The sequence below is a fragment of the Hymenobacter sp. DG25B genome (genome assembly GCF_000801315.1).
Lineage (GTDB): Bacteria > Bacteroidota > Bacteroidia > Cytophagales > Hymenobacteraceae > Hymenobacter.
Genome location: NZ_CP010055.1, coordinates 57,672 through 115,342 on the forward strand (window position 1 = coordinate 57,672; position 57,671 = coordinate 115,342).

Consider the following 57,671-nt stretch of genomic DNA (forward strand, 5'->3'; position numbering starts at 1 on the left):
CCGTGGGCGTGGCCAGCGCCCCCAACCCCGCCGGCCCCTACACCGACCATGGCCCCCTGGTGGGGCAGCCCCACGGCTCCATTGACGGCTTTCCCATGCGCGACGAAAGCGGCCGGCTGTACCTGATCTGGAAGGAGGACGGCAACAGCGTGCAGGAGCCCACGCCCATTTGGGCGCAGCGGATGAATGAAGAGCGCACGGCCCTGGTAGGGGAGAAAGTGGAGCTGTTCCGCAACGATGCCAGCACCTGGGAGGGGAACCTGGTGGAAGGCGTTTCTCTGGTGCGCCACAACGGTTACTTCTATGCGTTCTATGCGGCCAATGGCTGCTGCGGCAGCGGCTGCACCTACGCCACCGGCGTGGCCCGCGCAGAAAACCTGCTGGGCCCCTGGGAGAAATACTCCCGGAATCCGGTACTGATGAACAATGATACCTGGAAGTGCCCGGGCCACGGCACTGTAGTGGAGGACAAAGGGCGCTGGTACCTGCTGCACCACGCCTACAATACCGACGGGCAGCAGTTTGTGGGGCGCCAGGGCGTGCTCAGTGAGTTTGTGTGGACCGAAAGCGGCTGGCCCTCTTTCAAGGGGGGGAGCACGCCGGTAGCCAGTACTGCAGCCGGGCCGCGGTCTTTTAATGATGAGTTTACCGGCCCGGCATTGCGAAGCTCCTGGCAGTGGCCAATCGAGCAGCGCCCGTCTTATCGGCTGCAGGGTGGCCGGCTATATCTTACGGCCCGCCCCGACCATAGCGGAGCCGCCCTAGGGCAGACTACTACCTCCCCGAATTATACGGCTGTCACCACCCTATTGAATTACACCGCTCTTCCGGCCGGCACCCGAGCGGGAGTGGCCGCGCACGGCGACCAGGACAACGCGCTGGCCCTCCTGGCCGATTCCCAAAAGCTGGCTCTTACCCGTATTGAAAAAGGAGAAACCAGGATTTTAGAGGAGGCCGTCCTTCCGGCCGATAAGTCGGTGCAACTATGGCTGCGGGTACGGGAAGGCCGGCGCTTTTCCTTTCTCTGGAGCGTAGATGAGGGGAAAACCATGCATCCGCTCCCCGCGGACGGAACTTCGGTAGATGGCAGCTTCCTGCCACCCTGGGACCGGGGAATTCGGGCCGGCCTGCTGGTACAAGGGCCCAGCTCCACAAAAGCGGTGTTCGATTTCTTCTCCCTTAGCAACCAGCTCTGATAAAAAGCGGATTCGCTTTCTAAACTTGACTGGGATGGGTTCTGGTCAGCACCACTTTGTTCTTAGCGGGCTGCAAGGCAGCAAAGAGGGCTTGCCTTTTGGTATTTGTAGCGCCGTTTCTACCGAATATGCTTTGCCATTGTTCAGATAGATGAATAACTGTCGGTACTTCTGGTCCTCCCGATACAAGCTGTTCAGCGCCTGTTTCAATTGTGGGTTAAGTCAGGCTTGAGCAAAAGAGGAAACGGCTAACAACAGCATCCCGAATTAGAGTAGGCATTTCATATGAATAAAAGGAAGCAATGGTAATCCCAACCGCCTGTGGGCTACCTGTCCTGGTATAGCTACTGGCTTTAAGCTAGGCACTGGTGCTCTAAAGAATTCTTGCGAAACCGGCCCAGCAATGGGGCGCATTTACAAAGTGTTGGGGTTATGACGAAGGTGGCAACAGCGCGTAGCTTACTCCCTTCGTTGGGGCAAATTCCAAATGATATTCCTCTTTCAATTCAAAGGCATGAGGGTCGTTAACATTCACACGCGAAACATCTCTCAATCCGCGCTTCGGAGAGGCGGACTCTTGAGGACCCTGTCTTCTGAAAATGACTTGATGCTGGCCACCGATAAGTGGTCCCCCATGCTGCTGGACAAGGAATTGGCAGTCGGGTCATAAGGGGGACACGGCCCCATAAGGTATCTTGTGGAAGACTATAAGCCAGATACCTATATTCAAGATTTACCATCCCCCAAGGGTTTGAAGGGCTTCATCGGTTTGATATCACGGCCGTAGCTCCGGAGGAGAGCAAACTAAAACACCATTGAGATGACAACCCCTTCAGTTCCTACGTCAAGCTGACCAAGGATTTCGACACCGGCCAGTCCGAACCCGTAGGCTCGCCCCTAAAGCCGCGATTCGCGCAGCCGGAAACCGGCCTGGCTACCGGTATTCTATGCTTTCCCCATCCCTTTGGCCGTTATAACTACCAGCCTGGTCGTTTGTCAGGCTGGCTTTTGTCCTTAACCCAGCAGCTATCTACAAGGGAGATACCTGCTAGGGAGAAAAGGGGCCTTAACATCCCTGCCCCGATATTTGCTTTCCTTAGCCATTCTGTAGCCCAGCCCGTGCAGCTCTCCCTGACCGACCAAAGTCCACCCCGCGTTGTGCTTTCCCGCGCGTCCCTGATCGTGGCCGCCTGCTCGACCATCATTGAATGGTATGACTTCACGCTTTGCCTGTATTTCGCCACCGTTCTCTCGCGGGTGTTTTTCGGCCCCGGAGAAGCGTCGCTGCTCCTCGCCCTGGGTGGGTTTGCCGTCTCCTATCTCATGCGCCCCTTGGGTGCGATGGTCTTCGGGCACATCGGCGACCGGTACGGCAGGCTGCGGATGATGCTGTTATCTATGGCCCTGATGACGGGGGCCATGCTGGCCACGGCCCTGCTGCCCACCCACGCGCAAATCGGGCCGTGGGCCGGGTGGCTGCTCCTCTTGCTGCGCTGCCTGATGGCCTTCTCCGTGGGGGGCGAGTACACGGGGGTAGTCGCCTACCTGCTGGAAGGGGCCCGACCCGGCCGCCGCGGCCTGATTACCTCCCTGGCGGCGGCGGCCAGTGAAGTAGGGGCCTTGCTGGCGGTGGGCGTGTGCGCCGTGCTCGTGTACCGGCTGCCGGCCGGCAGCGTGGATACCTGGGGCTGGCGCCTGCCTTTTCTGCTGGGCGCGGTCCTGGCCGGCGGCGTCTGGCTGGCCCGTTCCACCATGCAGGAGTCGCCGGACTTCGAGCGGCAACTAGCCGCGGGCACCGTGCCCGAGGAGCCGCTGCGCTACACGCTGCGCCACCACCGCGCCGCCATCTTCCGCACGTTCTCCATCTCGGCGCTGGGTTCTATTACCTACTACGTGGGCATTACCTATGTGCCTACATTCCTGGCCACTACCGGGCAGCGCGGGGAGGGTGAAGCGCTGGGGCTGTCGACCCTGGCGGCCCTGGTCGTCATTCTGGTCACGCCCCTGGTGGGGATGCTCTCCGACCGGGTGGGCCGAAAACCGGTGCTGGCGGTGCTGGCCGGAGCCAGCGCCCTGCTGCCCATCACTATGTTTTCGCTCATGCACGGCGGCAGCTCCCAGCAGGCAGTCCTTGGAGCCGCCCTGCTGGCGGCCGTGGCGGGGGGCATCAGCGCCGTTGGGGCTGCCGCCACCGCCGAGCAGTTTCCTGGTGAAGGCCGGCTGAGCGGGCTGGCCCTGGGAGCGACAGCGGCCACGGCCATCTTTGGGGGCTTGACGCCCTTCGTCGCGGAGCTGCTCATCGCCCGCACGGGCTGGCCCCTGGTGCCGGGCGCCATGATTGCCCTGGTCGCGCTGCTGGTGCTGCCCGTCCTGCTGACCATGCCCGAAACTGCTTTCCCTTCCAAACCCCAGAAATAACCTAGCCCCGCTCTTCCTCCTTTGGGAAGGGCCTGATTGTCGGGCCTCCGGCTTAAGGGGAAGCTATAATACCCGGGGCCAGGTAGCCTGACCTGCCCCGGCTGTGCTGATAAAAAAGCCCCGGGCAGGGTGCTGCCACCGAACGCCCGCCGCTCAAAAGGCCCCTGTATGCTTTTGATCGAACCTTTAGCCGGCGCCCGGTTTATAGTCCCGATTCTCCGGGGGCGGCTCCTATCGCCCCATTGCATCGGAAAGTCAGGTATCTCCTCTTAACCCACCGGTCCAAACTGATGAAACTTACTCTTGTTCTCACGGCCGCGCTGGCGGCGCTGGCCCTGCCCTCGACGGCTCAATCCACCACCCCCGCCGCGCCCGACCAGATTTCCACTAAGAAAGGACCACTCACGGTGCAGCCCATCACGCACGGCAGCGTGGTGTTGCCCCGCGGGCTGGCGGCCGGGATATACGTGGTACGGGCTTGGAACTCGGCCCTGCACTTGGCCATGGAGTAGTAGCAGCCCGCTAAACGATGGTAGGTACTGGTTAGCGAATTCAGCGGGTATGCAAGATACCTGCGCGATCTAAATATACCCTATCGGGTGTTAAAAGCTGAGCTGGTCTAGGAATGATGGACAGCAGAAGGAAGATACGTCATTCTGCTGTCCATCATTCCTAGACCACCTCACTATCGGATAAGGTCCGATAAGCTTCTCTTATCGGACCTTATTATTATATTTGATTTCGAGCCCAAAAATCCCCGGTTTACTCCTTTATATATAGGTTACATGGAAAACTCCGCCGAGCTCTCGATTCCCGGTAACACCTCGTCGGCGCTCGCCCACCTGGCCGAGCACACTTCCCGCTACGTGGAGGCCGGCCTGAGCGGGGCGGCGAATACGGCCAAAGCCTACGCCGGGGATTTAAAGCGGTTCGGCATTTGGTGCGCCGAGCACGGGCTCGAGCCGCTGCCGTGTTCGGTGGACACGCTCGCGGGATTTGTGACGCACCTGGCTGAAACTGGTAAAAAAGTGTCGACCATTCAGCGGCACTGCGCGGCCGTGACCAAAGCGCACGCGTTGCGCGGGATTGACTCGCCCACGGACGACAAGAAATTTAAGGTACTCATGGAAGGCATTGCCCGGGTTAAGGGTGTACGTCAGAAACAGGCCCCGGCGTTTACGCTGGCCAACTTCAAGCGGACCGTGAAAAGCATCGATGCCAAAACCCTGGCGGGGCTGCGCGACCGGGTGGTTCTGCTGCTGGGGTTTACCGGAGCCTTTCGCCGCTCGGAGCTGGCGGCGTTGAATATTGAAGACTTGTCGTTTTCGGAGGAAGGCTTGATTGTCAACCTGGCCAAGAGCAAGACGAACCAGTACAGTGCGGCCGAGGAAAAAGCTGTCTTCTACTCGCCGGATTTCAAACTGTGTCCTATTCGTACGCTGGAGGCCTGGGTGAAGAGGCTGGACCGTACCACCGGGCCGGTGTTTGTGTCTTTCCGCAAGGGCGAGCGACTAACCGAAAGGAGGCTAACGGATAAGCACTTGAACTTGATTGTGCAGCGCTATCTGGGACCAAAGTATTCAGCTCACTCACTCAGAGCATCATTCGTAACTGTGGCTAAGCTAGCTGGGGCTGACGACTCCGAGGTGATGAACCAGACGAAACACAAGACCAGCGAGATGATTCGGCGCTACACTCGCCTCGATAACGTGCGTCAACACAATGCTGCCCAGAAACTAGGGCTCTAGCCTCTAATAAACGGTCGTTTTTTGTAGGGCTGTACATGATAGCTATACCGTCCGTAGATGCAGGTTTTTTGCGTCATTTTTGTACACCGTTTATTGGAGGGCGATTTTCAGCATGCGAGTAGCCATCTACGTCCTGGTATCAACCCGCGACAAAGGCCAGGACCCAGAGAACCAAGGACACCAGCTTCGCGCCTTTGCCGACAGATGATACGTTGGGACCCCGTGAAGAGACGCCAGGGGTAAAACGCCGAGCGGCAGCATTCTTCACTCGGCTATCCAGCGCCTAACCACTTCAAAACTCTCCTTCAAACAACGTCCCAACTCTGTCCGCCTAAACTAGACCACCTCATAGGTCCTCGCGTTTTACTATAGGGCATCATCATCCATCCAGAAATCGTCCGGATTGCTTGCTCCACGAAGCGCTGCGTACTAGTAAGTTTCAAGTTAAGGACGAACGTCATTAACATGAAATTTCAGCATTTCTGTGTGATGCGAACCATTTTTTTTGCGTGCCTTATAGAGCATAGCCCTGCCATCTTTAAAGAGCGCCTTGTGTCTGAAGCAGGAAACGGCCCTTATTACATTCTGGATAGATAGTGATTAGGAAGTCTTATCACTACCTACAACTTTAAGTAGTTTAGGTACGATAATCATTCATTATCATCCCTAATCTTTTCGTACTTTTACCCGGCCGATTTATAACAATCGGCTGCGCACGGGAGTCTGTGAGCACGACGTCGGACGGTCCTTCACGCCTGCACCCATGAACGAACAAAAGGGAAAGAAAGAGCAAGTGGCCGTCGTGCCCGCCTCGTCGCTGGCCGAGATGGGCGAAGCGCTGGCCGCGCACGTCGGCCGTTACTTTGTCGAGGGACTGCACGGCGCGGATAACACGCGCTTGGCGTACTCGGCCGACCTGAAAAGCTTCGAGGCGTACTGCGAAGCCAACGGCCTGACGCCGTACCCGGCCGACGGAGCGACCCTGGCGGCCTACATTGCCCACCTGGCCGACCTGCCCCGTAAGCTGGCGACCATCCGCCGGCACCTGTCCGCCATCCAAAAGAAGCACGAGTTGCACGGCCATCCGTCGGCTGTGGGCTCCAAGCCGGTAGAAACCGTGCTACGCGGCATTGGCCGCGTTGTGGGCAAAAGACAGAAGCAGGCGCCGGCCTTCACCGTCGAGGCCCTGAAGCAGGCCATCCGCGGGTTGGACCTGAGCACGCCCGTGGGCCTGCGGGACCGGGCCATCCTGCTGCTCGGCTTCGCGGGGGCCTTCCGGCGCTCCGAGCTGGTGGCCCTCAACATCGAGGCGCTGGAATACAAAAACGGCGCGCTGGTACTGCACCTGGATAAAAGCAAAACCAACCAGCAGGGCGAAACCGAAGACAAAGCGGTATTCTACGCTCCGACTCCGCTGTTCTGCCCAATTCGGGCCTACGAGGAATGGCTGGCGGTGCTGGGCCGCACGTCCGGGCCGTTGTTCGTGTCCATGGTGCGCGGCAAGCCGGGGCAGCCGGGCCGGCCGGGCACCCGCCGCCTGACTGATGGCCGGCTCAATAGCGTGGTCAAGACGCACCTGGGCGACCAGTACTCGGCCCACTCGCTGCGGGCTTCCTTTATTACTGTTGCGGTGCTCAACGGCCAGTCCAATAACTTCATCAAGAACCAGACGAAGCAGAAGACCGACGAAATGATTAGCCGCTATACTCGCCTGACGGACGTGATTGCCTACAATGCGGCGCAATCACTAGGCCTCTAATCACGCTGCTGTCAGCGTTTATTTTTGAGCGCACCCTTCCCTGCCATTATGGACGAGCTACGCATGCTAGAATACAAGCCGTGTCATTAACGAGTGGTGTTTCCGTTGGTCGTCCTGCAGCACCATGACCTGTTTCTGCAGGCCAGGAAATTGCATACGACTACCCCACTGGAAGCGGAACGTCTCTACCGGCACATCATGGCGGCCTGTGGGGAGCTGCATTTAGATGCTGTTTCGCACCTGGGGATGGTGCTCAATTCCCGCACTCCTGGGATGGGCCTGATGTACATCGTACAAGCTTTCTTAAAAGCGCGACTGCTGTTTCCCAAGTCCTTTGAAGAAGGCCGGGATTTCTTACTCTACGAATCGCCGGGCAACGCCTTTATCCTGAATGCTTACTATGCGATGGGTTCAGAGCTGCAAAAAGGCCGTAAGTGGGCAGATGCCCTGGGGCTATTCGAGTTTCTGGTACTAATCAACCCGGCTGACGAGTATGGAGCTGGCAAATGGATTGCCCGCCTCAAAGAATTGGTAGCAGCCGAAGGGGGCACATCCGATAAGGCTTCCGCGCCAATCATCAGGTCCTAAGATTATAACCAATCTTTCTTACTGCCTCAGCTCGGGCAGCTCCCTACGTCTCTTACGTCCTGCCTTATCTACTTGCTTTGGTGTTGCTGCCTGCGACTCTGACCCACACTTATTGATAATCTTAAACACTGACGCACATGGCGCAGGTAGCAGGTGTATTCAGCATCTTCCTAAAATACAAAATCTCCCAAATCAGACCACTGGCGGAAATATTTTAAAAGCGCAACCTTTCCTGCGGCCTCCCGTTTAAGTGCACATAACCCGCAGCCGCTCGTCGTTGCGGCCCCGGCAGCCTCGACTGCCTCACCCAACTAGCACATTCCTGGCCCTCATTGGCAACTCCGCTATAACGGAGCCAGGCAGCAATATGCTAGTTTCCTTTTCAGTTAAGGGCAAAGCCGGCCTGCGATTTTCCTCCGGTGAAATTGCGCTCCCAGCCATTTACGACGCCACGTGGCGCATCGGCACTCGACTCTATGGGTTTCGCTCCGGTGAGCGCTACGGCATCCTCTCGGACTCCGGGCGGCAGGTGCATTCCTGTGCGTTGCCGGCCTTGTACGTGGGCTTTCGGGAGGTTACGCCGGCAATCGTTCTGGATTGGGTAATGGAGCGCGGCATAGGCAATTTACCGCCACTGCAATGGGTGCTAGGCCGTCTTTGCCACGCCGACTTATTACGGGCAGAAGAAGTGACTCCGCAGCTGTGGAAGGCGGGAGAACTCCGTCACGTATTGTCTTCGGGTGAAATCGTCCATATAACGCCTGCCCAGCGCGCCGACACCATGCCGGGAGGGCTTTATGCGGCGGAAGCTACGGCCGTTAGGGAAACTGTGCTGGTGCTGACCGAAAGTACGCACCTGCTGTCGCTGTCCCGACAGGAATGCGTTGATAGCGCCATTGCAGTAGAGTTGCCGGAGACATTCAGTAGCACTGCGGAGCCCCTGAGTCCCGCTCAGGAAGATCGATGGGCCTTTTACCGCCAGCTGCGGGCCCTGCTGACTCCGCGAGGCATTGCGCCCATCTCGTGCCGGCCCGACCCTGAAAAAGTGGACGAATACCTGCCCTACGAGGTATTGCGCCTGCCCGTAGGAATGGTGCACCGCTGCCGGGACCACATTCAAGCCAGATTGGACGAGGGCGTCCTTCAAATCGAAACGAAAACCTGGCAGCTCATTTGTCTGGCCTGGCTGGCGGCCAACGACTACATTCTGTATTGCACCGAAACCGGCGCAATGACCGTGAGCGAACCGTTTGTATTCGACGGCGGGCCCTTTGGCAACCGCACTGCCAGTGAACTGCTGGACGAGTATGAGCTGTGGAGCCTCGCCCCCTGGCTGCGCGACGAGAGTCGCTTTTTATAGCTGCCCACTACCTATCGGGGGTGCTCAGGTTTTCTTACATCATCTTTTCCGGGACTTTGCTATGCTACTTGCTATTTTTCAAGGGTTTGACACGCCCATGACGCTCAGAAATTACCTACTGATTCTGGGTGGCTCAGCGCTGTGGGCGCTACCTTGTTCGTTTGGTGTCGCCTGGGTGGGGCGGTTGTTTTTTCGGCAGGTTGACCGCATTCCAGGCTCCTTAACAGCCGCACCACTGGTTAGCCTGCTGGTGGCCCTGGCGGTCCTTTTTTGTCTGTTTGCGCCCGACGGGGGCGGCGCACTGGGTGGCGTGTTGGTGTTCCTGGTGCCGCTGCTGGTTGTGCTGGGATTCTTTGGCGTAGCACCCGGGCCAATCCTTATCCCGCCGGTGATAATTGGACTGGGCCTGGCGGTGGCCTGGGCATTTTATCTGCCCTACGACGCAATGACCGGTGCGGGCGGCCCAGGCTTTGTCGCTTTTGTGCTGATGCTGGTGCAATGGTGGCGCTTATTTTATCAGCGCTAGCGACTTGCTTTACAGAGCCGATGTACTTTATTGCTCCGGCTTAATCCTAAAAACATGTCAACAAAAGATAATTGGCTCGCGGGTGCTTTCGGGTTTATTCTGGGCCGGGCGACAGCCCCCACGCCCGCCCCGGCGGCTCCTGTGTACCAGCCCCCGGTGCCACCCACCAGAATGCCTCAGAGCGAGGAAGAGCGCCGGGCAAGCACCTGGATGCCGTTTGCACCCCTGCATGACAAGGTGTTCTGGGTGCCCAGTCCTACCGCGGATGAGCTTCCTCGAATTTTACCTAGGTTGGGCCGTCAACGGTTGGATGGCTTTCGGGCCGATTATTTATACTGGCTTGGGGCCGGTAAGTACGGTTTCGTTCAGCCGAGTACGTTTCATACGCACCGGGATGGGCCGGGCTGGGTCGTGCTGCGGGACGAACCGGGCTGGGGCTGGGAAGTGAGTGGGCCCACACTGGACCTGGCGCAGCTCCGGCAATGGGTAGAGGCCGAGTCAGTTGCGCCTTCCAAGCTGGCAGTTGTATATAATTGGGGCATTCAGCCGGAACAACCTCTGCCGGCCAGCTACCTGCATGAGCCGGGTACTAACTGGCAGGTGACCGGGGAGCCAACGGTGCAGATTCCTTATGCCTGGGCCAGTGAATTGGGGTTTACGGAGCCGAACCCGTTTCAGAGTGGCTGGGCCACGGCGCCCAACGAGGATGCGAAACCGGTGCCGCAGTACTACCCGCCCGCATCGGTTACGGTACCTCCCGCCCGACGCCCGGTGCCTTCACCCTATCAGCAGCAGTTACCACCGCCGACCGAGGAAGAAGTATGGCGACGCGAAACGGATTGGCATCCGTTTGACCCGGACAAAGCCACGCCCTGGCGCACGTCCTCGCAATTACCAATCTACCCACGGGTGGGACGCCGTCGCCCCGATGGCTACCGAGCCGACTACCTGTACTGGCTCGATGCGGACACGTACTGCTTTCCTCAGCCTGACGGCTATGAGGAGCACCGGGTGGGACCGGGATGGGTCCTGGTGCGCGAAGAGCCCGGGTGGGGCTGGGAGGTTAGCGAACCAACCACGGATATAGGGGATTTGGAACAGCTAGTGTGGGCAAAATCAGCTGCGCCGCGCCGAACTGCTGCAACCTGGAAATGGGGCGTACTGCCGGAGCGCGCCTTGCCGGAACACGCATTGGGCGGTGAAGGCCTATCGTGGCATCCGGATGATGACCCCCTCCGGCACTTGCCAGCCAACTGGGCAGAAGGCCTATGTTTCATTAGTCACTAATCTTCATTCACTATTCCTACTGGCTAACTAATGACTAACAAATCCCCTTTTGACGCCTTCACTGCTTTTCAGGAGAAACCACACGTAACCGCCGCGATGATTGGCATCAGCCGCCGCGACTGGATTGCCTGCGAAGCCGGCCAGACGGCCGAACAGGCGCAGGAGAAAATGCGGTACCACCGCTTCGATGTGTTGCCGGTACAAGAAGCTGACGGCCAGGTGTCGGGTTATTTCCGGACCCGAAACGTGGGCGACTTCAGTCAGCTGCCCGAGCGGTGCGGCATCGACTGGCAGGCGGATTGCCTGGACTACAAAACCGGACTTTTCCCCTTGCTCAAACAGCTGGCTGATTCGCGGAACAGAGGACGGGCGCCCTTTTATTTTCTCACGGCTCCAGGCCAGGAGGGAACGCTGGAAATAGTGGGCATGGTGGCAGATGTCAACCTAAACAGCCGGGCGGTTTTTCAATACGGGTACGCCACGCTCACCGAACTGGAAATGGAGCTGAGCGACCTGATTGGGGCAGCCTTTCCGGAAGAGAAGCGCCTGCGGCAGGCATTGGAATACCTGGCGCAGACCGGCATTGCCCGGAATAGCATCGAAGACAGCCTCCAATCGTTTGCCGACGACAGCAAGCACGAGCATCAGAATGCCCTGCGGGAATACCTAACGCTACGCAGCATGCTGGCTCTGGTGGAACACACTGGCCTGTATTCCTGGCTTGGTTATGCCGCCGCCAGCGTCGCCGAGTTTGGTCGCAAGCGCAGTGAAATACTTAGCATGCGCAATTGGATTGCGCATCCGGTCCACTCCTACGAGAACCGCCCCCGTACCCACAGTAAGGCGAGTGCGCCCGTGGAGAAAGGCCCCGACTTGTTGGCCACCCGCCTCTACACAGCCTGTAGCGCGGTGGAGACGATGGTGAGGTCATTGAAAAAACTGCGAAAGAAAACGGACTTGCGGACCGACCGACCGCGGGTAGGGCAGTACTTCACATCCCATTTCTTCAGCGTATCGCAACGCGGCGACGCCTTTATGGAAGGCACTTTTCATATTGAGCCGGGAGTACCAGCACCAGAGCAATTACCCGCCGGCGCCCGCAGCATTGCCTACCTCACGCCCCTGAATCCGGAACCGCAGGAAGGTAGCTGGCTGGCCGTGGATTCGGCGGAAAACCAGGCCCGTTTTGAGGACTTGCTGGGCGAATTGAAGGCGCAGGTCAATGACGGCATGCCGTGGCGCTTTGCGGCTAGCGAAGCGCGCGCAGACAAGCAGTTTCCGGAAATCCGCCGGCAGCAGCAAGCCAACGGGATGTACCGCGAAGACGGGTACTGGCTGCTGGACATCAGCCCGGATACGGCGTGCGAATGGGGCCGACGCTTCAAGCAGGACGCCATCGTGTACGCCGAGGCTGGCAAAATGGCGCAGCTGCTCGCGTGTGGAAAAAGCGTCGAGCGCCCAGTAATCATAAATCAGTAGCCCTCAGCACCGGATTTTTATGACTCCCCTCACGCCCGCCGACTTAGTGGCCCTGCTGGCCCCCGTGCCGTGTCCCGTTCAGCAACGCGACGAGCCCGTGCGGTTAAAGCTGCGTGCCAGCCTGCCCACCGACTACCGCGGCCCAGTCGCGCTCCGCGACGTGCGGCTGGCCCTGAACCCTTCAGGTTCACTGATGGGGTCTTCTTACCTTGCGCCCTTATGACTTAACTGGTTGCTTTTTTAATTCCCGATTTTCTGCAATGTCTCGTCTACTCGTTTCCTGGATTGCTACTACCCGCGACTTTCTAAAAAATGAGCAAGGAGCATTTGGTGGAATAAATCCGCTGGGGCCCACGTCAAATTTTCACCAGCATTATTTTGAGGCGGAGAAGCTAGAGCAACATATTCTGCTTTATTCGGATGCCCGGCAGGAAAACCATGCCACGCACCTGGTAGCCCACCTGCGGCGTGAATATCCGGGCCGGGCCATCAGCGCGGAGCTGCTGCCCCTCACGGACATCATCGACCTGGAGGAGGTGAAGACTAAGGTTGAAACCTGGCTGCTGGCGCACCGCGAGCACGAGCTCGCCATATTCTTCTCGCCGGGGGCCAGCATCATGCAGGTAGCATGGTATATCTGCCACACTACCCTGAACCTGCGCACCCGTCTGCTGCAAACCCGCGATGCCAAATTTGTAAAGGATGGCTGGCAGGGTCTGGTGGAAATCGTGGTCGAACGGTCACAGGCCCCGGTAACCGCCATTATCGGCCAGCAACTGCTGGACGAGCCAAAAGCCCAGTATTCTTCTGGGGCAGGACACCTGCTGACGCCAACACTGCGCGCCGTGTACCGCCGCGCCTATCTGGTAGCTAAAACCGACGACGTGACCGTGCTAATTCGGGGCGAAAGCGGAACAGGCAAAGAGCAGCTGGCGCGCTATGTGCACGAGGAGTCGGCGCGGGCCGGGCAGCCCTACCTGGTGCTGAACTGTGCGGCGCTGACGGACAGTGTGCTGGAATCGCGACTGTTCGGCCATAAAAAAGGAGCCTTCACCGGGGCTGACCGGGACGCGAAGGGCCTGTTTGAGCTGGCCGATGGCGGCACCATTTTTCTGGATGAGATAGGTGACATCTCACCCGCCGTGCAGATGGCCTTGCTGCGGGTGCTGCAGGAAAAGGAGATTCAGCCGCTGGGTGGTTCGCCACGCAAGGTGGATGTGCGGGTAGTGGCGGCCACCAACGCCGCCCTGGAGGAGTGCTGCCGCCAGGGCCGCTTTCGCTGGGACCTGTACTACCGGCTGGCGGTGGCAGAGCTGGAGCTGCCGGCGCTGCGCAACTGGCCCTTGCCGGAACGCGAGGCGCTGCTCGACCACTTGCTTGAAAACCGTCGCCAGGCCCTGAAGCGCCCAACGCCACTGCGGTTGGCGGCCGCGACCCGGCAGCTGCTGCTTGGGCACACCTATCAGGGCAACATCCGAGAGCTGGAGAATTTGTTGACTACCGTGTACGTGTTCACCGAAGGTCAGGAGCTGGTGCAGCCCGCCGACTTGCCCCGCCGCCTGCGGGAGCCCGCCCCGGCGGGGCACTCGCTGCGCCTGGCCGATGTGGAGCGGGAGCACCTGTTGCGGGTGATGGCCTTAAAGAACAATGTGGTGCGCCAAGCCGCTTTAGCGTTGGCAATTGATGAGCGGACGTTAGCTGCCAAGCTCAATAAATACAAGCAAGAGCTAGGATAACACCTCATTACATGTGGTGTCTATAGCAAATATTGCGGCATGTGTTTTAGGCACAAACCACTTTAAGAGCATTCAAAGGCTGTTTTTTGGTTTGGCCCATTTGTAGCAACAGGGATTACATCAGACTGCCTGCGGCGGCTCTCCTACTTGGACGGGTGAAACACCGACAGCCTGAAAACCCTAATACCTCACTTGCTGCGCCGCTATGAAGCAAAAAACCATTGCCTTCCAGTTTGAACGATGCCTGGAAACCAATGATCACGCTCAGACGCTGTGCAAAAGCTTCTTAAAGCACGGCTACGCCATCTATATCGTGACGGGCCTGCCGGAGCAGGAGTTTGCCGACTATATCTGCGACTTTGCCTTGGATACCGGCATCTATCATAAGAATATCCTTTTCAGGAAGAGTGGTGGCTGCGGCAACCCGGTTGAGCAACTGAAGCTCACGCTTTTCTTCAGTGCCAATGAGTTCGAGGTGCGGGCCCTGAATGAGGGAACCCCGCGCCCCGTGGCTTGCCACCTGCCCTATGCGCAGCCGGAGAAGTAGCCAACCCCTACCACCGAAACCTACTACCTCCCCTATTGCGCGACATGCTGCACTCCCTGACTCACCGTTTTCTTTTTTTCGCTTTGGTTTTTGGCGGGTTGTTGTTGGGAATGACAGGCCCTGGGCAGGCCCAACCGGGCAAGGATACCCCGGAAGGCAGCGCGGCGGCCCGGTATCGTCGGCTGGACCGGTTTGCCCGGGAACTGCCCGAACAGCAGGCCACTACCGTGGCGCAGCTGGCGCGCAGCCTGGCAGCGGCCGCTCACTCGGATGATGACAAAGCGCGACTCATTTTCGCCTGGCTGGCCTACCACGTAGCATATGACACCGATTACCTGCGGGGAATCCGTGGGCAGAGCTACTCTCCTAAGGAAGTGCTGCGCACCCGGCACTCCATCTGCCAAGGCTACGCGGACCTATTCACGACGCTGGCCCGGCTGATGCAGGTGCCGGCCCACACGGTAAGCGGGTACGCCCGCACCAGCATGGCCGACGGCCTGCCTTCGGAGCCTAACCACGCCTGGAACGTGTACCTGGCCAACGGCAAATGGCACCTGGCCGACCCAACCTGGGCAGCGGGAGCTGTCGGGGCGGATTTTCGCTTCATCCCAGCGTTCAATCCGCTTTGGTTTGACACCACGCCAGCGGCATTTGTTTTTTCGCACGTGCCCCAGGACAGCACGCGGCAGCTGCTGAAGCCCTGCGTAAAAGCGGAGCAAGTGTACCGCTGGCCGTTTATCGAGCACGAGCTGCTGAGTCGGGGCGTGAGCGGAGCAGCGCTGCTCCGGGCGTTGGGCCGGAGCCGGCAAGCCGATGCCGGGGGCCTACCGGCATGCTTTCCCTCACCGTTTGAGGCGCAGATAGAGCAGGTGCCGCTACGCGCGGAGCTGGAGCCGCGCCGGGCGGTGGTGTTCCGGTTCTCGGTGCCTGAGGGTACGGAAATAGCCATCGAAAATGGGGGGCGTACGCAGGTGCTGCAGGCAACCGGCGCCTTTCGGGAGGGCACGCTGCGGCCGGAGCCGGGCCCGCTCAAGGTGCTGCTGTGGTCGCGCAAAGACTCCTACTGGCGCTATTCGCTGCTACAGTACCAAGTGGCCCCGGTGCTGCCGCTGCGGGAGCTGCGACGCCGGTTCCCCGACCCTGATAACGTGGCCTATATGGTGCGGCAGCGGGCGCAGTGGCCAAGCGTGGCGGTGACGCAGGTAAATTAATTTGCCAGAGCTGCTTATCCCGAAGGGTCCGGCTTGTAACTTGGCCAAGCTATTCTCCTGGCAGATTTAGCCATATTTCTTTACTGCAGCAGGTTACTTCTACTTCCGGCCGCTACGACTCTGGCCCACTTTTCTATGCAACGAATAGAACTTGACAACTTCCGGGTATTCGGCTCGCCTGCCGGCTTCGACCTGGCCCCGGTAACGGTGCTGACGGGTAAGAACAACTCGGGTAAGTCGTCGCTGATAAAGGCCTTCCTAGTACTGGCCGACTACCTAGAGCAGGAAGACCAGACGGTGCTGCGGCTGGACGGAAAACGTGCTTCCAGGCACCGGATTAGTGACTGGGAAAACATGGTAAACTGGGATTCCGGCCAATCTGAAAACCTCAAGTTTGGCTATGTCCGCAATGGCGTTGAGGTAAGCTACGAGTTTGAGTACGAGGGCGAAGGCCTGCCCCCGCACTTGTACCAGTTTCGGCTTACCGTACCGGGAGTCGACCGGCTGACGATGCGCAGCATAAGCGGGGGCGAAGGCTACCAGCTGGATGTGTCGCAGAAGCTGATTGATTACCTGACGGGGGGTACTGAAATCCAGAAGCGCATTCTGGAAGCGGCCAGCTACCCGCAGCGGATTGAGGCGTTGCGCGAGGAGCTGCTGACCCTGCAAGCAACCATTGATAATTGGGAGGCCGGTGACCAAGCGGGTGATTTTCAGCAACAGCTGCAGAAACGGCAAAAGACTGAAACAGCTATCCAAAATCTGGAGGCTTTGGCCACCCAGTCTGGCTCTGTGGCCGGCATCTTCTTTCAGGCGGAAGTTTGGGTAAAAGAGGCCGGGACAAAGCCGACTATTCCGGGATTGATTCAGGCAGCGCTGTACAGCTACGTTACGGAGAATTCTGCCCCGGCAGAAGATGAGCTTCCCGAAGAGGAGTATGACGAAGCCTTTGATGACATTTTCAGCGTGCTGGATGAGGAGGAAGAGGTGAGCCAGGAAGCGCTTGAGATGGCAAAAGAAAAGCGACGCCAAGTGATAGCCGAACGCAACCAGGAGCGGCGGACGCTGGAACTGAGTAAGGAGCAGTCGTACCGCACGCTGGTGCGATTCAGCGACGTGGTGCTCTACCACATCAAGTTTCCCATGGAACACCTGGGGGCCAACCGTACCCATCAGGCCCGGCTTTATTTAACGGGCAACGGTCATTCAGACATCAGCACCATCGCCAATAACTACCACCGCTTGGGGGTATTTGCGGGCGGCGGGGCCGACACTTTTCTTACCAAGTGGCTGGATAATTTTGGCATTGGCGAACGAGCGGTTACCGAAACAGTTGATAATGTGGCCATTCGTATCGGCGTTATCAAGAACGGACGGTACGTCAATCTGGCGGACCTCGGCTTTGGGGCCGGGCAGATACTGACGGTGCTGCTGCAGATAGCGACACTTATTCAGGAATACGAATTGAGCGGAGTAGAGCGCCGGATGACGGCTAAATTTAATCCGACCATTGTACTGATTGAAGAGCCGGAAGCCAATTTGCATCCGCAGTTTCAATCGACGCTGGCCGAGTTGTTTGCTTCGCTCGCGCAGTCGGACTACGGCCTGCAGTTCGTGCTGGAGACGCACTCCGAGTACCTCATCCGCAACATTCAGGTACTGGTGAAGGAAACCGGCGGCAACGTGTTGGAGCGTCAGCGCCTGGTGTTTGGGCGGACCGAGGTGACAGCGCACAAAGAGGAAATGCCGCTTTTCAAAGTGTATTACCTGGACCAGCCCAGCGAGGGCAATGGCTACCAGCACGGCCACGAAATGCGCTTGCGCGAAGACGGGATGTTCATGGATGAGTTTGGCGAAGGGTTCCTCATGAATGAATCCGCTAACCTGGCCTTTAAGCTATTCTAAGTCATGACGGTATTCTTCGACAAAGCCAACCTGGAAGCCCTACTGCGCACACATGGCCAAGCAGGGCAAGCCGAAACACTAAAGATGTTGCGTGGTGAGGTGGACGTGGCAATCAACTTCACTATGCAGGACGTGATGGCATCGGGAGCTAGCCGTGATGTGCTAAGCAAGTTTGTAGGACAGATGACGGTCGGCCGGAAGCAAACAAAATTTCGGTTTATGCAGCCAGCTTATCCCGCCCGGCCCATTACCCTGACGTTCTACACGCAGCCTCTCTCCCACCGGAGGCCGGTGGTGATGGCCGACGATACCGAAATGGCCGGATGCAAAGCGGCAGGTACATGCTTAGTGGGTACGGTTGGCGACGAGTTACCCGCTTTAAGTCGGTTGCACCGGGGCGACAAATACAAGTTTTCTACTCCCCTGACTATTGGCAATGGCAACGGGCAGTTTGCTAGTTGGCAGCAGCTGACGCCGCTGGTGCTGCCCTTCCACGACCTGATACTGCACGACCGGTACCTGCTGCGGCAGTCGTGGGCGGTGCGGCATAACTACCCGCTGCTGCTGGAAGCCTTGGTGCGGGGCCGTCGCGGTAAGCTCAATATTGTGCTGATGACGTTGGAGCCGGAGCGTGATAATACTGACTCAGTAGATTACACTGAATTGCGGCGAATGACGAAAGAGGTGGTAACCGCCGAAACGGGGGAGGAACCAAATTTCACGGTGGTTTGGGGAGAAAATGGTCACGATGTGCGCCACGACCGCCACATCTTCACCAACTACCAATGGCTGGCCTCGCACGACTCGTTCAACTACTTTAATTCCAACGGCAGTATTCGGTCGGAGGCCGACACACTGACACTACACAATCTGGCCGATAGCGAGTTGCGGCAGCAAGCAGATGAGCTGCTTTCCCGCATTCAGGGGCGTATAACGGCCCTATTAGCCGATGATAGTGCCTTTGTGGAAGGCGACCGGGCATCCTCTTTTCTGACTTTTTAACTTATTCGACTCGTGGCCTCGCAGAGTCCGCGCTACTGTATGTCTGACCAACGACCTAACATAGATTTCCTGTACCGCATCACGAACGACGTGCTGTGGAATACTTTCCGCAAAAACGAAATCGGCGACGTGATGCTGCCGTTTGTGGTGCTGCGCCGGCTCGACTGCATTTTGGAGCCTCAGAAGGCGGCCGTGCGGGCGGCGTATGAGCAGTTTAAAGACAAGGTAGCTCCTGACCGGCTGGGGCCCATTCTGATGAAGGCGGCCGGGCCGGAAAACAAGCTTAAGTTCTACAACCACTCGGCCTACGACCTGCGCAAGCTGGCCGAAGACCCCGGCAATGTGGAAATGAACTTCCGCAACTACGTAAACGGCTTCAGCGCCAATGTGCAGGACATTCTGGAAAACTACCAGCTCGACAAGGTGGTGGTGCGGCTCGTGAAAAACGGCCTGCTCTACCAGCTGGTGCAAGCCATCAGCCGGGTCGATTTGCACCTGAGTGCGGTGAGCAACCACGACATGGGCTACGTGTTTGAGGAGCTGATACGCATTGCCAACGAGCAGAGCAACGAGACGGCGGGTGAGCATTTCACGCCGCGCGAGGTCATTAAACTACTGGCTTCTATTATTTTCAGCACTGAGAAAGAGGAGCTGCGTGACCCCACACACATCCGCACCATCTACGATTTGGCCTGCGGCACTGGCGGCATGCTCACGCAGTCGAAGCTCTTTATTGCCGAGGAGCTGGGTGGCAAAGCGGAGGTTCGCATTTTCGGGCAGGAGATTAACGAGCAGTCGTACGCCATTGCCAAATCGGACCTACTGATTACGGGCGAAGACCCCAACAACATCCGGCACGGCAACTCCTTTACCGAGGACCGGTTTCCGGGGGCGAAGTTCAACTACATGCTGGCCAACCCGCCCTACGGCGTGAGCTGGAAGCGTGACGAGCTGTACCTGAAGCACGAGGCTCTGAACCCGGAAGGGCGCTTCGCGGCGGGGCTGCCGCGCTCCTCGGACGGACAGTTTCTGTTTATTCAGCACCTCATCAGCAAGATGGAAGACCCGGCGCAGGGCGGGTCGCGCATCGGCATCGTGACGAACGGTTCGCCGCTGTTTACGGGCGACGCGGGCTCGGGCGAGAGCGAAATCCGGCGCTGGATTATTCAGAACGACTGGCTGGAAGCGGTAGTTGCCCTACCGTCGGAAATCTTCTTTAACACGGGCATCTTCACTTACCTCTGGATACTGAGCAATAAGAAGCCAGCCAAGCGCCAAGGCAAGGTGCAGCTCATTGATGCTCGCGAGCAGTGGGTGCCGATGAAAAAGAGCCTCAACAACAAGCGCAAGAAGATTTCGGAAGAGCAGATAAAGACGGTGACGGACCTCTACACGGCCTTTGAGGAAGGGCCGCTGGTGAAGATATTCCCCAACGACTTTTTTGGCTACTACCAGGTTGTGGTGGAGCAGCCCGAATACGACGCCAAAGGCAAGGCGGTGCTCGACAAGAAAACCGGCCGGCCCAAGCCCGACAAGAAGAAGCGCGACTACGAAAACATTCCCCTCAGCGAGAACATCCAGGCCTACCTGGAGCGCGAGGTGAAGCCCCACGTGCCCGAGGCCTTCCTGGATATGAGTCAGACGCGCATCGGCTATGAAATTAACTTCACCAAGTACTTCTACCAGTACCAGCAGCCCGAAAGCTCGCAGAACCTCAAAGCGCAGATTCTGGAGTTGGAACGCAACATCGACGGGTTGCTACACGAAATTTTGGCCGATTAGTAGGGATGAACAAGTACGAAAAAACCAAGTCTTCGGGCCTTGATTGGTTGGGGGATATACCAAGCCATTGGCAGGTAAAAAGGCTAAAGAATATTGCTCGCATTAATCCGCTCAAGAATATTGCAGATGATGCGGACGACGTGACGACTTTTCTGCCGATGGAAAAAGTCAGTGAGAAAGGCGAAATAGATTGCAGCTTAAAACGGCCGGTAAAAGACCTGCTTAATGGCTTCACGTATTTCGAGAAAAACGATATTATTCTGGCTAAGATCACACCGTGTTTCGAGAATGGCAAAGGCGCTTACCTAGACAAATTGGATACGCCTTTTGGGTTTGGCTCAACCGAATTTCATGTCATTCGAACCCTGGAAAAGCTTGATGCGACGTTTCTCTATTATGTAACGACGTCCAATCTATTTCGGGATTTGGGCGAGGCATCCATGACAGGTTCTGGTGGCCAAAAACGGGTTCCTACGTCATTCGTGGAGAACTTCCCGCTGGCATTTCCTCCCCTCCCCGAGCAGCGCGCCATTGCCGCCTACCTCGACCAAAAAAACCGCCCAGCTCGACACGCTGCTGACGCAGAAAGAAACCCTGCTGCAGAAGCTGCACCAGAAGCGGCAGGCCCTCATCGACGAAGCCGTGACGCAGGGGCTTGACCGGGCTGCTCCGCGCAGGCCGTCCGGCGTGGGCTGGCTAGGGGATGTGCCCGCGCACTGGGAGTTAAAGAAGTTGAAGTATTGCGTTCAACTTAACAGCAACGAAACGGAAGATGATGGCACCGGATTACGCGTTGCACTAGAAAACATTGAAAGTAAAACAGGTTGCTACATTTCAACGGAAACCGCGCCGTTTGAAGGTCCCGGCAATTCGTTCAAGGCTGGCGATGTGCTCTTCAGTAAGCTACGCCCCTATTTGGCTAAAGCATTGTTAGCCCCACAAAATGGCGTAGCTGTTGGAGAAATACTGGTGTTATCGCCAATGGAAGAAATGCTCCACAGTTCCTTCCTACTCAATCGTGTTTTGTCACCTGGCTTTATTGAAGAAGTAGACAGCTCTACTTATGGTTCTAAAATGCCAAGAGCAAGCTGGAAGTTCATTGGGGAAATGAAAATCCCTGTTCCTTCTTTGAAAGAACAACAAGCTATTGTTGATTTTATCGAAGTCAAAACCAGCAAAATAAATGAGGCCACGGCCGCCATTCACGCCCAAATTCAAACCCTGAAAGCCTACCGCCAGTCGTTGATTTCGGAAGTGGTAACGGGAAAGGTAGACGTGCGCCCGGCTGTGCTGGCCCCCGAGGCCGACCTGCCGCTGTGGCAGCAGTAGCACCAGGGGCGCAGCGCTTTCATTTTAATTTCTATCCGGCTCGGCCTTACCCCGTGCCCTACAACTTGACCTATGGCCAGCGGCACGCAGGAAAAAGACCTGGAACAGGACATTGAGAATTACCTCCTCGCCCACGGCTACTTACAGGTAGCGCCGCAGGCATATTCGCCGGAGCTAGGCCTGGTGCCGACGGAGGTAATGGCCTTCCTGCAAAGCACGCAGCCCAAGGCCTACGATGCGCTGGTAGCTCAATACGGCCCCGACAATACGCCGGGCCAGATTTTGCAGCGGCTGGCCAAGCAGATTCAGGACAAGGGCGTGCTGCCCGTTCTGCGCGAAGGCTTCAAAATAAGTGGGCAGAAGCTGCGCCTGGCCTACTTCCGCCCCGCCAGCGGCCTCAACCCCGAGCATGAAACCTTGTACCAGCAAAACCGCTTCGGGGTGATGCGGCAGGTGCGCTACGCCACCATCAAGAAAGACGCCGATAATTCCGTGGACCTGGTGCTGACCCTGAACGGGCTGCCCCTGCTCACGGCCGAGCTGAAAAATGCCCTCACCGGCCAGTACATCAGCGACGCCATGCGGCAGTACAAGGAAGACCGCAACCCGCAGGAGCCGCTGTTTCAGTACCGGCGCTGCCTGGTGCATTTTGCCGTGAGCACTGAGCAAGTGTACATGACCACCAAGCTGGCCGGGGCGGGCACCTTCTTCCTGCCCTTCAACCAGGACGTGGTGAACCCACCCAACCCAACCGGCTTTGCCACCGCTTACCTCTGGGAGGAAGTGTGGGCGCCGGACTCGCTGCTGGAGCTGGTTCAGCACTTCGTGTTTGAGCAAACCACCGAGGAGCAGGTGTATAACGACAAGAAGGGCGAGCTGGAGATGCAGCGGAGCACGCGGCTGCTGTTTCCGCGCTACCACCAGCGGCGGGCCGTGCGCCGGCTGCTGGCGGCGGTGCAGGCCGAGGGCGCGGGCGGGCGCTACCTCATCAAGCACTCGGCCGGCTCGGGCAAGAGCAACACGCTGAGCTGGCTAGCCCACCGGCTGGCCAATTTCTACCAGCACCCCGCCGATGCCCGGCCGCTGTTCGACTCTGTGATAGTGGTGACAGACCGCCGTCTGCTCAACAAGCAGCTTTCCGACAACGTGAAGGGCTTCGAGCAAACCACGGGCGTGATATTTCAGGTGCAGGATAGTACGCCGAGCGCTGAGCTGAAGCAGGCCATTGAAGACGGCCGCCGGCTGATACTGACCACGCTGCAGCGGTTCCCGGTCATTTCGGCCACCATCGCGCAGGTGCCCGGCCGCCGCTACGCCGTGCTGATAGACGAGGCCCACAGCAGCCAGAGCGGCGAAAGCGCCCGCCACCTCAAAAAAGCGCTTAGCCTGGAAGAAGCCGCGGAGGTCGAAGCCGACGAGCCCACCCTGGAAGACCTGGTGCTGGCCGACATCGCCAGGACCGGGCCGCAGCCCAACGTGTCGTTCTTTGCCTTCACGGCCACGCCCAAGCCCAAGACGATAGAGCTGTTTGGCACCCGGCAAAACGGTAAGGTGGAGCCCTTCGACGAGTACACCATGCGTCAGGCCATCAAGGAAGGCTTTATTCTGGATGTGCTGCGGGCCTACACCAGCTTAAAGCGCTACTACAAGCTGGCCACCAAGGCCGTGGAACTCGACGACAAGGAGTACGAGAAAGGCCCGGTGGTGCGGCTGCTGAGCCAGTTTGTGGACCTCACCGACCACGCCATCGAACTGAAAACCCGGCTCATGCTGGCCCATTTTCAGCAGCACACCCAAAAGGCCATTAAGGGCCGGGCGCGGGCCATGGTGGTCACCCGCTCGCGCCTGCACGCCGTGCGCTACAAGCGCAAGTTTGACGAGGTGATGCAGGGCATGGGCCTACCCTACCGGGCACTGGTGGCGTTCTCGGGCACCGTGAGCGACCCCGACACCGGCGAAGACTACACCGAAGTCGGCATGAACAGGCTCGATGGCAAAGCCAGCATCGAGGCGGCGCTGAAGCTGCCACAGTTCCGCCTCCTGATTGTCGCCAACAAGTTTCAGACCGGCTTCGACGAGCCCCTGCTTCACACCATGTACGTGGACAAGAAGCTGGGCGGCATCAACACCGTGCAGACGCTGAGCCGGCTCAACCGCACCACCCGCCACAAAGACGACACCCTGGTGCTGGACTTCGTGAACGAACCGGCCCAGGTGCAGGAAGACTTCCAGGGCTACTACCACCGTAACCTGATGGCGGAGGAAGCGCAAACCGACCCCAACGCCCTCTACGACGTGCAGGACCAGCTGATGGCCGTGCCCGTGGTGCGCGAAGAAGACCTGGACCGCTTCGCCGAAATCTACCTGCAGAACACTGACAACCTGCACCTGCTCCAACCGCTGCTGGACAGCTGCGTGGGTCGCTTTCTGGCCTTGGAGGAGGATGCACAGAACCACTTCCGCGCCGCTGCCGGCGAGTATGTGCGCCTGTACCGCTTCCTGAGCCAGCTGATTACTTTCAAGGATGTGGACCTGGCCAAGCTCTATTACTTGTTGAGCCATCTGGTTAAAAAGCTGCCCGCCGAGGGCTCGAAGCTGCCCCGCGAAGTGCTGAACGACGTGAAGCTGGACTCCTACAAAATTCTGGAGCAAGGCACCCAAAAGCTGGGCCTGGAAGAAGAGGACGGCCCCTTACAGGGCCTGACGCCCGGGGGCGGCAGTAGCGGCGGCAGCGAGGAAGTGTACGACTACCTGTCGGCCATCATCAAAACCCTGAACGACACCTTCGGCCTGGAGCTGACGGAATCCGACAAAGTTGACTTCGAGGTCATCCGCACCAAGGTAGAAGCCGACACCGACCTGGCCGGCGCCTTCAAGGCCAACAACTCCGAGCAGAACATCGAGGCGAAGTTCAGCGAGGTGCTGGACAATGCGCTGCTGGATTTCATTGACACCAAGCTGGAGCTCTACAACAAGCTGAGCGAAGACAAAGCCAATGCGCAAATGAAGCGGCTCTGGTTCAAATCCATGCTGGCGCAGCGCTTGGGTGGTGGTGGCACGGCGCGGGGCGCGGCAATATGATGGTCAGGGCACAGCGGAGGCTACAAAAAGAAATTAAAGAGCCCCGATAATCCCGCAGCAAGCAGCTATTTTTCCGGTTAAATCCAAAGACGAGGTTTACTAATCTGATTTAATTTATACCCGATTGAAGCAAGATGACCAATACGCTGCGTGCCTGCGTGCGCAGCTCGTGGAGCCTCTGCGCCAGCGCTGGGCCCTCGACGCCGTGCCCTTGACGGAATTTGAATGGCTGAACGCCGCGCTGCTCGTGCGCCACCGGCAGCAGTGCGCCTCGGACCGGCCCAAGCCTCTGTTTGTGGCACTGCCCGCGCACGGCGAAGACCTGAGCGCCGGGCTGCGAATGGCTGCCACGGCCGCCTGGCTTGTGGGCCACGAGCCGCCGGTGGGGGCAGCAACCCCTTACCTAAAGCCGGGCGACCACGTGCTGCACGATGAAACCATCTGGAAAGTGGAGGCAGCGCCTGACCAAGCTGGCAAGGCAGCCCTGCGGCGGGTAAGCGACAACCGGGCCCGAACGGTAGTAGCCGCCGACTGCCGGAAGCTGGCGGCGCCCTTCGAGTTTGCCGGCTTATTGGACGACAACCGGGCCGGGTTTCGGTACGTGCAGTACCAGGCGTGGCTGGAGAAGCTGCTGGCGGGCACCCGGCAGGCTCAACGCCTGTTTCGGATGGCCGACAAGGACAGTCTGCCCCGCCCGCACGACGGCCTTACTATTCTGGTGGCCCCGCCCGATGCTTTCCGGCATTTTGAAGAAGTGGTGCTGCAAAAAGTGCCCGGCCTGCCCCTGTGCTGGACGCGGCGCACCAACGGCATCAGCAGCAAGCAGGTTTGGGGGCTGCCCTTCGCCGCGTCCATCAACGTGGTTGCTTCGCTGACTGAAGCGCTGGAGCTGCGGAAGCAAGCCCGGTTTGCCAACATTAAAAAGTGGCACCTGAGCGTAGTGGGCAAAGCCGCCGTAGGCAACTCGCTGAAAGTGGCCCAGCTGGTGCAAGCCTACGAGAGCCGGCACTGGGCCAGCCTCACCTTCTGGGGCCCTGACCTGGGCGTGGGTGAAACTCCCGGCTGCGTGGTGTGGCCGTGGTCGCGCACCGAAACCCAGGGCCCGCGCCACCGCCCCGACCCGGTGCAGCTGACTGCCGTGCCCCTGCCCGCCCCGCCCGCGCCCGACCTGGCCGCACTGGTGGCCGCGGTGCAACGGGTGCTCGACGCGCTGGGGCAGGTGACGGAAGCCGCTCCTCTACCGGTGCGCCTGCCCTTAGTGTGGCACCTGCTGCACCGCTGCCTGCGCAACCCGCTGCCCCCGGCCGGCACCAACAGCCACGCGCGCGCCTACCTGGCCGAGCTGAGCCGAAAGGTTGCGGAGTGCCTGGACAGCGAGGAGCTGGAAGATGCCTTCGACGATGCCAACCGCTGGCGCGACCTGAAACCCGCCCGCGCCGCCCTGCAAGCTGCCTTTGCCGACCTGCTTGCCTATTTCCAGCAGCACAGCCCCAAATACGATACACTCCGGGAGCTGGCCACCGAGGCCCTGGACGAGGGCCGGTCCGTGGTGCTGGTAGCTGACCGCGAAACGCTGACGGCCACACAAGCCGTGTGGCGCGGCGTGCGCGGGGTAGAAGTACTTCCGCTGCTGAACGGGCCTGATAACGTACGTCAGCGCCTGCGCAAGAGCTTGTTCGCGGCCAACACGGTGCTGCTGGTGCCCTTCCTTTTCAACCGCGACCAGCTGGCCGAGCTGCAAACCGCGCCCTGCCCCGTGCAACTGGTGCTGCTGGCCGGCGTGGAAGACGGACTGTATGCCCGCACGCTGGCCAGCCTGCGCCAGCAGGAGCAGGCGCAGCTTCGTGCCGGGGGCCGGGCCACCGTGCTGGGCCTGAGCTACGAGCAACTGGTGCCGGATACCGGGGCAATTGGTAAAGGAGGCACCTCACCGGGCGGCTCAAATGAGAAGGATTCCACCGCACCCGGCCAGCTCGATTATTTTGATGAGCTGTATGCCGTGGGCGAAGCCCGCTACACCAGCGAGCGGCAGCGCGGCCGGGCCAGCGGCCAGCTCTTTGCCCTCGCCTTCGCCGATGGCTACCGTACCGAGCTGGATGGCCATACGCGGGTGCTGCGGCGCGAGCCTGGCGAAACGGCGGCCGGCACCACCGACCTGGTTCCCTGCCAGGTGGATGAGCTGCAGGATGGCGACCGGGTCATCTTCTATGAAAACGACCAGCCGAAGCTCATCGCCCAGATTTTGCGCCAGCACGACCGCAACGGCCTAGTTCGGCGCATCGATCAAGCCTCGGCGGTGTGGCAGGAAGCTTTGCAGCAATTGGCCGCGCATTACCCCAGCACCTCGGCGCTCTACGCCGCGCTGCAGGTGCGCGGTGGGCTGGATGTAGGGCCTCAAACGCTGCGCAGCTACCTGGATGGCAAGCGGCGCTTCCCCGGTGACCCCACTACGCTGCCCGCGCTGCAAAAGCTGGCCCGGCATGTGGACCTCATGGATTGCCACCTGCTACAGCCCGGCGAGGCGGAAGAGGTGCGCCACTGCCGCAGCAAGTTTCATCAGCTGAGCATTGCGCTGGGCAAGGGTCTCAGCGATGAGGTGCTGCGCTATCGGCTGACCGGGGCCAAAGGCAGCCTGCTGAGCAAGCTGGAGCCCGATACCCTGGAGCTGGTGCTGCTGAGCGCCGTGGAACGCACCGTGTACCGCATCAGCCCAAGATAACCCTCTCCGAAATCGTCATTCCTCTTTTTTCCAAGCAGAGCCATGCCAACTGCCGCTGCACCGCGCGACTTCTTTACCCACCGTCTCGAAAGCTCGCTGCTGGGGCCGGGCAGCGACACCTATACAGGTGACCCGGCAACCGAAGTGCTGGATGATTTTCCCTTGCAGCGCTACTACACCGGCATTCTGTTTCCCGACCGGGCCGCTGAGCAGGACCCCGGCACGGACGAGGAAGAATACGCCAAAGCCGAGCTGGCCGATGAGCCGGAAGACGCCGAAGACAGCGAGCCCAACGGGGCCGAAATATACCCCGAGGCCGGCGTAGCCACCGATGATGCGCCGGCCCCGGTGCCCGCCGACGCCTCCGAAGCCCGGGATGAGTATGCAGCCGCCAACCATTACTTCCCGAGCAACCTGGGCCTGACCTGCTGCGTGCCTGCAACGTCCGGGCAGCTGCGCGTAACGGTGCGGGGTGCCAGCTACCGGCCCTGGCAGGCAAGCCGCGACCAACTGGCGGTGCAGCTGGCTCCGAACGAGTGGGAGCGACTGCGAGCGGCGCTATCCGAAACGCTGCGGCAGAAGCTGGCTTACGACGAGACAAGCATAACGCTGACGCTGGTGGCCGCCCTCAAGGGCAACAGCCGCCGCAAACGAAGCGATGATTTTGCCGAAGTCGACCGCCTGGGGGCCAAAACCAGCGAGTTGCGCAACAGCCCCGGCGTAGCGGCCCTCGACAAGCTGCTGCGCCCCGCTAACCGCCTCTGGCAGCGTCTGCCCTTTGAATGGACGTTTCTGGCTGACCTCAACCAACCGGAAGTAAAATATACCGCCGGGGCCGAAGGCCCGGAAGGGTTGGTCTGCTGGGTAAAAACCTACACCGTCGCTGCCGAGCCCCAGCGCGGAGAGCCAGCCCGGCGCTACGTCAAGCTACTAGTGCACAATGCCGTGGAGCGACACCCGGCGCGCGAGTTCAGCAATGCCAACGAGAAGCTGAACAAAAAAAGCCGGTTTCAGGTGAGCGTGGCGGCCAACCTTCCCGATGGCGCCGCGCTCCTGCCCTACAAGCCCGATTTCAACCGCTTCACGGCCGGCGACCAGGAAGCGGCCATTCTAAATTATCAGTACCGCGACTGCCCCTCCTACGGCATCGGCCACGGCGCGGCGGCGGCCTGGGAAGGCAACCCGGCCAACCCACCCACGATGCTGCGCTCTACGTTCCTGCCGACGGTGGACGTGCCCGGCGTGAGCACGGTGCTGCGGCCCGCCGCCACCGCCGCGCAGGACCAGGCGATGAAAGAAGTGCTGGACCTGCGCAACCTTTCGCACTGGGGCGAGGCTGCCTACCCCGCCAATCGCCTGCAGGAACTCCTGACGTTGTTCCTGGATGAGTATGCGGCCTGGACGCGCCGCCAGGCCTCCGAGGCCCGGCAGGAACCCGTGAACGAGGACTGCTACGCTCCGCTGCTGGCAAATCAGGCCGAAGCCCTGGAACGGATGCGCCACGCGGTGGCGCTCCTGGGCCGTGACCAACGCGTACTCGAGGCCTTCCGCCGGGCTAACACGGCCATGCTGTTGCAGATGATAATATCGGATGACCTGGCCTACGCCGGTGAGCCCAAACCCTACGACGATTTCCCGGAGCACTACGCCGCCACGAATTATACCGAGCTGGAAGGGTTTCGCAACCATCCGGGGCGGCGGGCACGAGGGGGCGGCCATATTCCGTTCAGCTACCGGCCTTTTCAGCTGGCTTTTCTGCTCATGAGCCTCAACTCGGTGACGGTGAATGAGGCGCGGGACGCGGAAGCACAAGGCACGGCCGGGCAGCTACCGGACCGGGAACTGGTGGACCTCATCTGGTTTCCGACCGGAGGCGGCAAAACCGAAGCCTACCTGGCCGTAACCGCGCTGGCCATTATCTGGCGTCGCTGGCACGGGGGCGAGCGCGGGCAAAAGGGGGTGGCCGTAATGATGCGCTACACCCTGCGCCTGCTCACCACGCAACAGTCGGAGCGGGCCAGCCGGCTGATGTGCGCGCTGGAGTTTCTGCGCACGATGTGGCGCGACGCGGCCGGCCGAAAGGTGCTCGGGCGCGAGCCACTTACCCTGGGGCTGTGGGTAGGCCAGGCTACTACGCCCAATACCCGCGCTGAAGCCGGGCAAGCCTACGAGGAGTTGCTGGAAGAAATCCGGCAAACGAATTACCAGTTAAACCGGCCCAAAACGAAGGCTAAAGCAAAAGAATATACCCGCAAGCCCAGCTTTCAAAAGAATGTGTTTCAGCTGGCCTCCTGCCCGTGGTGTGGCTGCGAGACTATTAGCGTTCAGCGCGGGCAATACCACACCGGCTTTGATGCCACCGGCCAGCTCACCTGCCTGAACGAGCGCTGCCACTTCGGCCAGCGCGATGCAGCGGGGCAGGCTATTCACCCAGTGCCGGTAAGCGTAGTAGACGAAGAGCTGTATAAGCACCCGCCCACGCTGCTCTTTGCCACGGTTGATAAGTTTGCCATGCTGCCCCACAAGGAGAAAGCCGGCCTGTTCTTCCGGCAGGCAGGCACGGCTCCTCCCGGGCTCATCATTCAAGACGAACTGCACCTGTTGAGCGGCCCCTTGGGCTCGCTGACTGGGCTGTTTGAGCGCGTGGTGAAGGAGCTGTGCACCGACCCGCTGGGCCAGCGCCCTCCCAAGATAATTGCCTCGACGGCCACCACCCGCAATACGGCCGCCCAGGTGCGGGCCCTGTACGACCGGCCGGTATCCATTTTTCCGCCGGCGGGCATTCGCTACGACGACTCGTTTTTTGCCTACAACACCAGCGAGAGCCAGCGCCGCCACGTGGGCGTGATGGCCACCGGCAAAACCAACCTGGACATGCAGCTGCAGCTGGTTTCGCTACTGCTGCTGGCCCGCACCGAGGCCTGGCGCGCCCTACGGCCCACCTACGCCACCGAGGCTGACGCCCTAACCCGCCTGGACCGCTACTGGACTCTGGTGCTGTACTACAACAGCCTGCGCGACGTGGGCAAGATGTATAACAAAGTCAGCTCGGAAGTTTTTGGCCTGCTCCAGGCCGGGCATCAGCACTTGAACCTGGACGGCCCCGGCCGGCAGTGGCCCTACTATGGTCTGATGAGCCGGACCCGGGAACTGACCAGCCGAGTGGAAAGCAACAAAATCAAGGACGCACTCCACGAGTTGGGAGAGCCGTTGAAGCTGAACGCGGCTGACAGTGAGCAGCGGCGGGTGGTAAGCGGAGTGGATTTGGTGCTGGCCAGCAATATGTTGTCGGTGGGTATTGACATCGGCCGCCTTAACCTGATGGTGCTCTGCGGGCAGCCGCGCAACAGCGCTGAATACATTCAGGCCAGCTCCCGCGTGGCGCGTACCGACCAGGGGCTGGTATTCAGCCTGCTGGATGCCAACCGGGCGCGTGAGAAATCCATCTTCGAGCAATACACCGGCTTCAACCAGACCTACTACAAGCACGTGGAGCCGCTGAGCCTGACTCCGTTCACGCCCCAAACGCTGGACCGGATGCTCAACAGCCTGCTGGTAACCTGGGTGCGGCACTACAAGGGCCAGCCGGCCGCGGCTTTCGAGCTGGAAATGGCCACCGCGCTGGGCGAACTGCTGGGCGAGCAACTAACGGAAGACCCAGCCCTGGCCGCCAACCTGCAAGCCCGCTTAGCTGTGCTGGCCAATGACTGGCTGGCCAAAAAGCAGGCCGGCCTGAGCGTGGACAAACCCCTGCACTACAAGAATAAGAAACATAATACTCCGCTTCTGAGCAAAGAGCCCGGCGAGCCGCACCACCCCAACCACTGGAACCTGCCGACCTCCATGCGGGAGGTGGATACGGAAACGACGCTGGGCTTCCGGCCCGAAGCGGAACCCGTCGCCGCCGCGCCCGCCATGCCAACGATATAGTGCCTTTTTTTTGCTAACCGATGCCTGCTACTGATTCTTTACAAACCCGCAAGCTTTGCAGCGCCTACGGCGGCGTGGGCTCGCTCATCGAGTCGCGCCTGGGTGCGCTGCGCATCCTGTCGGCCAACGAATGGCCTTACCTGCGCGGAAAGAGCCCCCGTGCCTACCGCGAGGAAAACCGCCTGAACGATATTCGCCTGCTGGCCCGCCTGCGCTGCCTGTTCCCGGAGCTGCGCCGCCTGGCCCGCATGCCCTCTAACCCGCCCCTGGCTTTTGCGGGTGCCCCCAGCCGGCCCCGGGTGGCCGTGGACTTTTTTCCGAAGTGGATGTACTGCCCCAGCTGTGCCCGCTTCGACCACCACGCCAATTGGCGCCGACAGTGGTACCTGACGGCCACCCGCAAGACGGCGTTTGAAGTAAGCCGCTTCGAGGAAGCGCCGCGTTGCGACTACTGCTTCCACAACGACAAGCTGAGCGGGCCAGCCCGCTGGCAAACGCTGGAGCAGGTACGCTTCGTGATGACCTCGCCGGCCGGCAGCATCGCCGATGTGCCGTGGCCGCACTGGGCGTTGCGGCATCGGCAGGAAAAAGAAACAGCGGCTCCCGAAGCGCCGCACGATGACGCCACTACCCCGGAGGAAGCCGGTGAAGCAAGTACCACCACGCTGGCCATGCAGCGGGATTTGCCCAAGGGCACGGAGCTGTACTACCGCACATCGGGCCGCCTGAACGACCTCAAGGGCATCACCATTGAGGCGCGGCGGCGGCTGGCCGATGGCGGCACCGAGCGCCTGGGCAGTGCCACGCTGTCGGGCTTGTTTGGCCTGCGGGTGCCGGAAACCGATATGGAGGAGTACGGCGTAGAGCGCCCACGCCGCGGCGTGCCGATGAAACCGGTGCTGCGCGCCAGCAATAGCGTGTACTATCCGCACATCGTGCAGAGCCTCTACCTGCCCGGCGAGCAGCCGGAAGTGGTAGGCACCGACGCGCAAGGCCCTTCAACCCCGACCGGCCTTACGCAGGCCATGGCCCAAACCCTTCGGGAAAACCACGAGGACGAAATGCCGGTGCACCGCAACCTGAAACGATTATTTGATAAGCATGGTGTTGAGCTAAGCACGGAACAATTTGAGGAGCTACTGGCAGCCGGTTTTGTCATTCCGGCGCCGGCTCCGGCCATGCCGCCCGTGCCCGAACCCAGTCTGCCCGGCGAGGAAGATTATCGACGGGCTGAATACCAATACATCACTACACAGGCAACGCCAGCGGATGCCAAGGAGCTGCTGTTGCGCCCGCTCGATTTAACAGATGCGGTGCCTGGCCTCGGGCCGGCCTGGCAGCTTGACCGGCTGAAAATGACGGCGGTGCAAACATCTTACACGCGGCAGCAGCCGCTGGACCGGGATGCTGTGCTGGCGCAGGACGAGAAAGGCAACCCGCTCAGCATCCGCCGGCGCTTTACCTTTAAGTACGGCCTCAAAACCCATACCCTGCTCGGCGTAGAAAGCTACGGGGAGGGGCTGTTCTTTACCCTTAATGCCGAACGGCTGCGGCAATGGGAAAACAAGCCTTCCGTTTTGAAAAGGCTCGACCAGTTACTGGCCAACCAGGGGGCGATGTCGGCGGGCTCGCCGGGGGCGGCACGCAAGGCGACGGCCCGTTTCGTGCTGCTGCACACCCTCAGCCACCTGCTGGTACGCGAGCTGGAATTCCAGTGCGGCTACCCGGCTACCTCGTTGCAGGAGCGCCTGTACGTGGGGCCGCAGATGCAGGGCTTGCTGATTTACACCATTGCCGGATCGGAGGGCTCGTATGGTGGCCTTGTGTCGCTGGGCCGGACGGGCCGGCTGCCGGGCCTGTTCCAATCGGCCTTGCAGCGGGCTACCGACTGCGCGGCGGACCCCATCTGCTGGCATACCGATGCGCAGGGACAGGGAGTGGGCGGGCTGAACCTGGCAGCCTGCGCGGCCTGCGCGCTGCTACCTGAAACCTCTTGCGAGGAGTTCAACTCGCTGCTCGACCGCCGACTGGTAGTGGACCCGGAGTTTGGCTTTTTCGCAAATAACCAATCCAGCTAGTCTGGTACCCAAACTACCATTTTTCTCTTAAGCCGTTCTTTCAACCAGTACATCATGCCCGTCCCCTCTGATACTATTCAGCTGCTGCCAATTTATGTAAACCCACTTGGTGAGCCTTGCGACGTGCATACCCACGAGCGACTGCGGCTGGCACCGGGGGCAATGATGCACCTGCTGGTGCACCACCCCGACCAGCTTTTACCGCCCCCTGGAGTCTTCACACCTAAGCAGTTTGAGGTAGTGGCCGCTGACGGCGTTCTCACTTTTACCTTAAATCAAACGCCTTGGGGCAAAGCGGACGTAACGCTTCACTTCCCGGATGGCTTGTGGATGCACCAGCAGTACGCGGAGGAACTGCCCTACTGCCAGGAAGCTGTTAACTGCTTGATTACGGATGTACGGGCGCAGAATCAGCCGTATCAGTCCGTACCGGGCTTTTCACCGATACAGGCTATTTCCGTCAATAATGCCTACACAGAGGCTTCCAAGCGCTATGAGCCCAAGCGCAAGTCCAATACGGCGGATATCTACCATTGCATGCGCACCAAAGATGGCTGGCGCTTGCGCGAGGCCTGGGAACAGCTTGGCAAGCAGTAACGGGCAGCGGCTGGCTGGCCCAACTGGGATAGGGCGAGTCGGGGTGGGGTTTCAGGAGCTCGAACAGCGACTTGCGCAGCTGGTTCGGCTTGACGTCGGGGTGCTCTTTGGCATCGGGTTCGGCTATCTGGAGGGCGATGGCGCCGGACTTGAAATGCAACCGGAACACCTGCGGGTCGGGCTTATCGCCGGCGCTTTTCCGGGCCGATGCCGGGTCCGGGCTGGCGTATTCGCAGCCGCGGCGGCTGGGCCAGTTGGCCGGGCGGGCCCACTCCCACAGGTTGTTGACGACGTAGGGCACGTTCTGCGGTGGGCGGCGGTCCAGCGGGTCGTGCTTTTTAGGGGTGGAGGGCGCGGCGCGGTACAGGGGTGGCATGTGAGGAAAGGGAATTGACAAATCGAACAGCAAAACACACCGGGTTTACGATGAAGCACAAGAATACGCGCATTTCACAAGACCATGAGGATGCCGGTGGCGCCGAAATTCCGCAGCAGAAGCTGCTGGGGCTGCTCAAGCTTATCCGGCTGCTGAAAGAGCCAGGCGGGCACACCATGCCGGAGCTGCTGGAGCTGCTGGGCAAAAAGCTCCGCACCATGCAGCGCTACCTGAGCCTGCTGGAAAATGTGGGGTATCCTGTCGATAAAACGGCAGGCACGCCCACCCGCTATTTCCTGTTCGAGCCGGCCCCCGAAGGCCGGGGCATCCGTCACGAGCCCCTGACCACGGCAGAAGCCGACCTGCTGGCCCTGCGCCTGGCCGACCTGGGCACGCCCACGCCCGTGCTCACCAGCCTGCGCCAGAAGCTGCAGCTGCCCACCCTGCTACTGCCCCAACCCCACGAACTGCACAGCCTGCGCCTGAGCCGCATTCTGGACACCCTAACGCTGGCCATTGCCCTGCGCCGCCGAGTGCGGCTGCTGGCCTACGAGTCGACGAACACCGGCACCGTGCGCAACCGCGACGTAGAGCCGCTGGCCCTGGCCAACAACTACACGCAGCTGGCCACCAACGACTTGGAAAGCGGGGAGTTTCGTATCTACAACCTCAGCCGCATGGGCGGGGCCGAACTGCTAGACGCGCCCTGCACAATGCCCGACTCCAGCCGCCGCCCCGATATATTCGGCATGGCCGACACCGACGAGTGGAAGGCCGTGGAGCTGCTGCTCACGGAGCGTGCGTACAAACTGCTGCTGCGCGAGTCGGCAGAGACGGCTGCGGACTGCCGCCCCGCGCCCCCCGCCCCAGGGGAAGCCGGCCGGACTTACCACTACCGGGGCCGGGTGCATGGCTACGACGGTGTGGGGCGCTTCGTGCTGGGCCTGCCCACGGAAGTGCAGGTACTGGCCCCGGACGAGCTGCGTGAATTTGTGCGCGACAAAGTCGCCCGCTCCATATGGTGAAGGTTCCAGGCGACAGTTATTGTCGTGAACCAAGGGATAAGTTTGTGCCTCACTTTTAAGTTGTTTTATTCATGCAAACGCAAAATCTACCCGCCACTACTGCTTCCCTCAACCTGTACATCACTTGGTGCGTGGGGCAGGACTTTGCTGGCGAAGCACTTATCTACGCTTCCTCATCGGAAGAGGCATTTGCCCTGCTTGACCGCCAAGTTGCGTTTGCGCAACCCAAGCATAAGCTGTTTCCCGGGCCCTTGCGGTACCGGCTGTTGCATTACCGGCCCGACTGCGTGAGCAGCCGCAATACCAACGGCGACAGCTACGGTGAGCATATCTACCTCATCGGGCAAGCAACCGACGAAGGGCGGCCTCGCATTATAATGCTGGATGACGGCGAAGATGTGCGCTTTAATGACTGAAAACCGGCAGCTGGCCGGACGCGACACTTATTGTCGCATGGGGCCGTGCACTTTCGTTGAGCTTTTCCGATTGGGGAAAGAGGTTGGGGCCGCCGGCGAGTGGCCCGGCTCGCTCTTTGACCGTTGGGCCGGTGCTTGAGGCTAATAAGTACCGTCGATTTATCGGGCCCGGATTTCGCTGGCCGGCGCCGCGCAGGCCTTTCATTTATCTCATTCGCATCATGCACGAAAGTCACCTCTCGGACGACGATTACCCCTACTGGACGGAGCACATGATGGCTCCTACCTTGGACCAGCTGGCCAACCGGACGGGGCTGCTGGACGAGCTGGCCCAAGCGCTGCCCCTGTCGGAAGCAGCGGAAATACTGGGCCCCACCTACCAGTCCTTTCTGTGGCGGATGTGCGTGCAGTATGCGCATCCGCGCATGTATTGCGACTACACCAAAAGCCCCACCCGGGCGCTGCCCTACGCGGAGGCCATGATAGCCACTAACCCAACCGGTGACGAAGGTCGGGAAATTCGGGCCTACTGCCGGGCCCGGCTTGAACCAATTGACTACGCGGCCCTGCTGGCCGATTACGACTGGCTGGCTCGCCGCCCCTTACGCGGACAAGATCACTGGACCTACGAAGTGCGGAACTTCGATAATACGCCCGAAGACAACGAATACCTGGTAGACCGCTACACGCAGGAAGACTTGTACCGCCGCACCCACTATTGCCTGGCCAGCGCCTGGACCTGCTACCACCTCGGCGACCTGAGCGGGGCGGTAGAGGCCTTTGCCCGGGCCTTTGCCGAGCCCGCACGGGAGGAATTCGGATTTGACCCCGATTGGCCCGTGGATTTGCTGCCGCCGGTGCCCGACGATGACTACCTGCTGTGGCAGGTACGCCAACAGATACAGGGGCGGGAGTATGATTCCATTCCGGTGGCGGTGAAAAACTGGCTGGGCTTAGCCCTGCGCACGATGTCGCTGGTGCACTATGCCCGATTTATTACCTGATGCCAGCGCTTTTGGCTCGCATCTTCCCTTCTTCATCTTGTCGCCTGAACGGGCAGACCACATGCATCGACGCCTTCCCAAAGTACCGCTCGCCAAGTGGTACAGCTTTCCCGCAGATTCGCTGACGCGGGCTTTTTAAACAGCCTTTGTACCATCTGGGGCACGCCTGGCGGCATCAATTTTATATCATTTTCACGCCACTTCATGGCCAATCAACCAACTCCCGGCGCTGTAGCCAACACCCTGGTACGCTACTTATTGACTAAAGCCGGCCTGATAGCCGGCGGCCTTGATGACAGGCAGTGGCAGCAGACGATGGCTACCTTTAACGACTGTTGCGCCTACACGGGTGAATCGCTGAAAAGCATTGCTCCTGAAAAAGAACACGCCGTGCCGATGAACCGCACCTTGGGCGGCCTGCACGTATTCGGCAACGTAGTGCCGGCTACCCCCGAGGCCAACCGGCAAAAGGGTGGCTTGCCCTACGACGTGTTTTTACGTTCGAAGGGCGCTAAGTTTTCCAGCCTTGCCCACCTTACGGATGAGCAACGGGAAAAGGCCATTGAGCGCATTGCTGATTTCATCCAAAATTCCCGAACCGACGGCCTGCTAGCGGCGCATCCTGAGCTACTGGCATTCTATAATGCGCAATATCAGAAGGCGAAGAACCTGTGCGCTACCGCGGCCCAGGAACTGGAGGAACTGCTACAAAAGCTGAACATAGCCGACGCGCCGAGCCCCGACGAAACCGATAGCGTTACGCTGGATTTGCCCAGCAACGAACAGTTTGAGCGGGAAGAGCAAGAGTGGGATGACTTGCCCGAAAAATATCGGCAGGTTCAGGAGCGAGGCCGTGAACTGAATGTCGGGACTTACGCTCGGACTGTATTTGAGGAGCTGTTTGCCGATGGCCGCATCGGGGCGTTCCTGCCCAACCTCACGTACCGCGAAGACAGCTTCCATGCCTTCAAGCTTTCATTTCCGGCGCTCGTCACCCAACGCGGGAGTGATGCCACCCGATACTACGCCACCCCTTACCGACACAACGGCACCGAATATTACCTGTGCAGCCAGTGGTATGAGCGCAACCGCGAAGGGCTTGACAGCTGGCTGACGGAAACGGTATTCGGGCAATCTGTTTAATGGTCTGACCCTCACCAATGCCCACTCCTTTCAACCCCGACGGCCGCTACGACGGCTCCTACGAGGGCATGTTCGAAACCCTGGTCATTCAGGGCGATACCGTGACGGTACACCTGAGCAGCCATGAGTTTCTGACGGCCGACGACCTGGCAGGACAGGCGGCTGACACGGCAGCGCACTACTACCTAGCCACCATGGAAGTAGAGAATGCCCTTTCCAACAACGATTTGCCGGCCCTGGTAGATACTTCGCGTCCCGGAACGGTACTCGACGGCCAGACGGTGCAGGTGTACCTGCTGGCCAGTGACCATACTCCGGTCGTTGCGCCGGTGACAGCACCCGCCACCCTCGCGCCAGATGCCATCCGGCTGCCCGACACTGAAACCGAGCGCCTGGTCACCGCGGCCGGGCTGGGCGAGCTGTTCCCCGGCCGGCTACCGTCGGAAGCGGCGTATGAGCTGGTTAAGGCCACTGCGCAAATTTTAAGTGCGGTGGGCTGCAAATCGGGCGCGGAGCTGATGGCGCGGGGCATTGACCTGCGGGAACAACTTGGGCTGGACCTGGTAGATGATGAGATGCGGGATGCTCTCCTGTACATCATTTTCGGACGTGGACCGGCCAATGAGGCCGACCGGCAGCAGCTGGTGGACCGGCTGGTGGCCGAGTCGGGCGGGCCTTTGGGTGTGGATGCGGACGTGGTGCCGGGCGGCACCGGTCCGTTTGGCCGGGTGCCCGGCAACCCCGTGCCGGTGGCCGGTATCGTATCGGCGCGGCTGTATCACGAGCGCCTGCGCACGGCAGACAGCTTACCGGTGGAATGGCGGCGCACGGGCTCACGGTCCGGCCCCGATGGGCCGGTGGATTGCTATGAGTTGTCGGACTGCTTCGGGGAGTCATTGGGCGAGGTGTTCATCTCGCCTTACCACCAGCGCATTTCGGGGCGGGCACCGGAAGGACTTTTTCTGGAGTAGCAGTAGGTGTGGCCCACCCCACTCAGTAACACACCTCATATTGTGCTACCTGCCTAGCAGAACATGTGGTATCGATTTTAGTAAATTTAATGATATACACCTGTCCATCAATACATTAATAGATTGGCACGAAATAGGCAAAACACTTCACATCGACGTCCTGATGCCTACTTTTTTCAGCGTTTTACTCCCTGACCTCCCTGATGCTTGCTCCCTTTAAAGTCAATCAATTATTTGGGCTACATAAAGACGACGAGACCGTACTCGCCCCCGAATACGAGGCTGTATGGCCGTTGCCGAATGGTTTTTGGGGATTCCGGCGGGGTGATTTATTTGGTGTGCTAGCGGCGGATGGCCGCGAAGCCAGTACCTGCCAGCTACCGGCGGTGTACGCCGGCTTCGCGGAGCTGACGGTAGACGAGGAGCTGGAGGCCTTTCTGGAGCCGGAAGCTACGTTTGTGCCCTTTATGCGGCAGCGGTTTCCAGCCCTGCAGATGCATTACGACCTTTTGTGCCAGCCAGCCAGCTGGCTCGCCGAGGCCATCACCCCGCACCTCACCGACGAGGAGGGCGAAGTGTGGCTATATGCGGCCGACCGCATCTTAGTGCTGAAACCAGCCGGTTCCTGGGAAATGATGAAACGCCCCCCAAAGGCCCGGGAAGAGAACCTATACTATGCGCCCCAACACCCGGCGGGTACTTTCCGGCAAGTGGTGCCCGCTGAGTTTGTGGCTGCCGACGTAGAGGACCTGCTACGCTGGCGGCTGCGCCTTACCGAGCTCACGGAGGACTCTGAGAAGGTAGATGGGGCCAGTGCTTTTACCTGGACCCTGGCCGATGGACAGGCGCGCACCAGCCACCTGAATGCGCTGGAGGAAGTTTTGACCAGCAGCGGCATTCGCTCGCTAAAGCCGGTGGAGGGGTGGATATTCCCTTCTACAAACCCTTCGACATTGCCCAGCTGGCCCCGGCTGTGCGCCAGGCCTGCGAGCAGCAACTGAACACGGTTTACGAGGTGGATGCCGACAGCCGCGTTTACGTGGACCAACTCATTTACCTCGCCTGGCTCTGGGCCAATGATTTCGTGTTTTACGACGAGCGAGACGGCATGCATTGGGTAGATGGCCGCTACGAGTTCGACAACGGCTGGTTTGATAACAATATCATTGACAACATCTACTCGGAATACGAGCTGGACAAGCTGGTGCCGCTGTTACGGGAGCCGGCGGCCAGCACCGAATAGGTATTGTTGGGGTAAAAAGGGCTGTTCCTAGGCCATATTTTGCCCATTTTCGTTTTCGCCTCCTCTTGATTTTGCATGTTATATGAATCAATCCGACACGCCGCGCCCGCTAACTGACGATGAGTTGAACCGTCTGCTGGCCCCGGTGCCGCTTGCGCAGCAGCAGCGGGATGCACTGGTGCGTATTACGCTACGCCCGGGGCTGCCGGCCGACTATGCCGGCCCGGTGGAGCTGGCCGACCTGCGGCTGATGCTCAGCCCCTGGCACTGGCTGGCACAGGAGCTGGCCACTACCCCGCAGACGGAAGCCCTGAACAAGCAGCTGAAAGTGATGCGAGCAGAGGGCAGCATACTGACCACGGTGGCTCAAGTCGCCGAATGGGTCGAGGCCCAGTTAAGTGCGGAGGATTTGAGTTGCTGGTCGATTCCCACACCGGAAGAATGGGGGCGCTGGGGTACCCTAAGCGACCTGGAAGAAGTCGGCACCGGGCATTTCATCTCACCGGAGCTGAAGCTGCAAACCGTGTTTTTTGGTGAAGAAGTAGACCTGGTGGTTCTTCAAGCCGGTTGGCAAACTACCGAGAGCAAACAGCAGGGCGTGCCCAGCATTTATGCCCGTCATCCTAATGTCGGCCGCGAAGGCAGCGGCAACCCGTCCTGGCTGACTTCGGCCGCACACCTGTGGCTACACGATGCTGCTTCAGGACAGGTTGCCGAACTGGTTCCGTGCTGGGAAACGGAAGACCATGCAACGTGGACCGGAAAAGAGGCTCGTTATGAGAACGGCACATTCTTAAAAAGCGACCCTGGCATCTCTCCCGAGTGGCTGACCGGCGGGCTCACATACGAAGCCGGCCGGCTCTTCCGTGCCGATGCCAGCACACTGCTCACGGTACGACTGGCCCGCTCTGAATCTGCTAATGCCTCCGGCCGCCTACCCAATGAGTAATTTTACCAACCCCACGGCCGTGCCCACTTGGTACCAAAGCTATTTGTGGCTGCCCCGCCGCGAAGCATCAGAAAAATTGGAAGCCTTCCTGAATAGCTGGGCCGAACAGGGTTACCTGGTCGTTGGCGTGACAGAAGACGCGGCCCCGCACGGTGATGTGCAATTTTTGCAAACGCGACGGGCGACTAAGCCTTGGCCGGACGCTGCGCTCTACTGGCAACAGCAGGCCTCGCTGCACCAGCAGCTTTGCGGTATGGGCTTACAACACATGCCCCTGGGGCTGGGCCCGGGGCCGGGTGAGCCCTTTGCGTTGGCCTGGCTGCTGCCGGCCCCCGCAAAAGGGAAGCTGTTCGCTGCGGCAGGGTTTGAGCAAGCGGTGGAGTTGACCCGGGAGCAGCGAAATAATTGGCTGGACTGGATGGTCCGGCAACTCTGCACGAATCCTGGCCAGGCCTCACGGGTACTGCTTCAGCCCCCCGGTGCGCAACAGCCCGCCTGCTGGGGCTACGGTTCCTACCGGGGGATGTGCCCATTGACGGCTCGCATACCGAGCGGCTGCGCACCCTGCTGGCCGCCTTGCCCCGCTATGCCTGCGATATCACCACCCCCGCGCTGGCTCCGACGCTGGCAGAAGCAGCCGCCTGGCCGTTCTTGCTAAACCAGCGGCCAAGTGGGCACCTGGAAGGGATGCGCCGGGAACAGGGCCACCGTGAGCTATTTCTAAACAGTCGTCCTGAAGGGGAAGCATACTGGCTCAATACTAACCCGGATGGTTTAAACAAGCTGGTATTCACCCCGGAACCAAAAATAGTGGGCTGACCGGCCGCCGGTATTTTTTACTAAAGCCCATCATCAGCGCAATCCTTTTCCTGTAATCATGCCGCAAGCCGTACAACATTTACCCCCGCTCCCGTTCCGTCAGGATGCCAGCGGCGTGATTGGGAGTGCGAATAATACCTTGCGGGTTTTTGGTATTGAGGACTGCGAGCCGGACTGGACCGATGGCCGGTACCGGGTATACATTGCCTGGGGAGAAGCCGACTGCATACGCTACGGCCGGGGCAAACGCTATGATTTCTGCATTTCACGGCGGCATCACAACTACTTTCACGAGTACCGGGCCCGTTATAATGCGAGCTACTACTTTGTGTATGACGATGACTATAATCCGATGCACAAAGCCCATGTAGTGGTTGTGGGCGCCGGAGCCGACGGCAGCTTTGGCTTCACTAATGCCACCAATGCCTCCGACTATGACACTCGCCAGCTGGGCAACGGCCTCGACCGTTTCCTAGCCAGTAAGCCGGGACTGGAAAAGGCACGTCACCTGTTCCTGAGCCGGCCGCTTTCGCAAATGGATACGGAGGATGTGCGGGCAGCCCGGGCAGTAATAGCCGGCAACGCTTCATTTGCCAGCCTCACCCCCACACAGCAGCTGATGTTCGTACGGCTGGGTACTCCCCTCTCCGACCAGGAGTATGAACAGGCGCCCACGGAAATACGTGAGGCCTATATCTCGCGAGCGCACCTACTCACCGAACAGCAGGCAGCGCACAGTACGGAAGCGCAGCGGCGGCGGGCAGCGCAGTTGTTCCGGCTGTTTAACGAAGGCGAGCGGCTGCACACGGCCGCCTGGCTGAACGACTATCCACTGCCCGACCCCGCTATTGTGGCCGCGCATCATGTACCCCGGTGGCCTTCGGCAGAACCTGCCCCGGCCCGCTTCGGACTGGCCTCGGTCCGGTTACCGCTGGCTCCGGAAGGAGAAATCAGCCTTGACTCCTTCACCGCCGGCCCTCATGCTATGCTTCGGCTGGCCCGACTGCAACAGGCTGTACTGGCAGGGATGCCTCCCCGACTTTTCCCGGTGCAGGAGCTAGAAATCAATCCCCAGGGCGCAGCCAATGGCCCCGTAATCATTGCCCGGAAGGCAGCCTGCTATGTGGTGCTATCCGGCAACGACCACCTTCGCTTGGCCCAAATGTCTGGCGAAGTTGACCTGGTGGTACGGCTGGCAACGAGGAGCCAGTTGGCTCACGCGTACGTTGCGGCCTCATAACTGACGGCATCGACTGGCACTGATACTATCAATAACACATTTCGCGCAGTGTCGAAAGTTATATTCCTTGATATTGATGGCGTGCTTCTGCCCACCACCTACGCCCGGTTTCTGGAGCAGGCGGAGCACTTAAGCCGGGGCACAGCCGTGGGGCAAGATGACTTCATGGAGCATTTTGCGCCATACTGCGTAGCCAATGTGCAGAAGCTGGCGCGCGTTACCGGAGCCCGTATCGTGTTCACTAGCGTGCGCAAAGCCGACCGGCCCGACGGGCCCACGTGGCTGCAGGCCATGTGGGCCTCCCGGTATAGCAGCCCCCCCGTGCTGGGAGCCACGCCTACCCTGGACAACCAACAGTACCGGCGCGGCGATGAAATCAGGCACTGGCTGTCCGCACATCACTGCGAGCAATATGTCATACTGGACGACATGGGACCGGCGCACTTCCATACCGAGCAGCTGTCTTTCTTGATTCAGTGCGATGAAAAATGGGGGTTTACCACGGTAGAGCTAGCGCGGGCCCTGATTACGCTACGCTGCCTTGACCGGCCGACTACTGCAACCTCTTACTAGATTTAGCCTGGGAGCTACTGTCCGCGCCTCTTTTCTGCTAATTATCCTAAAGAGCATATGCTCAACCCCATCCCTATGCTCGACGGAACCTCGCCTCAGCCCTCTTTTACCACCGAATTTGCCCGTCTCAACGCCCGCCAGCGGGAGGCCGTGACGCATCCCGACGGACCCGTGCTGGTGGTAGCCGGCCCCGGTACTGGTAAAACACAGCTGCTGGCCGCCCGGGTAGCCTGGCTGTTACAGCAGCCCGATGCCCGGCCCCAGGAAATTCTGTGCCTGACCTACACCGAGGCGGCGGCTCGTAATATGCGGGAACGACTCCTGCGCTTCATTGGGCCGGCGGCGCACCGGGTGGCCATCCACACGTTTCATAGCTTCGGGCAACTCATCATTGGCGAAAATGCCGACCGCTTGGGCTATCACGAGCTGACGGTAGCCTCGGAACTGGAAATCGAACTACTCTTCCGGGAGCTGCTCGATGGCCTACCACAGGGGCACCTGTTACGCCGCGACACGGGCAGCGACCCGTATTACGAGATAAAACGGCTCAAGCCGTTGCTGGAAGCCATGAACCGGGAGGGCTGGAGCGAAGCCCTGCTGGCCCAAAAGCTGGAAGAGTACCGCCTGAGTCTGCCGCTCGATGACGAGTATATCTACAAGGTAGCGGTGAAATCGAAGGGGGCCAATGCCAGTGATGTCAACCAAGCCAAGCTGGCCAAGGAAGAGGAGCGCATCGAGCTTACCAGGGCCGCAATTGAGCTGTTTGAGCCCTACCGCCGGGCGCTGCTGGCACGGCAACGCTACACTTACGACGATATGCTGGGCTGGGCCACCAAGCTGCTGAAAGACGATGAAGGCCTGCTCCAAAGCTACCAGGAACGGTTCCAGCACTTCCTGGTGGACGAGTACCAGGATACCAACGGGGCCCAGAGCCAGCTGCTGCACCTGCTGGCCGGGTATTGGGACTGCCCGAGCGTACTGGCGGTGGGCGACGATGACCAGAGCATCTACCGCTTCCAGGGAGCAAGCGTGGCCAACGTGCTCGACTTCACCCGGCGCTACCCCAGCGCCCGAATAGTCGTGCTGGAGGAGAACTACCGCTCGTCGGAGGCCGTGCTGACGGCGGCTGGGGCGCTGATAGCGCACAACGAGGAGCGCCTGACCCGGCAGCTGCCGGATATCGTTAAGCAGCTCGTTGCCCGGCACCCGCGCTTTGCGGCATCGGCGGTCGCCGCCCCGGTGCTGCGCAGCTACGAGAGCCCGCTGCACGAAGCCGCCCACGTAGCAGCCGAAATCGTCGCGCTCCACCAATCGGGCTGGCCCGCCGGCGGCGGCGCGGTGCTGGTGCATAACCACGACCAGCACGAGCTGCTGGCCCGCTTGCTGACGGCCGCCGGCGTGCCTTACCACCGCAGCCGCAAGGTGAATGTGCTGACCACTGAGCCGCTGGCCGCCAGCTTGCACCGGGTGCTGACCTACGTGGGCGCGGCGCTGCAGCCCGACCCGGGAGTGGCCGAGGCAGCCCTTTTCAACGTGCTGCACCTTGAGGCGCTGGCCGTGCCCCCGGTGGAGCTGGTGCGCCTGGCCGCTGGCTACCGCGCCCGGCACGGCCACGCCCACCGGGACGGCGTTGCCACGGCCCTGCCCTGGCGTGACTGGGCCGCGCAGGCAACTACCGACGATGCCTTGGCGCAGGCGCTGGGCTTGTCGGCCGAGGGCCGCGCCGCGTTACGGCAGGCCCTGGCCCGGCTCGACGGCTGGGTGCAAGCGGCTGCCAGCCAGCCCCTGCCGGCCCTGCTCGAATTGGTCTGCCTAGAAACGCTACTGCCCGCGCACCTGGTGGCCCACCCCCACCCGCGCACCTACTGGCCGTAGCTGCTGCGCTGCTACAGTTTGGACGCGACGAATGCCGACGGAGCGCGCACCTGCAGGTGGCGGACTTTATGGCCACTTGGAGCCGCCTGGCGGGCACCAAAGAGGGGCTGCCTGTGGAGCAGGCCTCCGGCTCCGACGCGGCCCGCCTGCAGCTGCTCACCGCCCATGCAGCCAAAGGACTGGAATTTGAGCGGGTTTGGGTGTTGGGCTGCCAGAAAAGCAAGTGGGCCAAGGCCCACCGCAACGACGGTTACAAGCTGCCCCCCTTGTTGCAGGATGCCCCCGGCGAAGCAGCCGCGGAGGAGGAAAGCCGGCGGTTGTTTTTCGTGGCCATGACCCGGGCCCAGGAACACCTCACGCTGAGCTACGCCCGCACGGATGACAAAGGCAAGGACAGCAGCGAATGCCTGTTCGTCAGCGAGCTGCGAGTGGCCATCGGGCTGTCCGAAATTGCCTGCGAGGTGCCAGCGGCCGTGCTGGAAGCGGCCCGGCGGCAACAGCTGGCCCCGCCCCCGCCGGCCGCCCCCCTGCCCGACCCGGCCGTGCTCAGCGCCTTGCTGGCTAATTTCACGCTTAGCGCCACCGTGCTCAATGCCTACCTCAGATGCCCCATCGGCTGCTATTATGAGCAGCTCTTGAAAGTGCCCGGTCCCCGGGGGGAAGCACTGCTATTTGGCTCGGCGGTGCACGGGGCCCTCGAAGACCATTTTCGACTAGGCCAGCGCCAGCCGGAACAGCCGCTTGGTGATGCGGAGGCGCTGGCTGCCAGCTTCGCGGCGCGCTTTATCCGGCACCGGCACGAACTGCCGACAGCCGACTTTGACCGGCGGCAATACGCGGGTAAAACGCTGCTTCGGGCCTACCATGCCCGATGGCACGCTACCTGGCAACCCACCGCTGTAGTAGAGCATACCGTGAGCCGGGCCGTGGTGCCGGGCGGCGTGGCGCTCAAGGGCAAGCTCGACCGCCTCGACCCGCGCCCGGACGGGGCCGGGCACGACGTGGTGGACTACAAAACCGGCAACCCCGGCAATCAGTCCGCCAAGGATAACTTACTGGCTGCCATTCCCAACCCCACCGCCTCGCTGGCTGACTGGCACCAGGACCCGAAGCAACGTGGGGGCGACTACTGGCGGCAGGGCGTGTTCTACCACCTGCTGCTGACTCACGATACTGAAGCCCGTTTCCGGCCGGCCTCGGTTAGCTTCTGTTACATCAAACCGATTGAAAAAGCAGGCGAGGCGCCGGAGTATGCACGCAAGCGCATTGTGGTGACTCCCGAAGCCGAGGCTACTGTACTGGCCCAGATTCAGGCCGTCGACGCCGCCATCCGCAACCATGAGTTTGCCCACGGCTGCGGTGAGTGCAGTTGGTGCCAGCTTCGCCGCAACCCCGCCCCTGCCCTTGAGCCATTAACAGCAGATAGGCAGCAGCTCAATGCGTAACTCCCGCTTCAGTTGTCGCACCCAAAGCCACGTCCCATCCTTTTTACAAGTAGTCAAGGTGCATGAGTTTACCCTTCAATTTACTCGAGGAGTTTTAGCGCAAGCACTTAAGCAGCAAGGATTTTCTACAACTGCCGCAAGTTGAATTGTAGGCGTAAACGGCGGAGTACTATTTAGTCAGCCAAGCACAGAGTGGATACCTGGTGTTCAGTTTGGCAGCAGACGAAGTCCTGCATGGAGATGTGCAGTTTCGGCAGCGACGCGGACCCGCTCAGGCTCCCATGTCGTCGAAGGACTTCTGGCTGAGAAACCTTCGGTTTCATAACTGGCTCTGCGAGCAAGACCAAGTGCATTTGCCCATCCGACTGGGGGCGTCGGCATACCTCGACACCAAGCCACCAGACGGCTACTTATTTAACTTTTGTACCAAACTTTTAACCAAGACCACTAGTGGTCAATTAACTTTCTCACTTCAACGGGTCGAACTTGCGCCGAATGATGCTCACCCTGTTTCTAGCTTGCAACCTGGCGGCTGTCCCGCCCGCGAAGGTGTACGTCTGTTAGGGGTCGGCTTCACGAACTTGCTTATTCGCCGCAAAGGTCCCACTCTACTAGCAGGAAGTTCTCGGGTTGCAAGCCTATTTGTAAGCCTGCTTCCAACCAACGCGGCTGGGTAGCTCGGATTCGGTCTTTTTTGAGGCGTTTGAGTTCGGCAAACACAATGGCTTCGCCTTTCCAGCCGACGACATCCCAACACCCGGCGTAGCTGTTACCATTGGCCTGCGCAATCTTTTGCAGCAGGTCCTGAATCTTGGGGTCCGTGATTGGCTCGTGCTGCTGGCCGGCCAGCCCGGCATCCGCCCAAGCAGTAAAGTGGTTGGGAGTCATGGTCCCGGCCCCGTAGGTTTCTACCCACCGGGCCTGCCAGCCGGATAGCCTGATCAGCTCGTACACGCAGAGCTCGGCAAAAACCGGTCGACCACCGAAGTCAATCAGCGGTTTATTGCCGAAGGTGCTGCAGATGGGGGCACCAGCCCACCGGCGTAGCTGCAATTCAACTTTAGGAACAGTCAGCACTTGGCCACTGCTTGCCAAACTCTCTGTAGTAGTGGGCCTCAGCAGACTCGGATAGGCGAAACTCATAATGCGGGGTAACCAGTTCTTGGATGATGGTTACTCGAAGGCCGATTGCTGATATGCCGTCAGAGTGTAGCCGCCATTGTAATAAGCAGACAGAGTAAACATGACATCCCCTTTGGTGTACGAGCGGATATTAGAGCTTCCGTTCTCACTTTCTCTATCCTCCCATTTCTTATAACCAGCATTCAGCAAGGCCGTGGCCAACGCTTTAACCTCACCGTCCTTGGGGCGTTTGGTCCCGAATTGAAAGACAACGCAAGCGCCGGACTTGCTAAAAACATCCATAATGGCATAATTGCTCGGGTGCATATACCCTTTTCCCAAAAGCTTCTTACTTGTTAGTTGAGAGAGATTTTCAGCGAATTCCTGGGCAATGCTTTCTGTTCCCTCACTTGGTTTGATGCCTTTCGCAGTAAGGACCGATTCTATCGATCTTTGACTCTTTGCCAGGAGGCTTTTGGCTTCCGAAATAGTCAGAAGGCTTTGTGTGAAAGCATCAGTAAAAGTGAACAGAATTAGCAAAAGGACTAGTGAGTAGCGCATCAAGCAAATGTAACCGAAGCATGTAAACTAATGGCTGTTCGCAGCCTTTTGCATCCGTTCAGCTCATTCTATCATACCGCTTATTCGAATCTGGTAGCGGTGTAGCTCAGATGTGTAAAAGCTCCATTCCTTCTTGTTGAGGCGATTTCTTTTGAGCCTACCCCCTCGTCGCACTTTGCAAACGCCTGCCGGTGTCATCCCTAAACGAGTAGCGGCCTGCCACACATTCAGGATTTCATCCGCGGGTGGCGCGGGCTTGTCCTTGGACCGCTGTTGCTCAGTCTCTTCCAGACGCGCCAGTTGTTCCAGGACCTTTTTCCATTCTGATGGAGGAATCAACAAGAAAGCTTGCATGACAGGACTAAACGGAGGTTGAAAACTATGCTAGTAAAGCCCTGTGTTCAGCACCCGCCACGGGGTGTGGGCAAGATTTCGATGTTTTAATTTTCACTGAAGCTCCACCGCTTTTTAGCCCAGGTAATCAGGCGCTCCTGCCGAGCCAGAATGGCCGCTACGTCCCATCGAGGGTTATCAACCTTTTGGAAAGTCTTTACAATTTCTTTGTGTTGCGCAAGTGGTGTTTCGTCGTAGGATTTCAACTTGACTGAGAACGGTCCTTTGCCAATAATGGCGTTGTGATTACGGGTAATCAGTGTCAGATTCCCCAATAAGTTACGATGAGCTTCGGTGAATTTAACTTCGGTATAGCGACCATACCCCGCATTCCTTGCCTTATTCTCGCTCTGGGGAGCAATGTGCTCCAGTTCATTTAGGTTCACGTCGGATACGGCGGCAGCAGCAACGGCATAGCCCCGATGCTGCAGGCTCAGCTCATACTGCCATAGCACGTAGGTACATAGTGGATGACCATAGGACAAGCCGGCCAGATACTCTTCAAACTCTTCTTTACGCCAGTACCACCACTCATTTAAAGCATTCCTTAGCGCGACCTCCAGTTCCTGGAGGTCGCCTTCAAACCTGTTGAGAAGCGCATCAAGCCGCCAGCGGTCTGTTATGCGGGCCCGTGAACTTATGAGTTCAAGGCGAAAAGCGAGCTTCTCTAACAGCCCACTCAGCTGGTTGAGCTGCTGCCACATCTCCGTATCAGTAGAAGCGATCCCACGTAACTTGAAGTAGCCTCGGAGCAGCAAAGGATACACTACAGCATAAGAGCGCAGCATTAGCAAGTTGCTGATGGAAGAATACCGAACGCCCGCTGCTTGGTACTGCACCACAAAATCAAACGCGGCACTGAGCTGCTCGCTGAAGCTTATGATGTCGCTTGAATCGAACCGCTTTTCCTTCACTTGACCACGGATGGAAGGCATCACGTTGTCGATGTTGTAGCCACCGTAAAGGGAGTAGTGGAAGTAGCGTAGCACATCGTCCTCCGACAAGGATTTGATGTTAAGGGCACACTTGTAAATGTGCTCGAAACACTTGTGTACACCATTCACCGCTTCCGGCACTTCTTCGGGCGCGAGCTGCAAGTATAGTTGGTATATGAAATAGGATTTCAGCTTTTCGACTTCCGTCAGTTGCTTTCCCCTGTCATTCTGTAATTCAAAAAGCTGGGCCGCCTGCATCGGGTCCTTAACCGCGTAGGTGGTAATCTGGGCTCCTAAAAGTGATTTAAGTAAACGCTCCAGTTGCTGAGGGTCCTGCTGTTCCTTCAGCCACTCCCGAAAGAACTCCACGGCCTTCACCATGCGACCTTGAGCGTTTGTCGCTCGCCCGTCAATAACGCGCCGCTCCTGCCGGATTGCCCGCTCCAAGAGGCTGTTAAAGACCTGATGGTCGTAATCGACTACTTCGAGGCGCGGGGACTCGCCCCTTTTTAAAAAGGCCCGCACAGTTTGATACCAGGACGTGGGATGTTCATCCCGTGGGAGCATGGAAATCGCGGCCGCACAGAACAACATGGCCGTTGTAAGGCGCTGCTGGCCGTCAATTAACCCCACTCGTCCTTCGCGCTCTTCCTCCAGAAGGAAATGCCCCAGGTAATAACTTTTGCGCTCTGCGTGAACACTTGTAGCCTGCTCCAGTAAATCTTCGACGAATACCGTCCAGTTCTTTTGGTCCCACGCATACGCCCGTTGATAGCTAGGAATACGAAAGCGAGTATTTCGTTGAACAAGCAGTTCCTGCAGCGTACAAGTGAGGTTCAAATCCGACATATGAAAGGGCTATGGTTAAGCAGCAAAGGCTAAAAGTAAGCTGTTTTTGTATGCTCATGCTTGTCCCACTCAAGCCCGGTAACAGCAGTCGTTGGGCATACGCCATGAAAACTGAGCAATTACCCTTATTAATCCATTTTGCCAATTATATTAGTCATAAAAAGCTAAATTAATTAGCAGCAACGTATACTTGTGCGCACCTTCGCTTCCACGCCCATGCGCAACGTCCAGCTGATCCCCGTTTTTGATGCCCCCACGCCATTTTGGCTGCCGCTGTTCAGCTGCCGGGTGCCGGCGGGTTTCCCCTCCCCCGCCGCCGACTACGCCGAGGAGCTCTTTGACCTGAATCGCCTGCTGCTGCGCCACCCCGACGCCACCTACCTGGTGCGCGTAAGCGGGGACAGCATGCAGGGGGCCGAGATCCACGAGGGCGACTTGCTGGCTGTCGACAAGCAGCTGGAGGCGGACCACAACCACATCGTGGTGGCCGTGGTGGAAGGCGAGTGCACCGTCAAGCGCCTGGTCTGCGAGCAGGGCCAGTGGTGGCTGCGCCCGGAGAACCCGGCCTATGCCCCCTACCCCATTGCCGAGCCCGATGCCGTGCGTATTTGGGGCGGCGTGACCCACCTGCTACACGAGCTGGCACCGGCAGGCCGATACGCTCACGCTGCACAACCGACGCACAACGGTGTATCCCACCTTAGCGGATGGTCGCTACACGATTGCGCCTTCACCGGATCCGAAACAGGTGTCCGTCCTTGAATTAATGGATGCGAATCGCGTGCGCTACGTTCTCCAACCGTAGCGGGTAGAAAAGCTAGTGCACGCTTCCTCGGTAGGGCGGTGACCAAGTGGTCACCCGGTGTCCAGCAGACGCCCCCGTTCCGCGAAAGGAGAGCGATCCGAAACGGCTATATTGACCGGATGAACAAGGGGGTGATTTTAACATTGATAACGTTGATTTCCTGCCACGCTGGCCCCAGCGCTAACGAACGCCCTGAGCAGTTCATTCAACGGGTCCGGGGCATGGATCTAAGCCTGCTGAGGAATGTGGTGATCGAAGCGCGCAATAAGCGCGATAACCGGTACCACTATTCTTACTCGTACACATTCGTAAAAGGCGACACCCTGTTAGTGCCGTCGTTCGAGTATTTTGATGAGCTCGTCCAGGAAGACCGTACCTACCTGCTGGACCTCTACCAGCTCACCGGCACGGATTCCTTGCATCGGGACGTGGCCCTTCAGGTGGGGAAAGCCTACGCGCAGCAGTTGTGGTCCCTTTATCAGCAGCTGCAGGTCATCCACGTCGTGTCCTCTCGGGATGCCAACGCGTACCTGACGTTCACCTTGCAGCCGGACTGCGAGGTGTTCTATGTGCCAAACCCGGCCACGTTGAATGCCACCGGGAAAGCCTACTTCCGCCAACAAAGGCGCGTGGATGCCCACTGGTATTATGCCTGCCCTTAAGGCGACTTATCCGACATCTGTGTTAGGCTTCCATACCATTAGGAAAGCGTCCATCCTAGAGCTGAAGACCTACTTATACCACCTCAACTAAGCGCTCAATAACGCAAAAAGCTCCCCCGTGAAGAGCATTATTAGGATAGTGCCAGCACCAGCAGTAGCCAAGATAAACTCGATCAGCAGGGCACCATATAATGCCCAGAATGAATCAATCTCTACTCGGGTTGGGTCGAGTGGATCATAAACTAAGCACACCAACCGAGGCGCTTCCTCTAGCGAAGAAAATCGGAGTTGAGAGGTAAATGAATACGGCTTCCCTGCGCAGCTATAGGTGAAACAGGCGGCATAGACGGTATCATCATCCACGCCGCGCTCCGGCGTAAGCGCCACTCGTCTCCCTTCCGTCCGCAGGCCCTGCCGCTGCAATCTATAACGCTGCACAAACACCACCTTCTTCCCCTTTAAATACCACCCATAGCTTAGAACAATTCCTATGCTGATACTAATCGTAAGATAAAGTTGCATCATGAATCGTAGCCTGTAATAGGATTTTGTCAGCAAAGATAAGGCGTCCTCAAACGACACTCTTTCATGCCTTATGCGCCCCTACCTTGGAATTATGGTGCTTTGGCAGGGAATAGGCTTCCCTTTAGAGGGCATTGGCTATCCTAAGGCAAACCTCGCTTCTGCCATTCAAAGGACGAGATTGCAAGCTGTAACCCTACGCATGTTGTTTCAACGGGTAGGGTGGCGGTGTTGATTCCATGCGCGCAGGGCCTCTTGGTAAAACCGCTGCATCTCCTCTCGGCTGCCGTCCATATATACCCGAAACGTGGTCTGGTCCTTTCTTCGAACCTGTAAGTAGGGGCAGTCAAAGTCCGGGACCTTGAAGACGGGGTCAATGGCCGTGATGTCGGGATAAAAGGCGGATTCGCGCTGGTGCTGGCGGGGGTCATCCCCGTCGAGCCAATAGTGCGCCATGCGTTTATCCGTAAAGAAGCTGCCCGCCTTTCGGAGCTCGAAATTGGAATAAAATCGGTGGACGGTTTCTCCTTGGTCGAGCATGCCCACGCTGCGGATAAAGGCTAACTCGCCAGGGGATAAGGTGGCCTGCGTCTCTAGGTGGTTGCACGAGAGCAGCAGCAAGGCCATGAGCGCAAAACAGAAGTTCTTCATATGATTTACTGCCTGCACCATGCCGAGACGGGCAAAGATGCAGACTTGATCCCAATAAGGCGAGACTGTGCCCAGCGAAGCGGAGGTTGACGCAAGGCACAACCTTGAGTCCTATCCCACACGGCGGCTGCCCTGCCTACCGTACGTGCTGCTGGGCCACTTAACGGAAGAACCCAGAACGCAGGGAGAGATAAGATCGGATAAGCGGGCGTTAGCGGACACTATTACGGGCGCCGGCGTTGGGGAAGTAGAAGCGGCCAAACCCCCTCTAAATCGATAGCTTGCAGGCTGTTCTTCCTAGTTCTATGCCCGGCTGCGGGCCGTTTCCCTTTACGTGAAAAACTATCTCCTCCTGCTCACGGCCCTGCTCAGCCTGAGCAACTGCCAGAAAGATCCCGCCCCCCCGCTGCTGGCCTTACCCGGTCAGTATTACAGTGCGAACGAAATTGTGGCCCAGCCCATCCGCATGTATACCCAGCAGGGGGAGGTGCTCAACGACGCCCTGATCGAAGACTTTATTCACCGCGAGTACGAGCCCTCGGGCTTCCTGCGCACGAATCAAGCCATTGGCGATAGTCTGCTGCTGCTCACCATTCCCGAGAAAGGACCGGCCACGCTGGTCTCAAAGACCTTCTACCCAACCGATTTCGCTCAGGCGCAGGTTAGCGGTCAAACCCACGACTCCTTCACCTTGACGCGGGTGGATTCCATCCAGTTGTTACTTCCTACCACCCCTCCTCTGCGCTGTGCCGTGCTCGGCGACCAGATAGAAAAGGCCCTACCCAGCAGGCGTTGTGTTCCGATTGTCAACCAGATAGGGTATTCCCAACTCTGCTGGCTTAAGCCAGCGTATGCCATCGGCATCCGGGACGGGCAGCTGTATCTGCCGGCGTTAAACTACCTGGTGAAGTCGGCGGCTCCGGGAAGCCGCTGTCTCTTCAGCCGAGGCAGCCGGTGGAATTTGTTCAACCCCGCCCTTCGGAATCAGCTGCTAGCTGGGGACACGCTGGTGGTGCAAATAAATGAAGTGGCCCTTTTGAAAAAATAGCGTCTCAGGCCGCGCAGCACCATCCGGGCAACGGATCACTCCGGTAGATGCTGGATAAGAGGTCATGGCTGCAGGGTTAAGCGAGACTCGGAAGGGATTGAAACGTCAATAACGGCTAGCGGCAGCATGACTAATCTTGCTATAAATGCCTTCTAATGATCTAATAGTGGCGGGTATGTCACTGGCCTCCCTGTGCGTGAGTGGGTATGAGATGCGAAAGGCATTCCACTATCGGCACCTGCGCCAGCACGGCCTTTTAGCTACCGCGACGGTACTGACGGCTCGGCCCGTTTCTGTGCTGCACAATTATGGTATTCGGCTTGATGTCCACTACCGAGATAGTAAGAACAGGCCGTATCAGGCTTGCTTGGTTGCCCCAGACGCCGAGGACCGCTTTACCGAGTACCAAGCCGGTGATCAGGTGTTCCTGCGCTACCACCAGCAACGGCCGGCCCTGTGTGAACTGGAAGAAGTGCTCGATACGCCTTGGTGGAGAGGCCCCCTGGTCCCGGCCATTCTGCTAGGGGGCGCTGGCTGTTATTTCCTTTGGGAAGCAATTTCTTCCTTCTTGAAATAGTAAATACCCCCAGCGGAAAAAAGATCTTTTCTGGGTCAAGCTTACCGTAACCGGATTCAGCGAATGCGCCCTCTTAGGCAAGGGGAAACGGGCTGCCCGACGTGTCAGCCCCTCGGGAGGAAACCGGGTCTTCCGCTAGCAACCAACACTCTCGTGTTCGGCCACTTCTTTCAGCAGGGCACCCGGTGGGGCAGGCCGGGATAAGAAGAGCGCCGGATTGGTCACATTATGATGGCTCGATTTATCCAAGAGCAGGTCGAGCCGGTGGTCTCCGTCCAGATCGCCGCCAAAGCGGATATCAATCATCTCATCATCCAAGCTGGGTTGCGCCAGCAGCCGCTGCGTGATTGGCTGCCCCTGCCGGCGGGTGGTCAAGAACAGTTGGTAATTCGTGACCACGCTCTCAGTAGACGCCGGCAAGGTGCTTCGCGGGCCCGTGGCAAAGAGGGCATACGCTACGCCTTGATATGTAAACTCCACCCGCTCACCGGGCCAGAATGCACGTTGTAGCTCGGGGACGGCTTCTACGGGGCGTTTCTCCCGGAGCGGCAGCCCCCGGATTAACAGCAGGGTCGTATCCGTGTTCGGCGTGGAAAGAGACCAGCCGGTTTTTTCGCCGCCTTCGATCTCGTCCACCACGCGCGCCGTTTGCAGGGAAGTGGGTTGCAGATAATAGCCCTGCGGCCCCCGGAATATGCCAACCCAGGCCTGCTGGGCAGCGGCTTCAAAGACTTCCTCGGCATGAAAGGTGCCCAAGGGAAGAATCGCCCATCCCTGCTTTCCAGACGCCACGGAAACCGTATCCGCTGGCGTGGTTGGTTGGGCGAGTGCTTGGGGTGCTGCGGCCTTTCCGACCGGTATAGCTCCACCGCGCTCGCGCTGCTGAACGGAGGGAGCATCGCCACAAGCCGCTAGCCAGATAGACGAGCTAAGAGGCAGAATCAGTTGTCTAAGCATGGAGCAGGAGAAAAACGAAGCGACGTTTCATAGAGGAATAAGGTGCTCCAAGTTTCTGGGGCGCTAGGGACGTCGTACTAAGGTATAGTGGAGGGCACCGCGATGCAGATGTTGGCTTGTATCAGCGTGCACGGCATACAACCGCAAGGTGTCGGTATGCAGCGTGAACGCAAGGTGCGTCGGATGGTCCGAGTCTGGATCCAGTAAGAGGTAATCCAGATCATTGTCCAGCAGCCCTACATAATCGAATTGGGGGGTATAGCGCTGGTAGTGGGGCAAGCCCCGCACTTCTCCGGTTGCAGTGAAGAACACTTTGCACCGTTGCCCGAGGGAATCGACGCCCGTGTACTGCCCGGCCAGCAGCAATTGATTCAACGCATAGGTGGTGCTATAGGCTAGCGAGTCGCCCTGCGGGAGAAGCCCGGGTACCTTGCGAAAGGTTTGGGTAGTCCCCCCTTTCAGCGTAGCATCATAGCGCCAAAGCTGGAGCAGCGTGTCGGCGCCCACAATCCGGTAGCCCAACGCGCTTTGGTTACTGTCCTCCCCCTCTAGACTGAAGGCAAGCGTATTCGGTTGCGCCCCTGGCCGCAACGATACATAAGCTGGGACACCCCCTTCATGGTTATTATAGCCCAGGGCCACCAGGAGGCTGTCCCCGGCGCGCGTGTGGGGATCCACAATGAGCATCGAAATGCCATCCAAGGCTTCCCGGGCCTGATAAGGGGAATGCGTCCGCACGAGGGCTTTGTAGTACCTGAGTGGTATCCAGGCCCCACGTAGGATGGGGATCAGCTGTTGGGCGAGCCTGTCTGCGGACCTCGGGCGAGGGGAAGTGCGCTCCGGGGCTGTGGCTGTCGAAGAAGCAGCAGAAGGGTCCGGCTGTTCTATTGCCTGTTTAGAATCCGCCGGCTGACAGGCATATAGGCACCCAAAGAGCACCCACCCGACCCAAGCACTGTACCGAGGAAATATCATAAGTATGTATCCACTAAAAGACCAAGCAAAAAGTATAGTTCACCAGATTGAACTGGTCCATACGTCCTATTTATGTTCCGACGCAAGTAAACATCAATCAACTGATCGAACAGAATAATCAGCTCTTCTAATACCTGATCACGGGCTCTTCTCAGAACCCATCTAAAAGATGGCTGCTGCTCCCTGTTGCCTTATCTGCCTTTGTTTAGGCTACTCAATAGGGCGAATGGCGGTAATCAGCCAGCGGCCTTGCTCCC

50 protein-coding genes (2 of these 50 cut by a window edge) are annotated in these 57,671 nt (G+C 59.3%); 41 read left to right on the top strand and 9 right to left on the bottom strand.

What is annotated here, in order from left to right; translation table 11 throughout:
* The 37 genes from PK28_RS16850 to PK28_RS20795 all read left to right on the top strand — a co-directional run.
* Positions 1-1,196, top strand: the 3' portion of a protein-coding gene (locus tag PK28_RS16850; protein ID WP_231576255.1) for a family 43 glycosylhydrolase. Its footprint begins 415 nt before the window's first position; only the last 1,196 of its 1,611 coding nucleotides appear in the window; its start codon lies off the left edge, out of view; its stop codon occupies positions 1,194-1,196.
* Positions 1,197-2,315: 1,119 nt separating this feature from the next.
* Positions 2,316-3,614 (top strand): MFS transporter, encoded by a 1,299-nt coding sequence (locus PK28_RS16860; protein ID WP_231576256.1) that lies wholly within the window; start codon positions 2,316-2,318, stop codon positions 3,612-3,614.
* A gap of 290 nt (positions 3,615-3,904) precedes the next feature.
* The gene (locus PK28_RS16865; protein ID WP_044517647.1) at positions 3,905-4,126 is read left to right on the top strand and encodes a hypothetical protein; all 222 of its coding nucleotides are present in this window, start codon (positions 3,905-3,907) and stop codon (positions 4,124-4,126) included.
* Between the two features lie 273 nt (positions 4,127-4,399).
* On the top strand, positions 4,400-5,362 hold the full coding sequence (locus PK28_RS16870; RefSeq protein ID WP_044517651.1) for a tyrosine-type recombinase/integrase: 963 nt from the start codon (positions 4,400-4,402) through the stop codon (positions 5,360-5,362).
* A 763-nt stretch (positions 5,363-6,125) separates the two neighbouring features.
* Entirely contained in the window at positions 6,126-7,121 is a 996-nt protein-coding gene (locus PK28_RS16875; RefSeq protein ID WP_048826498.1) for a tyrosine-type recombinase/integrase, read from the top strand.
* Positions 7,122-7,271: 150 nt separating this feature from the next.
* Complete coding sequence (locus PK28_RS16880; protein WP_197070528.1) at positions 7,272-7,709, top strand: hypothetical protein; 438 nt, start codon at positions 7,272-7,274, stop codon at positions 7,707-7,709.
* Positions 7,710-8,076: 367 nt separating this feature from the next.
* On the top strand, positions 8,077-9,069 hold the full coding sequence (locus tag PK28_RS20570; RefSeq protein WP_156126494.1) for a hypothetical protein: 993 nt from the start codon (positions 8,077-8,079) through the stop codon (positions 9,067-9,069).
* A gap of 61 nt (positions 9,070-9,130) precedes the next feature.
* Positions 9,131-9,595 (top strand): hypothetical protein, encoded by a 465-nt coding sequence (locus tag PK28_RS16890; protein WP_156126496.1) that lies wholly within the window; start codon positions 9,131-9,133, stop codon positions 9,593-9,595.
* 54 nt (positions 9,596-9,649) lie between these two features.
* On the top strand, positions 9,650-10,882 hold the full coding sequence (locus PK28_RS16895; RefSeq protein ID WP_156126498.1) for a hypothetical protein: 1,233 nt from the start codon (positions 9,650-9,652) through the stop codon (positions 10,880-10,882).
* Between the two features lie 30 nt (positions 10,883-10,912).
* Positions 10,913-12,361, top strand: coding sequence for a DUF3293 domain-containing protein (locus PK28_RS16900; RefSeq protein ID WP_044517663.1), 1,449 nt, complete (start codon positions 10,913-10,915; stop codon positions 12,359-12,361).
* Positions 12,362-12,380: 19 nt separating this feature from the next.
* Positions 12,381-12,584 (top strand): hypothetical protein, encoded by a 204-nt coding sequence (locus PK28_RS16905; RefSeq protein WP_044517665.1) that lies wholly within the window; start codon positions 12,381-12,383, stop codon positions 12,582-12,584.
* A gap of 37 nt (positions 12,585-12,621) precedes the next feature.
* The gene (locus PK28_RS19630; RefSeq protein WP_052430615.1) at positions 12,622-14,097 is read left to right on the top strand and encodes a sigma 54-interacting transcriptional regulator; all 1,476 of its coding nucleotides are present in this window, start codon (positions 12,622-12,624) and stop codon (positions 14,095-14,097) included.
* A gap of 205 nt (positions 14,098-14,302) precedes the next feature.
* Positions 14,303-14,644, top strand: a complete 342-nt coding sequence (locus tag PK28_RS16915) for a hypothetical protein (RefSeq protein WP_044517668.1) — start codon at positions 14,303-14,305, stop codon at positions 14,642-14,644.
* Between the two features lie 110 nt (positions 14,645-14,754).
* Positions 14,755-15,855: a transglutaminase domain-containing protein gene (locus tag PK28_RS16920; RefSeq protein ID WP_044517670.1), complete on the top strand. Its 1,101-nt coding sequence runs from the start codon at positions 14,755-14,757 to the stop codon at positions 15,853-15,855.
* A gap of 135 nt (positions 15,856-15,990) precedes the next feature.
* Positions 15,991-17,760 carry an AAA family ATPase gene (locus PK28_RS16925; protein ID WP_044517672.1) on the top strand — a complete coding sequence of 590 codons (1,770 nt, stop codon included), beginning with the start codon at positions 15,991-15,993 and terminating at the stop codon, positions 17,758-17,760.
* A gap of 3 nt (positions 17,761-17,763) precedes the next feature.
* A complete protein-coding gene (locus tag PK28_RS16930; protein WP_044517675.1) occupies positions 17,764-18,762 on the top strand; it encodes a hypothetical protein in 999 nt (332 codons plus the stop codon).
* 39 nt (positions 18,763-18,801) lie between these two features.
* Entirely contained in the window at positions 18,802-20,544 is a 1,743-nt protein-coding gene (locus tag PK28_RS16935) for a type I restriction-modification system subunit M (RefSeq protein ID WP_044517677.1), read from the top strand.
* Positions 20,545-20,549: 5 nt separating this feature from the next.
* Positions 20,550-21,203, top strand: a complete 654-nt coding sequence (locus tag PK28_RS21030) for a restriction endonuclease subunit S (RefSeq protein WP_071885180.1) — start codon at positions 20,550-20,552, stop codon at positions 21,201-21,203.
* A gap of 46 nt (positions 21,204-21,249) precedes the next feature.
* A complete protein-coding gene (locus PK28_RS21035) occupies positions 21,250-21,873 on the top strand; it encodes a restriction endonuclease subunit S (protein ID WP_502213709.1) in 624 nt (207 codons plus the stop codon).
* 72 nt (positions 21,874-21,945) lie between these two features.
* Positions 21,946-24,954 (top strand): type I restriction endonuclease subunit R, encoded by a 3,009-nt coding sequence (locus PK28_RS16945; RefSeq protein ID WP_044517679.1) that lies wholly within the window; start codon positions 21,946-21,948, stop codon positions 24,952-24,954.
* Between the two features lie 124 nt (positions 24,955-25,078).
* Positions 25,079-27,673, top strand: a complete 2,595-nt coding sequence (locus PK28_RS16950; protein WP_156126500.1) for a DISARM anti-phage system protein DrmE domain-containing protein — start codon at positions 25,079-25,081, stop codon at positions 27,671-27,673.
* A gap of 42 nt (positions 27,674-27,715) precedes the next feature.
* Complete coding sequence (locus PK28_RS16955) at positions 27,716-31,603, top strand: DEAD/DEAH box helicase (protein ID WP_044517685.1); 3,888 nt, start codon at positions 27,716-27,718, stop codon at positions 31,601-31,603.
* A gap of 20 nt (positions 31,604-31,623) precedes the next feature.
* The gene (locus tag PK28_RS19295) at positions 31,624-33,681 is read left to right on the top strand and encodes an MrfA Zn-binding domain-containing protein (protein ID WP_048826503.1); all 2,058 of its coding nucleotides are present in this window, start codon (positions 31,624-31,626) and stop codon (positions 33,679-33,681) included.
* Between the two features lie 54 nt (positions 33,682-33,735).
* Positions 33,736-34,278 (top strand): hypothetical protein, encoded by a 543-nt coding sequence (locus PK28_RS16965; RefSeq protein ID WP_156126502.1) that lies wholly within the window; start codon positions 33,736-33,738, stop codon positions 34,276-34,278.
* A 426-nt stretch (positions 34,279-34,704) separates the two neighbouring features.
* Positions 34,705-35,679 (top strand): helix-turn-helix transcriptional regulator, encoded by a 975-nt coding sequence (locus PK28_RS16975; protein WP_044517694.1) that lies wholly within the window; start codon positions 34,705-34,707, stop codon positions 35,677-35,679.
* Between the two features lie 71 nt (positions 35,680-35,750).
* Positions 35,751-36,095 carry a hypothetical protein gene (locus PK28_RS16980; protein ID WP_044517696.1) on the top strand — a complete coding sequence of 115 codons (345 nt, stop codon included), beginning with the start codon at positions 35,751-35,753 and terminating at the stop codon, positions 36,093-36,095.
* A gap of 221 nt (positions 36,096-36,316) precedes the next feature.
* The gene (locus tag PK28_RS16985) at positions 36,317-37,099 is read left to right on the top strand and encodes a hypothetical protein (RefSeq protein WP_044517698.1); all 783 of its coding nucleotides are present in this window, start codon (positions 36,317-36,319) and stop codon (positions 37,097-37,099) included.
* Between the two features lie 204 nt (positions 37,100-37,303).
* On the top strand, positions 37,304-38,242 hold the full coding sequence (locus tag PK28_RS16990) for a hypothetical protein (protein ID WP_044517699.1): 939 nt from the start codon (positions 37,304-37,306) through the stop codon (positions 38,240-38,242).
* A 17-nt stretch (positions 38,243-38,259) separates the two neighbouring features.
* Positions 38,260-39,213 (top strand): hypothetical protein, encoded by a 954-nt coding sequence (locus PK28_RS16995; RefSeq protein ID WP_044517701.1) that lies wholly within the window; start codon positions 38,260-38,262, stop codon positions 39,211-39,213.
* 203 nt (positions 39,214-39,416) lie between these two features.
* Complete coding sequence (locus PK28_RS17000) at positions 39,417-40,214, top strand: hypothetical protein (RefSeq protein WP_156126504.1); 798 nt, start codon at positions 39,417-39,419, stop codon at positions 40,212-40,214.
* Positions 40,136-40,456 carry a hypothetical protein gene (locus PK28_RS17005; protein WP_156126506.1) on the top strand — a complete coding sequence of 107 codons (321 nt, stop codon included), beginning with the start codon at positions 40,136-40,138 and terminating at the stop codon, positions 40,454-40,456. Before PK28_RS17000 ends, PK28_RS17005 begins: the two co-directional genes overlap by 79 nt.
* Before the next feature lie 82 nt (positions 40,457-40,538).
* Positions 40,539-41,405, top strand: coding sequence for a hypothetical protein (locus PK28_RS17010; RefSeq protein WP_044517707.1), 867 nt, complete (start codon positions 40,539-40,541; stop codon positions 41,403-41,405).
* A gap of 525 nt (positions 41,406-41,930) precedes the next feature.
* Positions 41,931-42,224 (top strand): hypothetical protein, encoded by a 294-nt coding sequence (locus PK28_RS17015; protein WP_044517708.1) that lies wholly within the window; start codon positions 41,931-41,933, stop codon positions 42,222-42,224.
* Between the two features lie 58 nt (positions 42,225-42,282).
* Entirely contained in the window at positions 42,283-43,464 is a 1,182-nt protein-coding gene (locus PK28_RS17020) for a hypothetical protein (RefSeq protein ID WP_156126508.1), read from the top strand.
* A gap of 48 nt (positions 43,465-43,512) precedes the next feature.
* Positions 43,513-44,037: an HAD domain-containing protein gene (locus tag PK28_RS17025; protein WP_044517713.1), complete on the top strand. Its 525-nt coding sequence runs from the start codon at positions 43,513-43,515 to the stop codon at positions 44,035-44,037.
* A 75-nt stretch (positions 44,038-44,112) separates the two neighbouring features.
* Entirely contained in the window at positions 44,113-45,912 is a 1,800-nt protein-coding gene (locus PK28_RS17030) for an ATP-dependent helicase (protein WP_197070521.1), read from the top strand.
* Positions 45,913-45,980: 68 nt separating this feature from the next.
* Entirely contained in the window at positions 45,981-47,357 is a 1,377-nt protein-coding gene (locus PK28_RS20795) for a PD-(D/E)XK nuclease family protein (protein ID WP_044517717.1), read from the top strand.
* Positions 47,358-47,942: 585 nt separating this feature from the next.
* Here the strand turns inward: PK28_RS20795 and PK28_RS17040 are convergent.
* From PK28_RS17040 to PK28_RS17055, 4 genes are all read right to left on the bottom strand, one after another.
* Positions 47,943-48,434 (bottom strand): hypothetical protein, encoded by a 492-nt coding sequence (locus PK28_RS17040; protein ID WP_156126510.1) that lies wholly within the window; start codon positions 48,432-48,434, stop codon positions 47,943-47,945.
* A 96-nt stretch (positions 48,435-48,530) separates the two neighbouring features.
* Complete coding sequence (locus PK28_RS17045) at positions 48,531-49,019, bottom strand: hypothetical protein (protein ID WP_156126512.1); 489 nt, start codon at positions 49,017-49,019, stop codon at positions 48,531-48,533.
* An 84-nt stretch (positions 49,020-49,103) separates the two neighbouring features.
* The gene (locus tag PK28_RS17050) at positions 49,104-49,394 is read right to left on the bottom strand and encodes a hypothetical protein (RefSeq protein ID WP_044517724.1); all 291 of its coding nucleotides are present in this window, start codon (positions 49,392-49,394) and stop codon (positions 49,104-49,106) included.
* 86 nt (positions 49,395-49,480) lie between these two features.
* Entirely contained in the window at positions 49,481-51,217 is a 1,737-nt protein-coding gene (locus PK28_RS17055) for a DUF262 domain-containing protein (RefSeq protein WP_044517727.1), read from the bottom strand.
* A gap of 216 nt (positions 51,218-51,433) precedes the next feature.
* Between PK28_RS17055 and PK28_RS17060 the strand changes: the two genes are divergently transcribed.
* On the top strand, positions 51,434-51,979 hold the full coding sequence (locus PK28_RS17060) for a LexA family protein (protein ID WP_082017240.1): 546 nt from the start codon (positions 51,434-51,436) through the stop codon (positions 51,977-51,979).
* 162 nt (positions 51,980-52,141) lie between these two features.
* A complete protein-coding gene (locus PK28_RS17065) occupies positions 52,142-52,684 on the top strand; it encodes a hypothetical protein (RefSeq protein ID WP_156126514.1) in 543 nt (180 codons plus the stop codon).
* An 87-nt stretch (positions 52,685-52,771) separates the two neighbouring features.
* Here PK28_RS17065 and PK28_RS17070 read toward each other — a convergent pair whose 3' ends face one another.
* Both PK28_RS17070 and PK28_RS17075 read right to left on the bottom strand, forming a co-directional pair.
* Positions 52,772-53,209, bottom strand: coding sequence for a DUF3592 domain-containing protein (locus tag PK28_RS17070; RefSeq protein WP_044517731.1), 438 nt, complete (start codon positions 53,207-53,209; stop codon positions 52,772-52,774).
* A 207-nt stretch (positions 53,210-53,416) separates the two neighbouring features.
* Positions 53,417-53,833 (bottom strand): hypothetical protein, encoded by a 417-nt coding sequence (locus PK28_RS17075; RefSeq protein ID WP_156126516.1) that lies wholly within the window; start codon positions 53,831-53,833, stop codon positions 53,417-53,419.
* Positions 53,834-54,191: 358 nt separating this feature from the next.
* Between PK28_RS17075 and PK28_RS17080 the strand changes: the two genes are divergently transcribed.
* Positions 54,192-54,905 carry a hypothetical protein gene (locus PK28_RS17080; protein ID WP_044517735.1) on the top strand — a complete coding sequence of 238 codons (714 nt, stop codon included), beginning with the start codon at positions 54,192-54,194 and terminating at the stop codon, positions 54,903-54,905.
* Positions 54,906-55,080: 175 nt separating this feature from the next.
* A complete protein-coding gene (locus tag PK28_RS17085; RefSeq protein WP_044517738.1) occupies positions 55,081-55,482 on the top strand; it encodes a DUF3592 domain-containing protein in 402 nt (133 codons plus the stop codon).
* A 135-nt stretch (positions 55,483-55,617) separates the two neighbouring features.
* On the opposite strand, the gene PK28_RS17090 is transcribed toward PK28_RS17085, so the two are convergent.
* The 3 genes from PK28_RS17090 to PK28_RS17100 all read right to left on the bottom strand — a co-directional run.
* Positions 55,618-56,439 (bottom strand): hypothetical protein, encoded by an 822-nt coding sequence (locus PK28_RS17090; RefSeq protein ID WP_044517741.1) that lies wholly within the window; start codon positions 56,437-56,439, stop codon positions 55,618-55,620.
* Positions 56,440-56,502: 63 nt separating this feature from the next.
* Positions 56,503-57,177: a hypothetical protein gene (locus tag PK28_RS17095; protein WP_156126518.1), complete on the bottom strand. Its 675-nt coding sequence runs from the start codon at positions 57,175-57,177 to the stop codon at positions 56,503-56,505.
* Between the two features lie 447 nt (positions 57,178-57,624).
* Positions 57,625-57,671 carry the 3' end of a hypothetical protein gene (locus tag PK28_RS17100; protein WP_044517746.1) on the bottom strand. Its footprint extends 562 nt past the window's final position, so the window shows 47 of its 609 coding nt (coding positions 563-609); its start codon lies off the right edge, out of view — the gene reads right to left on this strand; it ends in the stop codon at positions 57,625-57,627.

Coding starts and splice junctions, on each gene's coding strand:
- PK28_RS16865 (WP_044517647.1), top strand. CDS start 3,905: ATGAAACTTACTCTTGTTCTCACGGCCGCGCTGGCGGCGCTGGCCCTG.
- PK28_RS16870 (WP_044517651.1), top strand. CDS start 4,400: ATGGAAAACTCCGCCGAGCTCTCGATTCCCGGTAACACCTCGTCGGCG.
- PK28_RS16875 (WP_048826498.1), top strand. CDS start 6,126: ATGAACGAACAAAAGGGAAAGAAAGAGCAAGTGGCCGTCGTGCCCGCC.
- PK28_RS20570 (WP_156126494.1), top strand. CDS start 8,077: ATGCTAGTTTCCTTTTCAGTTAAGGGCAAAGCCGGCCTGCGATTTTCC.
- PK28_RS16890 (WP_156126496.1), top strand. CDS start 9,131: ATGCTACTTGCTATTTTTCAAGGGTTTGACACGCCCATGACGCTCAGA.
- PK28_RS16895 (WP_156126498.1), top strand. CDS start 9,650: ATGTCAACAAAAGATAATTGGCTCGCGGGTGCTTTCGGGTTTATTCTG.
- PK28_RS16900 (WP_044517663.1), top strand. CDS start 10,913: ATGACTAACAAATCCCCTTTTGACGCCTTCACTGCTTTTCAGGAGAAA.
- PK28_RS16905 (WP_044517665.1), top strand. CDS start 12,381: ATGACTCCCCTCACGCCCGCCGACTTAGTGGCCCTGCTGGCCCCCGTG.
- PK28_RS19630 (WP_052430615.1), top strand. CDS start 12,622: ATGTCTCGTCTACTCGTTTCCTGGATTGCTACTACCCGCGACTTTCTA.
- PK28_RS16915 (WP_044517668.1), top strand. CDS start 14,303: ATGAAGCAAAAAACCATTGCCTTCCAGTTTGAACGATGCCTGGAAACC.
- PK28_RS16920 (WP_044517670.1), top strand. CDS start 14,755: ATGACAGGCCCTGGGCAGGCCCAACCGGGCAAGGATACCCCGGAAGGC.
- PK28_RS16925 (WP_044517672.1), top strand. CDS start 15,991: ATGCAACGAATAGAACTTGACAACTTCCGGGTATTCGGCTCGCCTGCC.
- PK28_RS16930 (WP_044517675.1), top strand. CDS start 17,764: ATGACGGTATTCTTCGACAAAGCCAACCTGGAAGCCCTACTGCGCACA.
- PK28_RS16935 (WP_044517677.1), top strand. CDS start 18,802: ATGTCTGACCAACGACCTAACATAGATTTCCTGTACCGCATCACGAAC.
- PK28_RS21030 (WP_071885180.1), top strand. CDS start 20,550: ATGAACAAGTACGAAAAAACCAAGTCTTCGGGCCTTGATTGGTTGGGG.
- PK28_RS16945 (WP_044517679.1), top strand. CDS start 21,946: ATGGCCAGCGGCACGCAGGAAAAAGACCTGGAACAGGACATTGAGAAT.
- PK28_RS16955 (WP_044517685.1), top strand. CDS start 27,716: ATGCCAACTGCCGCTGCACCGCGCGACTTCTTTACCCACCGTCTCGAA.
- PK28_RS19295 (WP_048826503.1), top strand. CDS start 31,624: ATGCCTGCTACTGATTCTTTACAAACCCGCAAGCTTTGCAGCGCCTAC.
- PK28_RS16965 (WP_156126502.1), top strand. CDS start 33,736: ATGCCCGTCCCCTCTGATACTATTCAGCTGCTGCCAATTTATGTAAAC.
- PK28_RS16975 (WP_044517694.1), top strand. CDS start 34,705: ATGAAGCACAAGAATACGCGCATTTCACAAGACCATGAGGATGCCGGT.
- PK28_RS16980 (WP_044517696.1), top strand. CDS start 35,751: ATGCAAACGCAAAATCTACCCGCCACTACTGCTTCCCTCAACCTGTAC.
- PK28_RS16985 (WP_044517698.1), top strand. CDS start 36,317: ATGCACGAAAGTCACCTCTCGGACGACGATTACCCCTACTGGACGGAG.
- PK28_RS16990 (WP_044517699.1), top strand. CDS start 37,304: ATGGCCAATCAACCAACTCCCGGCGCTGTAGCCAACACCCTGGTACGC.
- PK28_RS16995 (WP_044517701.1), top strand. CDS start 38,260: ATGCCCACTCCTTTCAACCCCGACGGCCGCTACGACGGCTCCTACGAG.
- PK28_RS17000 (WP_156126504.1), top strand. CDS start 39,417: ATGCTTGCTCCCTTTAAAGTCAATCAATTATTTGGGCTACATAAAGAC.
- PK28_RS17010 (WP_044517707.1), top strand. CDS start 40,539: ATGAATCAATCCGACACGCCGCGCCCGCTAACTGACGATGAGTTGAAC.
- PK28_RS17020 (WP_156126508.1), top strand. CDS start 42,283: ATGCCGCAAGCCGTACAACATTTACCCCCGCTCCCGTTCCGTCAGGAT.
- PK28_RS17030 (WP_197070521.1), top strand. CDS start 44,113: ATGCTCGACGGAACCTCGCCTCAGCCCTCTTTTACCACCGAATTTGCC.
- PK28_RS20795 (WP_044517717.1), top strand. CDS start 45,981: ATGGCCACTTGGAGCCGCCTGGCGGGCACCAAAGAGGGGCTGCCTGTG.
- PK28_RS17050 (WP_044517724.1), bottom strand. CDS start 49,394: ATGCAAGCTTTCTTGTTGATTCCTCCATCAGAATGGAAAAAGGTCCTG.
- PK28_RS17055 (WP_044517727.1), bottom strand. CDS start 51,217: ATGTCGGATTTGAACCTCACTTGTACGCTGCAGGAACTGCTTGTTCAA.
- PK28_RS17060 (WP_082017240.1), top strand. CDS start 51,434: ATGCGCAACGTCCAGCTGATCCCCGTTTTTGATGCCCCCACGCCATTT.
- PK28_RS17065 (WP_156126514.1), top strand. CDS start 52,142: ATGAACAAGGGGGTGATTTTAACATTGATAACGTTGATTTCCTGCCAC.
- PK28_RS17070 (WP_044517731.1), bottom strand. CDS start 53,209: ATGATGCAACTTTATCTTACGATTAGTATCAGCATAGGAATTGTTCTA.
- PK28_RS17075 (WP_156126516.1), bottom strand. CDS start 53,833: ATGGCCTTGCTGCTGCTCTCGTGCAACCACCTAGAGACGCAGGCCACC.
- PK28_RS17085 (WP_044517738.1), top strand. CDS start 55,081: ATGTCACTGGCCTCCCTGTGCGTGAGTGGGTATGAGATGCGAAAGGCA.
- PK28_RS17090 (WP_044517741.1), bottom strand. CDS start 56,439: ATGCTTAGACAACTGATTCTGCCTCTTAGCTCGTCTATCTGGCTAGCG.